Below are 57,671 nucleotides of genomic sequence, written 5' to 3'. Positions count from 1 at the left end.
GAAAACTGGATCGTCGAAACCGATTCCATAGTTACCGCCGCGCCTCGCAGGATCAAAGTTGGATGATCAATCCAAAACTAGATCATTCCCAGAATAATAACGGCAAAACCAATAGCTTTTTCTCGTATCCTTCGGTAGATCGCAGCCTTCGAGCGCCGGATATTCGGGTCAGTCGGAACAGTCCAAAGACGCCGCCTACGCTAAATTTCAGCAAAATCGGACCGTTGACGGCCCGGAAAGAGGGGAGCCGCCGTTGACCCTCCCCCACAGGGCGCCTATCGTATCGTGCTGAACCACAGTTTGCCGGCAAGCTGTGACCTGCCCGCATAGAATCGCGGATTTCTGAGGGGGAATGAATCCCTTGCCCATGAATATCGTCCTGTTCGAAGACGCCGCCGTCGCCAAGCTCTATCCGATCACGGTCGGTCGGCCGGCGTATGCAATCAGCTGCGCTAGCTACACGCTGGTTGATCTGCTGACCCCCTGCAGCGACGCCATCCGTGGAGTGGTTCGTCCTCATCTGATCGAACTGCAAAAATGCGATCGCCCGGCGTTGCATCAAACCGCGCTCGACAACGCCCAGCCGACGCTGCTGCTCAATGCGGTCGTTGCGCCGACGGCCGCCAATCGACTGGCGCTGATCGAGTGGGCCGCCGCCAACAAGCCGGGAGCCATCTACAGCGGCGATCGTTTGCTCGCCGCTCTATTGCCGGCCCATACATCCCTTCCAGGCCGCGAGGCCAACGCCTACGAGCTGCGTGACTATCTCAGCAGCACGGCAATCACCAAACTGCCGGCCGCGGGCCACAAGCTCACCTGGTTCGCTTATCCGCACGACGTCGTCCAGGCGAATCTGGATACGTTCACCGACAATCTCGAACTTCGTCTACGCGAAGGCGCCTATCAAGAAAAGCAGGACGGCCTGTTTTTAGCCGGTTCGGCCCAAATCGGCGATCATGTCGTCTGGGATTCGTCGACCGGACCGATCATCGTCGAGCCGGATGCGACCATCGGCCCCTACTGTTATGTCCGGGGGCCCGTTTATATTGGACGTGGCGCTCGTATCCTGGAACATTCGGCGATCAAAGATTCCGTTTCCCTCGCCCACACGACCAAAATCGGCGGCGAGGTCGAAGGGACCGTGATCGAACCTTACTCCAACAAACAGCATCATGGTTTCCTAGGGCATAGCTACTTGGGGAGCTGGGTCAACTTGGGCGCCGGCACCTCGAACAGCGACCTGAAGAACACCTACGGTACGGTGAAAATGGAGTACCGCGGTGAGAAGGTCGCCACCGGGATGCAGTTCCTGGGGGCGATCGTCGGCGACTACGCCAAGACGGCGATCAACACCGGCATATTCACCGGCAAGACGGTCGGCGTCTGCAGCATGCTGTATGGCTTTGTCACGACCAACGTCGCCAGCTTTGTTAACTATGCCCGCTTGTTCGGTCAGGTGACCGAGATGACGGCGGACGTGATGATCGCGACGCAAGAGCGGATGTTCCTGCGGCGCAACGTGACGCAGCGCGCGTGCGACATCCAGCTGATTCACGATATGTATTTACTGACTCAAGACGAACGGCAACTAGCCGGCGAACCGCTGGCTCTTTAACCGAAGCCCTACCATGAATCTCGCAGACTATTACTCGCCCGGTCGACTCGGTCTCTCGTTTGAACTCTTCCCTCCCAAGACCGACAAGGGGGACGCGTCGCTGATGCTGCATGTCGAGAAGCTGGTGAAGTTCAAACCAGACTACATTACATGCACCTACGGCGCCGGCGGTTCGACGCGCGGCAAGACGCTCGACATCGTCGAGAAGGTGAAGCAAGTCTTCGGCGTACCGGTCGCATCGCACCTGACGCTCGTCGACTCGACCGTCGGTGATCTGCGGCTTTACCTGGCCGAAGCGGAACGCCGCGGAGTCGACTACATCGTCGCGCTGCGTGGAGATCCCCCGCAAGGTCAAACGAAGTTTCGCCCTACCGCCAAAGGGCTCAGCTACGCCAGCGAACTGGTCGAACTAATCAAGGACGAGTTCCAAGAGTTTGGCGTCGCCGTCGCCGGCTATCCCGAGAAACACCAAGAAGCCGAATCGCTCGACGTCGACATCGATCGCTTGAAGCACAAGGTCGATTGCGGCGCCGACATCATCATCACGCAGCTCTTCTACCGCAATCAAGACTTCTACGCGTTCCGCGAAAAGTGCGCCGCCGCCGGCATCACCGTGCCGATCATTCCCGGCATCTTCCCGATCGTCAACGGCGCCCAGATTCAGCGGATCGCGACGATGTGCGGAGCCAAGTTCCCCCGCGCACTGGTCGAAGCGCTGCAGAAGAAACCGGAAGACACCGACTACCACATGCAAGTCGGCGTCGAATACGCGTCGAAACAGATCGAAGAACTCACCGAAGCCGGCATCCCCGGACTCCACTTCTATGTGCTGAATCGCTCGGAAGCGACCGCCGCGATCCTGGCGAACGTTCGCTACGCGAAGAGCCGGTCTTAGTTCCGTCTGCCACGGCTCGGTGAGCCGTGCGCCCAGCTACGAACGCCCCCCATGAAAAAGAGCCCTGCATTAAACGATGCAGGGCTCTTTTTTCGTGAGAGCTTGCCGACACAGCGCAAGAAATCTCATCCCCTGAGATCTGCCGTATAAGCTCGTGCGAGCCATTCGGACTTTTCGTGATATTGTACGAAAAATAGTGGCGCCGCCTCCACAAGTAGGTAGAATGCGATCCGTTCTAGAAAATTAGTCTTTACTTTGATAATTTTTCCTAGAGGGCGGCAATGACACGGCCTATCAAATCTGGATTTACGCTTGTTGAACTTCTCGTCGTCATCGCAATTATTGGGGTCTTAATCGCCTTGTTATTGCCTGCCGTGCAACAGGCGAGAGAAGCGGCTAGACGAATGAGTTGCACCAACAACATGAAGCAGATCGGGATCGGCCTACACAATCACCACGATACCTATGGCAAGTTTCCGCCCGGCATGCTGACGCAAGATCCTTATCTACCGGGCGCAGCAACGCCGACGCGCACCTGGAACAATCACGGCGTCTTTTGGTCCACGTTCTTACTTCCCTATGTTGAACAAAACACGCTCTTCGATCTTCTCTCAGAACATCTCAACAATTTCGATCGCCAAACTCCGTTCCAGTGGTGGTCGCATCCCAGCGGCAATCTGGCCTCGAATCTCGTGCCGGGCTATATGTGCCCCAGCGATACTTCCGGCGATTACTTTCCCGGCTTCCCCGAATGGAAACATGGAAAGTCCAACTATGTCGCCGTCGCCGCATCAGGCTACTCGGGACAAGATCTTGGAGACGCGGATCGGGACACGCCTACCCGCGCCGTTCCGATCCCCGGCTACACGCTATCGGGCTACAACGCGAAGTATAACGGTTGTTTCTGGCACAACAGCAAGACAAATTTCGCCAGCATTACCGACGGCTCCAGCAATACGTTTTTGATCGCCGAGCGAGATGGATTGGCCATCCCCAACGGGCGCAATGCGTCGCACTGGATGGGTCCGGACAACGCGACTTTTCTCAACCAAGGGATGACCGGCATCGATGCCGATCCCACCTATCGCTTAAATGTGACGCCAACCGGGATTGATCTCAACCAATGGGACACGCCTGGCAGTCTGCACACCGGCGGCGCCAATTTCTTGCTGGGAGACGGCTCCGTTCACTTTATTTCCGACACGATCGACGGACTTACCTATGAAGCCTTGGGTTCACGCAACGGAGGCGAGGTCGCAAATCTGCCTTAGTCGCAGTGGTATGGCATGATGTCGATTCGATCTTCCTGAATAAGCAGTAAGGAGATTCCATGTTCTCTTTTTGTCACAGCAGCGGCGCAACCTTCGCCGCGCTGCTGGCCCTCGCTTCGCTGGGCCTGACTGGTTGCCAAGACTCGATCGGCGCTCACGTGACCGGCGTCGTCACCTATCAAGGCGAGCCGCTGCCGTTCGCAGATATCCGTTTCCTACCGGATCCCATGGGGCCGCGCGGCGCGATTGCCAAGACCGACGATGCCGGGCGCTACGAATTGATGTTTGACGTCGATACCGTCGGCATCCATCCTGGCGAATACAAAGTGGTGATCTCGACTCGCGGAAGCGCGGCGCAAGCGAAGCGACAGCAAGCTCCTGCCCCCTCGGCGGATACGGCAGACGCGGCGAATCCGTATGCGAATAACCGATCCTCCGATGTGATCGTTGGCGGAAGAGAAATGCTGCCGATGAAATATTGCTCCTCGAAACAAACCGTGCTCACCGCGAACGTTCAAGAAGGATCGAATACGATCGACTTTCATTTGGATTAGCAAATTTGCAGGGATGTGCGGGAGGCAACCTCCCGTGCGCTACACGGCGCGTACCCGTTTCAGCGCCGCTCACAGAGCCGTGGCACACTCCAAACTCCACGGCGGTCACTCTCTCCCCTACCCCAAGTTCGACCACAGATCCTCAATATCCTTCTTCATCCGCCCCATCTCCCCTTTGAGATCCTCAATCTCTTTCCGCAGCTCGCGCACCAGCGGGCTCTCACTGGGTCCATCCGTCGCTTCGATCGGCGGCTTGGCGGACGGTACGGTAGTTGCGCCGCTCTGGCCGACCGGATGCGCCTGAACTACCGGGCGCTGCGACAAGGGGGTCGTGATTTCGCTTCCGCCGCCAAACTGTCGGCGTTGATCCGCCATCTCGCGTTCTGGAAAAAGTCCATGCGTGACGATCTGACCGCGGCCTTCCGGCGTCAGCGCGACGACCAGGCCTTTCTCTCGCAAGCCGAGTAAGATCGGCTGCAGCGTCGTCATGTCAGGGATCTTCCCCATCCGGGCCGCACGTCCGCGAAGCTCGCCGATCGTTTGCGAACCGCGGAGCAGCAGCTCGGCCATGATGGCCAGCTCGTTTCCTTCGCATTGGAGCCAGTCCTTCATGTAATGACGAAACTTGACCACACGGCCGTCGCCGTGCACTTCGGCCACGGCGCCCATCTCGCGGAGCTGCTCGAGCGCTTCCTCGATATCGTCGGTATCCAGACTCATCTGCGGATCGCGATTGCTCTTTTGATTGCAACCGGTCGTCAACGCATTCAGCGTCATCGGATAGGCGTCGGGAGTCGTCTTCGCTTTTTCGATCAACACGCCCAAAACGCGGCGTTGAATTGCGGTCACGGGGCGCCATTGCTTTTCGCCGCCGGAGTTTTCCTGGTCCATCGGGCCCTAGCTCCTTCTTATCGGGGTGCAAAATCTCGTCACGCCGCAGAATAGTGCGCCGCGAAAGCTGGTGCAAGTCGACGCATGGCCAGACGATTGGTCGCGCGGTACAAAGGTTCTTTTCCCGCGATAAAACAGACCGAGGATGCGATGAACGCAAGCAAACCGCTGACCGGCAAACGAATCGTCATTTTCGTTGGCGATATTTATGAAGATCTGGAATTGTGGTATCCCCACCTGCGGCTGATCGAAGCTGGCGCACAGTCGGTTCTCGCCGGTCCCGAAGCCGGCGTCACCTACGCCGGCAAACATGGCTATCCGGCGAAAAGCGACATTTCGATCGCCGACGTTGATCCCAGCCAGTTTGACGGGGTGATCTGTCCCGGCGGATTCATGCCCGACAAGCTGCGCCGCGACGACAAGGTAAAAGAAATCATTCGCCATTTCGATCAACAACAACAGCTGATCGCGGCCGTCTGTCACGGCGGCTGGATGCCGATCTCGGCCGGCGTTTACCAAGGCGTGCGCACCACCGGTTCGCCGGGAATCAAAGATGACCTGATCAACGCCGGTGCGATCTGGGAAGATGCGTCGGTCGTGATCGACCGGCATCATGTCACCAGCCGCAAGCCGGACGACTTGCCCGACTTTTGCGTCGGGATCTTGCAGGTTCTGACAGGCGCCGCGCAATGAGCCTGGCCCACTTTACGCTGGCGACACGCGACGCCGAAACAACCGCGTCGTTCTTTACGCAGGTCTTCGGCTGGCGGCGACTCAACGTTCCCGGCAACACGGACGTCTTGGCGATCTGGCTTGACATCGGCCAGGATCAGCAGATGCATGTGCTGCAGATCGAAGGGTTTGAGGTATCGCCGTTTGAGCGAGAATTTGGGCGTCATTTCGCCTTTTTCTTTCCCGCCGCCGAGCTGCCGGAGATTCGCGATCGTCTGGCCGCGGCCGGCGTCGCCGTGATCCCGCCGATTCGCGAAACGCCGTTCGAGCGATTCTTTTTCCAAGATCCGACTGGCTATATGTGGGAAGTGATCGACCGCGATCATTTTGTGCGCGAATAACGCTTGCACCGATTGTAAGGAAAAGCGGAGGGAGCTTCGGCAAGAATTTGACCTACTCTTTACGAAGTTCGCGCTAGAGCGGCGAACACTACAGAGTGCTTCAAAATCTCCCCTCCTTCTTTCTTTCGATTGATCAGGCTTTACCCCATGGATCGCCAACAAGCCGTCATTATTGGCGCCGGACCTGCCGGCTTGACCGCCGCTTACGAACTGCTGACGCGGACCAAGATCAAACCGATCGTGCTGGAAATGTCGGACATGGTCGGCGGAATCTCGCGCACGATCAACTACAAGGGGAACCGCATCGACATCGGCGGCCACCGCTTCTTCTCGAAGTCGGACCGCGTGATGGACTGGTGGGTCAATATGCTGCCGATCGAAGAAGGCGCCGAGGCGAGCTTCACGATCAAGTATCAAAATCAAACGCGCGACATCTCGCACAACGGCAACGGCAAAGGCGCCGACCCCGACAAAGTGGACGATGTGATGCTGGTCCGCCCCCGCAAGAGCCGCATCTATTTCCTGCGAAAGTTTTTCGACTATCCGATCTCGCTGAGCGCCGAAACGATCACCAACCTCGGCCCCGTCCGCATGGCGAAGATCGGTACGAGCTACCTGCAAGCGCGACTCTTCCCGATCAAAAACGAGCAAAACCTTGAGCAGTTCTTTATCAATCGCTTCGGCAAAGAGCTCTATTTGACCTTCTTTAAGTCCTATACCGAAAAGGTCTGGGGCGTGCCGTGCGACGAAATCAGCGCCGCTTGGGGAGCCCAACGCATCAAGGGTCTGTCGATCACCAAAGCGATCATGCATGCGGTGAAAAAACCGTTCAAGAAGAAGGACGTCAGTCAAAAAGGGGTCGAGACCTCGCTGATTGAGCAGTTCCTCTATCCCAAACATGGCCCGGGCCAAATGTGGGAAACCTGCGCCAAGAAAATCGTCGAACTCGGCGGCGAAATCCATCACGGCGCCAAGGTCGATCAGCTGCACGTCGAAGGGGACAAGATCGTCGGCGTGACGGTGGTGAACCAGCAAGGCGAAAAACGCCGCATCGATGGAGACTACGTCTTCTCGACGATGCCGGTCAACGAACTGATGCGTTCGATGGACAGCGAAGTTCCGGCGAACGTCAAAGAAGTGAGCGAAGGGCTGCAATTTCGCGACTTTATCACCGTCGGCATGCTGGTCAACAAGCTGAAGATCAAAGAAGACACGCCGCAGGGGGAGCAACTGGTTCGCGACAATTGGATCTACATCCAAGAACGCGACGTGCTGATCGGCCGCCTGCAGATCTTCAACAACTGGAGCAAATACCTGGTCGCCGACCAAAACACGGTCTGGATGGGCCTCGAGTACTTCTGCTACGAGAATGACGATCTCTGGAACAAGTCAGACGAAGAGATGGCGGAACTCGGCAAGATGGAACTGGCCAAAATCGACATCATCGACGAGAACGAAGTGCTCGACGCGACCGTGATTCGCGTCCCCAAAACCTATCCCGCCTACTTCGGCACTTACGATCGGTTTAGCGAGATTCGCGAGTATGTCGACAAGTTCGAAAATTTGTATCTGATCGGCCGTAACGGGATGCACCGCTACAACAACCAAGACCATTCGATGCTCGCGGCGATGACGGCCGTCGACAACATCTGTGCCGGCTCGACCGAAAAGAACAATGTCTGGGACGTCAACACCGAGCAAGAGTATCACGAAGAAGCGAAGAAGTGATCTTCGCTGAACGCGAACGCGACTAGGCCTCGCGAATTACTTCGCGCACGATCCGCCGCAGCTTCGGCTCGGCGCCTTTGGCCGCGTTGACCACGTCATACTTGCCGACGCGTCCGAGATCGTCCGGCAGACAAACGTTGGTCACGGTCGACAGCGCCAGCACCTGCAAGCCGCATTGCCGCGCAACGATCACCTCGGGCACGGTCGACATGCCGACGACATCACCGCCGATGTTGCGCAGAAAACGGTACTCGGCGCGGGTCTCGTAGTTTGGTCCGCTCATCGCGACGTACACCCCTTGATGAACGCGGATCTCTTCGCGGCGGGCGATTTCGGCGGCGCGCTGCAGCAAGCGCCGATCGTACGGAGAGGACATGTCGGGAAAGCGTTCGGCTTGCTTCGCTTCGTCGGCGTGCCCTTGCAGCGGACTGCGCCACATCAGATTGATGTGATCTTCGATCAGCATGATGTCGCCTGACTCATAGTAAGGATTCATCCCGCCGGAGGCGTTGCTGACGACCAGCAGTTCGGCGCCTAGCGCCTTCATCACGCGAACCGGCAGCGTGATCTGATCGAGCGAGTAACCCTCGTAGAGATGAAAGCGACCTTCCATCACCAAGACGTCGACGCCGGCCAACTTGCCGCCGATCAAGCGTCCGGCATGGCTGAGCGCGGTCGTCTGGGGAAAGTACGGCAGGTCGTCGTAGTCGATCGACGCTTCGACGTCGATTCCTTCGGTGAGACTCCCCAATCCGGTCCCGAGAATCACGCCGGCTTTGGGACGGCGATTCCAACGGCGACGGACCGCGGCGGCGATTTCCTCCACTTCAGCAGACAGTCGAAACAAATCCCGGCCTCTCCCTCAGCCTAAGTTATTGACGCGCGAGTTTTAAAATTGCCCGCGCCGCACTGGAACGCTTCGGACACTAGCCCGTTGCGCCAGCGAGGGAATGCGGCTCGCCACTTCCATCCGAGTTAGGATCGCCAACCGCATTCCCTCGCTGGCGCAGCGGGCTAGTGTGACAACGATCGGCGACGTTAGCCGCCGGCTTGCACGCGGGCCAATACCCCTTTGACCAACGTGCACAGACGCGGCTGGGCTTCGTTGGCGGTTGCGATAATATCGGCGACATTCGCCGGTTTCAGCGCGTCCGGCAAGCAGAGATCGGTGATGATCGACATCGCGATCACCTTCATGCCGCAGTGGACTGCGACAATCACTTCCGGCACGGTCGACATGCCGACCGCATCGGCGCCGATCTGACGCAGGAACCGATACTCGGCACGCGTTTCCAAATTCGGACCGGCCACCGCGACAAAGACTCCCTTGTGCGCCACGATGTTCTCTTGCCGTGCGATTTCCAGCGCCATATCGACCAGCGATAGATCATACGGCTCGCACATGTCCGGAAAGCGGGGGCCCAAGCGATCGTCGTTGATCCCAATCAGCGGGTTATCGCCCAGCAGATTGATTTGATCTTCGATCACCATGATGTCGCCGCAGCGAAAATAGGGATTCATCCCGCCCGACGCGTTGGAGCAAACCAGCAGATCGGCGCCGAGCGCTTTCATCACGCGGACCGGCAGCGTGATCTGTTTCAGCGAGTACCCTTCGTACATATGGAAGCGGCCTTCCATCGCTACCACCGGCAGTCCATTCAGCGTGCCGCAAACCAGGCGTCCACGATGGCTGACGGCCGTCGACGAAGGAAAGTGCGGAATCTCTTCGTATTCGAGCGACGCTTCGACTTCGATTTCCTCGACCAATCCGCCCAACCCGGTTCCCAAAATGATGCCGGCGGTCGGGACTTTGTCCCATTTCTTGCGGATCGCGGCGACCGCTTCTTCGATTTTGTCGAACAGGTCGAGCATGGACGATACCTCGGAAGACGTGCAAAAATTCATGTAGGTGTCAGCCACCGATTATGCGGATTGACGACCGCGCCACAAGTAGCGGCCAGAAGTCCGCCGGCGCCCAGAGAGGGACGCAGAAAATCTGAGGGGGAGCCGCAAATCGGTATAAGGGCAGCAACACCGACATGCACTGCTCCCCCTCAGCAGCAGGCCAGGAGCAACGTTCCGCAACGGAACGTGCATTGAGACGCTGCGCGATCCACTTTCGTTTCCGATCTTTGGAAATTATTCGCAATAACTTTTCACGATTACTCTTGATCGCCTCCTCCGATTTTCCTTTCCTCCCGGCCGGCCATAAACTTAATTCCAAAAGGGAGGTGCAAAATGTCGCAGACGTCGTCGCCGCAACAAGAAGCGAGCTTCGCCAAACTGCGGGCCGACATGGTCGAGCAGCAGCTTTGCCCGCGGGAGATCCACGATCCGGCCGTCTTGGCCGCGATGCGTCGCGTCCCGCGTCATCGGTTTGTCCCTGGCATCTCGCAGCATTTGGCGTACGAGGACAATGCGATCCCTCTCTCCGCAGGCCAGACGATCTCGCAGCCCTATATCGTTGCGCTGATGACGCAGTTGGCGAAGGTCGACAAAAAGTCGCGCGTATTGGACGTTGGCGCCGGCTCTGGCTATCAATCGGCGGTGCTCGCCGAGATCGGCGCCGATGTCTACGCGATCGAGATCTTGCGCGAACTCGCCGACACCGCGGCCGAGCGACTGCGCACCCTTGGCTACCGCAACGTTCATCTGAAACAAGGAGACGGCTACGCCGGTTGGCCGAGCGCCGCTCCTTTTGACGCGATTCTCATCGCGGCCGCTTCTCCCCAGGTTCCTCCGCCGCTGCTGGATCAGTTGACCGTCGGGGGAAGACTCGTCCTGCCGCTGGGCGATGCGCCTCAGATCTTGCAATGCATTCGCAAAGTCGGAAGCGGAGAGTTCGAACAACAAAAGGTGGCCCCCGTCCAGTTTGTGCCGATGACCGGCCGCGTTCGCGAGTAACCGCAAATGGGAAACAACGGTCGGACGGAGAAACAGGGAAAAATGCACAATAGTTGATATGAAAAGTTTTTCTCCGCGGTGCGAAACCATCCCCATTGGTCGGCATCGGAGAAGAGAGACAAGCCGGCAAATCCACAGAATACAACCGACGCCCTACGCGTCTCCCTTTAAGTTCAAGGAACAGACCCATGAGTTTCGACGTAAACGGCAAAGTCGCCTTAGTGACCGGCGCCAACCGTGGAATTGGCAAAACGATTGTGGAGTCGCTCCTCTCGCACGGCGCCAAAAAGGTTTACGCCGCCGTTCGCGATCTGAAGTCGGCCGATCCGCTGGTCGCTGAGTACGGTGATCGCGTTGTCCCGGTCGAAGTCGATCTGCAGAAGCCGGCGACCATTACCGCGGCGGCGCAAACTGCTAGCGATGTGGAACTGGTGATCAACAACGCCGGCGTCTATAAAGGACAGACTCCCCTTTCTCCCGAGGCCGCGGACTCCCTGAAATTTGAGTTCGACGTCAACGTCTATGGACTACTGCGAGTCGCTCAAGCCTTCGCCCCGGTGCTGAAGCAAAACGGAGGCGGCGCCTTCGTCCAACTCAACTCGATCGCGTCGCTCAAGAACTTCCTTAGCGCGGCGACCTACTCCGCATCGAAGGCCGCTTCCTACTCGATCACCCAGGCCCTGCGCGAAGAACTGGGCGCTCAAGGAACCGCCGTCGTCAGCGTCCATCCTGGCCCCATCGCAACCGACATGGCAGATCACGCCGGAATGAGCGAAGGCGCCGAACCGCCGACGGTGGTCAGCGAAGCGATCATCCACGCGCTCAAGAACGGCGAGTTCCACGTCTTCCCCGACTCGATGGCCAAGCAATTTGGCGAAGGGTACGAGAGTTTCGCCAAGAACTTTATCGAAGCCAACCTGGCCGAAGCGTAAGCCGAGGCCCCCAAGTCAATCCTCCGCGAAAGGACGCCTATTCCCTCGGGCGTCCTTTTTCTATGCGCGTCTCCCATTTCTGTTCTTCGGACGACAATCGATTCACGCAACATTTTGAGGCAAATGCGTGCGTAAACAGATAGAATGACGCTCTACTCGTCTCTTGTCTTTTTCTTGTGCGGCAATCCATGACACGGATCGCTCAAACTCTCTGGATCGGCGGACTCTGCCTGGCGGCGGTGCTGGCGATTCTTCTGGCCTGGACAGCCAGCCAAACTCCTCATGCGGCTCATTATCTTTGGATGCAATGGCGACCGGCGACGCTCGATTGGTTTGTCCAGCGTGAGATTCCGATCGCCGCGCGGATGCCGGTCGATCAAGCTGACTATTGGTTAATCGAAATCGATCGAATCGTGGGCAAGAATCCAACGGACGCCCAACTTGCGATCGGCGCCGCAATGATTGTCGAAGAGCCGGAAACCGATTTCTGGCAGCCTTACAGCGCGCAATTCTATGCACCGGTGCGCGACGCCAACCAGCCGTTCGAGTCAGCCTGCGCCGACCGGGATTGGCGACTCATCGAACAGGCGATCGCCCTGGAGCCTGGCAATCCCCAGTGGCGACGCGTCCAGGCCCTGATGCTGATTCGCCATGGATCGTATTGGTTTGCGGACTCTCCGCCGCTGGCTCGGATCGACGATTGGCGCCCAATCCTCGCGGAATGCGCTCAACACGATCCCGGCAACGCCCTCTATCACTACATCGCCGCGATGCTTTATTGGGATCAAAGTTTTGAAAACTGGGCGATTAGCGGCGATCGAAAAATTATCGATCCAAAGTCGTACGACCTGGGAATGGAATCGCTGGAGAAAGCCCTGACCTTGCCGCTACAGACCGGCGAATCGGCCTCCGGCGAAGCGAAACTCGCTTTCTTAGAGCAAACGACGCTCTCTCCGTCGGACCGATGGCGCATGCTGGCCAGCGACCGAATGCGTCACCGACTTCGCTTCGTCTTCCGCAGCCTCTTCGACCGACATGATTTGCCCAAGTATCCGCTATTAGGTCTGGTCGCTCCGCCGGGCGCTTCGCTGACGCCGGCTGAGCAGCAAATGCAATTGCGGATGAACGCCCAAACTTCGCTGGAGAATCTGCGGCGCGATATGCAATTACGCGCGCAATGGGAGGGGACCTCCGCAGAACTCGACATTATGCTAGCGCCCACTTCAGAAGTGGAAACTTCGATCTTTCGCATGCTGTACATGTCGACCTCAAACCCGAATCTCTTCACGCCTGACGAACAGGCGGAATTGCTAACTCTCTACGAAGCGGAAGTCCGCAGAACTGCGATCCAACGCCAACTGCAAGCGAATCCTCTGTCGGCGGCGCCAGGCTATCAAATCCCGAACATGTATCATCGGTTGACTGGCGACGCGCTGGCGATGTTGATTCCGCCGCTACTGCTGATCGCACTAGGGGGATTCGTCGCGAGTCGCTTTCGTCCCAAGACGCCGCCCAGCGTCGGCCCCATCGCTGCGACGCTATGTTTGATTTTGGCCGCCGCTGTAATCTTTACTATCTTCGGCCTGGGAACGGCCCATGTGATCGACCGGGTAATCCTTTCCCGCACGTTAACCGCGTTGCTCTTCGTCTTGCCGATGCTGGCGATCGTCGCCGCAGCAGTGCAGTACGTGCGGAAGTATGGAGCGCCCCTCACACGAGTTCAGTTTTTGCTCGTGCTGTTCGGGGGCGGACTCGCACTCCGATTTATCGTGCCGGCGACGATCGACTTTGACGAGTGGGTCAACTGGGCCTCCTATTGGGGATCTCCCTCCCGGCATGCCATCTTCGACGATTGGCTGCGACGGCTTGATGGATACCATCACGAGCACGAAGCGTGCGCCCAATGGCTGAGCTACGGAGGACCGGCGCTTACCATCTTCCTCTGGGCGATATTGCTGGGGATTGTTGCCTGGGGCAAGACCTGGTTCCAACCTCCACGCGACTTACCAGAGACGCTGGGCGCCCTCTGCCAAAGCTGGCTGCGACGCGGGCTGGAACTGGCGCTGGTCGCCGCAATCTGCTATTTGCTGGCGGCGCGATGGACGCTCGACATCGCTCACGCTGACGAGCAGTATCGGCGAAATGCTGCGGTCCAGCCCGCCGCTCCGTTGCAAGAACGCATGGAAACGATGCTCGGCGATGCGATGTACAAACGCGCAATCGAACAAGACATGACGGCGAAGCTTGAATTGCTGAAATGGCGAATGCAAATGAGCTCTCCACAATCGCCCTAGCCCGGTTCCCCTACCGCGCAGCAAAAAGGGAAGCCCTTTATCAGAGCTTCCCTTTTTCATTGCCAATCATGGCAAGCGTAGCGCACCGTAGCCGTTTGGCTATTGCCGGCTTCCGACCCGTGCGCGAGCCGGTCGCCATGCTTTGTTACGGAAGTTCCGTCTTCCCCATCAGATAGCGATCACATTCGCGGGCGGCGCCGCGACCTTCGTTGATCGCCCAGACGATCAGGCTTTGTCCGCGGCGACAGTCGCCGGCGGCGAAGACGCCGTCAATGTTGGTGGCGAAACGGCCGTATTCGGCTTTGAAATTCGACCGTTGGTCGGTTTCCATGCCTAGCTTTTCGACCAACGTTTCTTCGGGGCCCAGGAAGCCCATCGCCAGCAAAATCAGGTCGGCCTTCCATTCCTTTTCGCTGCCGGGAACTTCCTGCATGTTCCAACGGCCGTTCTCGTTTTTCCACTCGACGTTCACCGTGCGGATGCCGGTCAGGTTTCCCTTGCCGTCCCCCAGGAACTCTTTGCTGAGCACGCAGTACGTGCGTGGGTCTTGGCCGAACTTGGCCTCCGCTTCTTGGTGACCGTAGTCAACGCGGAAAATCCGCGCCCATTGCGGCCAAGGATTGTCAGGCGCGCGTTCGGCCGGCGGTTGCGGTAACAGCTCGAAGTTGACGACGCTCTTGCAACCATGACGAATCGACGTTCCCAGACAGTCGGTGCCGGTGTCGCCGCCGCCGATGACGATCACATCTTTGCCCTCGGCCGAGATGTAATTGCCGTCTTTCAACTCTGAGTCGAGCAGACTCTTCGTGTTCGCCTTCAAAAACTGCATCGCGAAGTAAGCGCCGTTCAATTCGCGCCCCGGGATCGGCAGATCACGCGGCTTGGTCGCGCCAACGGCCAACACGACCGCATCGTTGTCTTTGCGGAGATCGGCCAATTCGACGTTCACGCCGATATGAGCGTTGGTGACGAACTCGATCCCCTCGGCCTTCATCAAGTTGACGCGGCGCTCGACGACTCTTTCTTTCTCGAGCTTCATGTTCGGAATTCCGTACATGAGCAAGCCGCCGATACGATCGTCACGCTCGTAAACAGTGACCTGATGGCCCGCCTTGTTCAACTGATCGGCGGCGGCCATGCCGGCCGGACCAGATCCGATGACGGCGACTTTCTTGCCGGTTCGCTGGGTCGGCGGGTTCGGGGTGATCCACCCTTCTTCCCAACCGCGATCGACAATCGCCGCTTCAATGTTTTTGATCGCGACCGGCGGATTGGTGATGCCAAGCACGCAAGCGTTTTCGCAAGGCGCCGGGCAAACGCGACCGGTGAACTCCGGGAAGTTGTTGGTCTTGTGGAGACGATCAAGCGCTTCGCGCCAACGTCCCTTGTAGACCAGGTCGTTCCACTCGGGGATCAAGTTATCAACAGGGCAACCGGTTGCGCTTTGGCAAAACGGCACTCCGCAGTCCATGCAACGAGCGCCCTGCGTTTTCAGGAATTGCTCGTCGACATGAACTTGAAATTCATCGTAATCGTGGACGCGAAGCAGCGGATCCCGATAAGGGACCACTTCGCGTTTGTATTCCATAAATCCGGTGGGCTTACCCATGGCTTTCCGCTCCGCTCAGTTGGACGTCTTCTTCTTCTTCATGCTGCATGCGTTCCATGAGCACCCGTTTGTAGTCAATCGGCATCACTTTCACGAAGCGATCGATCATGTTGTCCCAGTCGCTTAGGATCTGCTCGGCGACGAGCGAACCTGTGTAACGCTGGTGCAACTGAATGAGCGTACGCACTTCGGTCATGTCCTGTTGGTTTTCGAGCCGTTCGAGCTCCACCATGCCGAGGTTGCAATTCTTCAGCAGCTTTTCTTCGACATCCCAGATGTAGGCGATGCCGCCCGACATGCCTGCCGCAAAGTTGCGACCGGTGTTACCCAAGCAGACCAATCGTCCGCCGGTCATGTATTCGCAACCATGATCGCCGACCCCTTCGACCACGGCTTGGGCGCCGCTATTGCGAACGCAAAACCGCTCGGCGGCGCGTCCCCGGAAGAAGGCCTGACCCGCGGTGGCGCCGTACAAGCAGACATTGCCAACGATCATATTCTCTTCCGCTGGGAAGGAGCTGACCTTCGGCGGATAGATCATGATGCGACCGCCGGAAAGACCCTTACCGACATAGTCGTTCGCGTCCCCTTCCAGCTCAAGCGTGACGCCGCGAGACAAAAACGCGCCGAAGCTTTGCCCGGCCGAACCGGTGAAGTCGATATGAATCGAATCGTCAGGCAAGCCGTTTTCGCCGTAACGCTTAGCGATTTCATGGCTCAGCGTGGCGCCAACCGTACGATTGATGTTGATGATCTTCGACGCAAAGCGGATCGGCTTTCGCGACTCGATCGACGGCATCGCCTTGGCGATCAGCTCGTTATCGAGAGCGAACTGCAGCCCGTGATCCTGCTTCATCGTATTGAAGATCTCCACTTTGTCATGCGGCTTGGGCGGCGGCGAAAGCAGCGGCGTCAAATCGATGCCGTCGCTCTTCCAGTGCTGAATCGCGGCGTCGGTTTCTAACAGATCGACGCGGCCGATCAGTTCGTTCAACGTTCGCACGCCCAGGCTGGCCATCACTTCGCGTGCATCTTCGGCGACCATGAACAGGTAGTTGACCACATGTTCCGGCTTACCGCTGAACTTCTTGCGCAGCTCCGGATCTTGCGTTGCGATCCCGACCGGGCAAGTGTTGAGGTGACACTTCCGCATCATGATGCAGCCGAGCGTGATCAGCGGCGCCGTGGCGAAACCGAACTCTTCGGCGCCCAGGATCGCGGCGATCACCACGTCGCGGCCGGTCTTCAAACCGCCGTCGGTTTGCAGGATGACGCGGCTCCGCAGGTCGTTCATCACCAACGTCTGGTGCGCTTCGGCGATGCCCAGCTCCCACGGCAGACCGGCATGCTTGATGCTGGTCAGCGGCGAGGCGCCGGTTCCGCCGGTGTCGCCCGAGATCAAGATGTGGTCGGCTTTCGCTTTCGCAACGCCGGCGGCGACCGTCCCTACGCCGACTTCGGAGACCAGCTTGACGCTGATGCGAGCCGATGGATTGGCGTTCTTCAGGTCGTGAATCAATTGCGACAAGTCTTCAATCGAATAAATGTCGTGATGCGGCGGAGGACTGATCAGACCGACGCCCGGCGTCGAGTGCCGGATGCGAGCGATGTTTTCGTCGACCTTCTTGCCCGGCAATTCGCCACCCTCGCCTGGCTTGGCGCCTTGCGAGATCTTGATTTGCAGCTCATCGGCATTGGTCAGGTAGTTGATGGTGACGCCAAAACGTCCCGACGCGATCTGCTTGATCGCCGAGCGCTTCGAGTCGCCGTTGGCCATCGGCGTGAAGCGAGCGATATCTTCGCCCCCTTCACCCGTGTTGCTTTTGCCGCCCAAGCGATTCATCGCGATCGCCAACGACTCATGCGATTCGGCCGAGATCGAGCCAAAGCTCATCGCGCCGGTGCAGAACCGTTTGACAATTTCAGCCGCCGATTCGACCTCGTCCAGCGGAACGGGAGTCGAATTGTCCATGAACTTCAGCAGGCCACGGAAGGCGCAACGATTGCGCGAATCTTCGTTGATCGTGTGGGCAAATTCTTTATAGGCGTCGACGCTATTGTTGCGAGCGGCGACTTGAATGCTGGCGATCGCCTGAGGGCTCCACGCATGGCGCTCTCCTTCGGCTCGCCAATGGTATTCGCCCTGATTCGGCAGGACCGGCAATCTCCCATCGCTTCGTTCGGGATAGCCCAAACGATGACGGCGGATATGCTCTTCGGCCAATACGCCGAAGTCGACTCCTTGCACGCGACTGGCCGTGCCGGCGAAGCAACGATCAATCACTTCGGTTTGCAGGCCGAGCGCTTCAAAGATCTGGGCGCCCTTGTAGGACTGGAGCGTCGAGATCCCCATCTTGCCCATGACTTTGAGAATGCCTTTGGCGACCGCTTTGCGATAGGCGGAGACAATCTGATCGTCATCGGCGAATTCTTCGTCGCACAGTCCGTCTTCGCGAGCTTGCCACAGCGCCTCAAATCCCAGGTAGGGATTAATCGCGTCGGCGCCGTATCCGACCAGCAAGCAGAAGTGATGCACTTCGCGGGCTTCGCCGGTTTCCAGCACAATGCCGATTCGCGTTCGCTTGGCCGTATTCACCAGGCGATGGTGCACGGCGCCGGTCGCCAACAGCGTACTGACCGGCACGCGCTCGGCCGACAGGCCGCGGTCCGACAAGACGATCAGCGAAAAGCCGTCGTCAATCGCTTGCTCGGCTTCATCGCAAATGCGATCAAGGGCCGAAGTCAGACCCGCTTTCCCTTCGGCCAGCGGGAAGGTGATGTCGATCGTCTTCGACTTCCAACCACGCGTATCAATATGCTTGAGCGCCGCGAGTTCTTCGTTGGTCAAAATCGGGTGCGGCACGAGCAGCCGATGCGCGTGTTCCGGCGTCGTTTCGAGCAGGTTCGCTTCGGGGCCGATGTAGCACTCAAGCGACATCACGACTTCTTCGCGAATCGAGTCGACCGCCGGATTGGTGACCTGGGCGAACAGTTGCTTAAAGTAGTCGTACAGCATCCGCGGCTTGTCGCTGAGACAAGCGAGCGCCGAGTCATTGCCCATCGAGCCGACCGGGTCGCGCTTTTGATGGATCATCGGCAGCAGCATGAACTGCAACGTTTCGGTGGTGTAGCCGAAGGCCTGCATCCGCTCAAGCAGCGTCGCGGGATTAAATCCGTGCGGCTCGTCTTTGGGGCTTAGTTCGGCTAGTTCGATTCGCTGTTCGCGCAACCACTTCGCGTAGGGACGTTGTTTGGCGAAGGAGTCTTTCAACTCTTTATCAGGAATCAGGCGACCTTCTTCAAAGTCGATCAGGAACATGCGTCCCGGTTGGAGACGTCCCTTCTCTTTGACGATCGCCGGATCGACCGGCAATACGCCGACTTCGCTGGCCATGATGACGCGGTCATCGTGAGTCAGGTAATAGCGGCTGGGACGCAGACCGTTGCGATCCAACACGGCGCCGATGTAGTGACCATCGGTAAAGACGATCGACGCCGGTCCATCCCACGGCTCCATCAAGCAGCTATGGTACTCGTAGAAGGCGCGCTTCTCTTCCGACATCGTCTCATGCTTTTGCCAAGCTTCGGGCACCATCATCATGACCGACTCTTGCAGCGAGCGCCCTGACATCTGCAGGAACTCGAGCACGTTGTCAAACGACCCCGAGTCCGAGCAGTCCGGCTCCACCACTGGGAACAGCTTGTCGACGTCGGCGCCAAAAATATCGCTCGCGACAACGCCCTGACGAGCGGCCATCCAGTTTTTGTTGCCGCGGAGCGTGTTGATTTCGCCGTTGTGCGACATGAAGCGGCAAGGCTGAGCACGATCCCATGAGGGGAACGTGTTGGTGCTGAACCGCGAGTGAACCATCGCCAGGTGCGTGGTGAAATCTTCGTCCGACAGGTCGGGATAGTACGGCACCAACTGCGCCGGGGTGAGCATCCCTTTGTAGATGATCACTTTGGTCGACAAGCTGCAGATGTAGAACATCTTCGATTGCGGCAGGTTATCGTTGGCGCGCAGCTGACTGGCCCGCTTACGAATCGTGTAAACGCGACGCTCGAAGTCTTCCTGATCCGCGACATCGTCGCCGGCGGCGATGATCAGCATTTCCATCGCCGGTTCGCAGGCGAGCGCGGTCGGACCGATATCGGCCTTCTTCGAATCGGTCGGCACCGGGCGCCAGCCGACCAGCTTTTGGCCACCTTCGGCGATGAACTTCTCGACGGCCGATTTGCAGAACGTGCGCGAAGCTTCATCCTGCGGTAAGAAGACGACGCCAGCCGCGTACTGACCAGCCGCCGGCAATTCGGCGCCGAGATCGCTTTTGGCGACCTTGGTCAGAAACTCATGCGGTAACGCAGTCATCATACCGGCGCCGTCGCCGGTGTTCGGCTCGCAGCCGCACGCACCGCGATGGTCCATGTTGATGAGAATCGTTTCGGCGTCGAGAACCATCTGATGCGAGCGTTGGCCCTTGACGTGGGCGACAAACCCAACGCCGCAGTTCTCGTGCTCGAAAGCGGGGTCATACAAGCCTTGTTTGCCTGGACGCTCAGTGCGACCTTGCTGACGCGGCGAATCACTCGCAGAAGCCATGCCTACAACCTTCGTTTGAAAACTCAATCTACTTCGTGTTCGTTTAAACGCCATCCTTGGCCCTGGGCGCCATGTCGGTAGAGACCCCGACCGCGAAAGATTCGCAGACCGAGTCCATCCCGCTCGGCAACCTACGCGCGACTCGAAACTCCGTGTTCGACATCGCTTTCCACCGCGGAATCTTCCGCAGCGGAATAGTCTTCCGATTCGGCGAAGAGGGGAGCCGATTCGGAAGCGATTTGAGCCGCTTTCGCCGCTTCGCTTAACTCCGCTTTATCATGCAGCAGTTGGATAAAGCGTCGGGCCGTTTTGCCCAACTCTTTTCCCTGCCGTGTGATAATGCCAAGCGGACGCACCAGCGGACGACCTTCTAGTTCGACGCAGACAAGCGTGCCGGATTGAACTTCGCGGACGACCGTCGACGTCGGCAGCAAGCTGATGCCTGCGTTAATTTCAATGGCCCGTTTGATCGTTTCGATATTATCGAACTCCATCACAACATGCGCTTCTGCGCCGTGTGATGACAAGGCGCGGTCCATTTCGCGACGGATCTGCAATTCAGAATCGAAACCGACAAAATCGCGTCCGTCCAACTCATCGAGCCAAACCGACGCACGACCCGCCAGTTCGTGCTGCGGAGAGCAAACCAGCGCCATCGGTTCTTCGCGCCAAGCGACCGCTTTGATCGCTTTCGTGTTTCGGGGGTAACTGACCAGGCCGAAGTCGACCTGATCCGAAGCGACCATCCGGACAACCGTCTGCGGATGCTGATATTGCAACCGCACGTTCGCTTTCGGGTGCTTCGAAAGAAACTCTTGCACGCAGTCGTTCATGTGACTCAGCCCGACCGAATAGATCGAAGCCACCGCGACGCGTCCTCCCACTTCCTCATGGAAAGTGCGAATGTCTTCTTCTAACGCATAGTACCGCCGCACAATTTGTCGGCAGCCGTGATAGTACATCTCGCCTTCTGGAGTCGGCACCAACGGGCGTTTCGAGCGGTCGATCAGTTTCACGCCGAGACGCTCTTCCAGCTGATGTACGACCTGACTTGCGCCCGACTGCGAGATGCCGTTTTCGTCCGCTGCCCTAGAAAAACTACGCTGCCCAACAACATCGCAAAACACTTTGAGCGATTTGACGTGCATGGCAAAAGTTCGACCGGGACAAATATGGCAATCAGTATTTTTAAAATGAATACTGTGGCAGATGCAGAATTAAAAACAGACATACGAACCTATTCGTCGCGCGAAGTAGCGTCAAGCGTGCTGATTGACAATTTCGGCAACAATATGACCACTATGCGCACGGATCGATCGCAACCTCTGACATGACAACGGGTTAGCCCTTGTTAAAAAATGCTCTATTTCAGCTCAATGCACGCTGAAAAGATACAAACCCAGCCCTCATGAGAGCGACTTTGGGCAAGGGGAACCGCTCAAGAAGTGGAAAAGATGCCCGAAATTTGCAAAAAAAGGCCGCAACAGGGTGCTGTCACGGCCACTTTTCGTCATGCTAGCAAATTTTACGGGAATTTACTGCACCATTGTTGGCTTATAGTCGTGCCCTCGATCGCGTATGACTTCGGCCTTGATGATCTTGTCTGGAGTCGCCGCGTCGAGCGCTTCGGGATCGCGCCGCTGAATGTCCGTCAAAACGTCCATTCCTTCGATCACGCGTCCAAACGCCGTATGCTTGCCATCCAGCCCCGGAGTCGGCCGAAACGTGAGAAAGAATTGCGATCCTCCGGTATCCCGGCCGGCGTGCGCCATGCTCAGCGTCCCGCTAAAGTGACGGCGAAAATTTGGCTTGTAGCATTCACAGAAAATGTTGTAGCCGGGGCCGCCGGTGCCATCTCCCTTGGGATCGCCCCCTTGGGCCATGAAGTTCTCCAACACGCGATGGAATGACAAACCATCGTAAAATCCCTTCTTCACCAGCGAGATAAAGTTGGCGACTGTTTGCGGCGCTTCGTTCTCGAAAAGCTCAATCACGATCTCGCCTTTGTCGGTCGTCAGACGAACCCGCGGCAGGTCATCCGCTTCCGCTTCCAGGGCGCGAATCTCTTGCTCTTTCTTCCAGTAGTCGCGATAGACCGTCGCGGCCTGCGCTTCGCCGAGCGCTTCTTCGCTGGGAGCAAACTTTTCGTCGCCGCTCGTTTTCTTGTATTCCACCGCCTTTTCCAGCACTTCGACCGCTTCGTCAAACCGATCCGCCCCAAAAGCCGAGCGAATCGTCATCGAATAAATCGGACCATTCTCGATCCCATGATCGATCAACGTGCGACCAATCTTATAGGCTTCGTTGTTCTTATCTTTCTTTTGGGCGTCATGACCACTCAAAATCATGAAGTTGACCGCATCGTTATTCACGCCGGGCGCTTCTTCAAACGCGGCGACCGCAGACTTCTTGATCTCGACCATCATCTTTTCGCCTTGATCGAGGGTCTCGTCATATTCTTTATGAATCGCGACCAGTTCGTCTTCGTCGGCCAGACGATATTCTTCCTGCAGGCCGCGGAGCTTGGCCAACAATGTCTTCCACTCGCTAAACTTTTTGACAAACGCGGCCGACTTTTCGCCTGGCTTCGGCGCTGGCTTCGCTTCTTGGGCCTCTTCTTCCTGGGCCGGCATCTCAGCGGCAGGCTTGGTTTCGACGGCGGGGGTCACCTTATCTTCCGCCGCTTTTTCGGCGGCCGTGGGGGGGGCGATCGGCGCTTCCGCTTCGTCCGCATGTGCGGACGGCAGCCAACGGAGCGCGGTCAGCGCCAGGATCATGCTCCCTAACCACATGCTCTGCTTCAATTTCCGCAACATCGGATATCCTCTCGTTTCTTCGTGAACGCTTCGAATGCAAGCAAACCCACAGCTTATCAAAACGTAGCGAACGTGCGAATCGTTCGCTGCTGGGGTTTGACCTGGGCCGTTTTCGTTCCATAATTCATTTAAACAGTTCATGAATTGTTGAATTATGGCGTCGCATGGCAACCCTCCCCCACGAAAAACCGGCTGAACATACCGAGGATTTGGCCCACGATGAGCGGGCGCGAATCAGCGCCGCCGCCCTCTTTCATGCGTTGGGAGATCCGGCTCGGTTACATCTGGCCGCATTATTAATTCATCGTGAATTGTGCGTTTCGCAATTGGCCGAGCTGGTCAACGACAGTTTGCCAGCCGTTTCGCAGCGTCTCAAGCTACTGAAACAAGAGCGGATCGTACGCGCTCGCCGCGAAGGGAAGCATGTCTACTATCAACTGGATGACGACCATATCGCCGCGCTGGTGATCAACGCGCTGGCGCATGCCGAGGAATCCTCATGAGCACGCAGCAAGTTTCTGATGTCGCGCTCAAGCGAGTCAGTCTGCACGTCCCCGAGCTCGATTGCGCCGAAGAAGTGCGTCAATTGCGCGTCGGCCTCGAACCGGTCACCGGGATCGAGCAACTCGACTTTGACGTCCTCAGCGGACGAATGGACGTCGCCTACGACGATCGCCAGTTAACCTACGAGCAGTTGGTCGACGCCGTCGTCAACTTGGGGATGACCGCCAAGCCGTTTCGCAAAGGGGGCCAAAGCGACGTTCAACAAGCGAGCCTGACGCGCGGCAAAGAGATCGCCACGGCGGTGGCTGCCCTGTTCATCGCCGCCGGCTTTGTGATGCATGCGATCATCGAAGGCAGTCTTGTCGAGGCGCTGTCCGGCGAACTATTTCCGGCCGAGACTTCGCCTCCCTTCACCTCCCTGGTTGTCGCCGGCTTGTATTTGCTCGGTACGATCAGCGGCGCTTGGTATGTCGCTCCTAAGGCGCTGATGTCGGCGCGCCACTTTCGCGCCGACATGAACGTCTTGATGTGCGTCGCCATTTTGGGCGCCTGTTTGTTGGGCGACTTTTTTGAAGCGGCGATGGTCGCGTTCCTCTTCTCGACATCGCTGCTACTGGAACAATGGAGCGTCGCCCGAGCGCGGCGTTCGATTTCGGACCTGATGACGCAAACGCCGCCGACGGCGCATGTCCGCTGTTGCAGCGACGACTGGAAAGAGAAACCGCTCGCCGAAATCAACGTCGGACAAATCTGCTTGGTAAAGCCGGGCGAACGAGCGCCGCTCGACGGCGTAATCACCACCGGATCGCCGGCCATCAATCAAGCGCCGGTTACCGGCGAATCCATCCCGGTCGAAAAGAACGTCGGCGACGAAATCTACGCCGGCACGATCAACGGCGGCTCGTCTTTTCAGTTTGAAGTAACGCACGCCGCCGGCGACACGATGCTCGATCGCATCGCCAAGATGATCGACGACGCCCACAAGCAGCGGGCTCCCAGCCAACAATGGGTCGAAAAGTTCTCGGCCTACTACACGCCGGCGATGATGATCCTGGCCGCGGCGGTGATGATCTTGCCGACGCTCATACTGATCGTGACCGGCGCCGTCCAAGGGGAGGCGATTCTCCCTGTCGCGACCGAGTGGTTCTATAACGGCTTGATCTTGCTGGTGATCGCGTGCCCTTGTGCGTTGGTGATCGCCACGCCGGTCAGCATCGTCTGCGGTTTGACCGCCGCGGCTCGTAACGGCGTCCTGATCAAAGGGGGACTGGCGCTGGAAACCTTCGGCCGTGTTGACGTGTTAGCGATGGACAAGACCGGCACCATCACCACCGGCGTCCCCGCCGTCACCCAAGTCGCCGCACACAACGGCTACGACGAGAACGAAGTGCTGCGAATCGCCGCTTCGCTCGAGCAACACAGCAATCACCCGCTCGCCACCGCAATCCTGCAGGCCGCCCAAGAGCGCGGGCTGACGCTGGTCGAACCGACCGACTTTGCCGAGATCGCAGGCCGCGGCGCCAGCGGCGGCGTCGACGGCGCGCCGGCCTGGGTCGGCAGTTTGGCGATGGCGCGTGAGCGTCTGAAAGATCAAGCGCAACTGCAAACTGCCGCCGGCTCCGTCAAAATCGGCTCGCTGGTCGTGGTCGGTAAAGAACAAGAGCTGCTAGGGCTGATCGTGCTCGGCGATCAAATTCGGGCCGGCGCCGCCGATGTGATCGCCCAACTGCACAAGCTGGGCGTCAAAGACGTCGCCGTGATCTCCGGCGACAACAACGCGGCGGTCGAGCAAGTCGCCGCCGAAGTCGGCGTCGACAGTTGGCGCGGCGAGCAACTGCCGCAAGACAAGATCGAAGCCGTTCGTCAACTGCGCGGCGAAGGCGTAATCGCGATGATCGGCGACGGCGTCAACGACGGACCAGCGCTCGCAGCCGCCGATGTCGGCATCGCGATGGGCGCAATCGGCGCCGACGCCGCGATCGAAACGGCCGACGTCGCACTGATGTCGGACGAGATCAACAAGCTTCCCTGGCTGGTCGGTTTGGCGCGACGGACCTTGCGGATGATTCAATTCAACATCGCGTTTGCGCTCTGCGTGAAGGTAATTTTTGTGCTGCTGGCGATCTTCGGCATGACGAACTTGTGGCTGGCGATCATCGCCGACACCGGCGTCTCGCTGTTGGTGATCGCCAACAGTCTGCGACTATTAAGATCCCACCAAAAATAAGCATTCCACGACAAATCACTGAGACGAATGAAAAGGACGGCAACCGTGGCGAAGATCACCGAAATCACCATGAGCGAAGCTCGCGAGATGGTCCGCGGCGCAGGCCTGCGCGGAACATCCTGTCGCTTGAGCGTGCTGCAATATCTTTCGGCCGCAACCACGCCGCTGTCGCATGCCGAAGTCGCGGATGAATTAGACGCACACGGCTACGACAAGTCGACCATCTATCGCAGCCTGGTCGAACTGGCCGAAGCGGGTCTCCTCTCCCGCTTCGACGTCGGCGACCATACCTGGCGCTTCGAGTTCCGTCGCGGCGAATCGCAGGACGAAGGAACCGAGCACCCGCACTTCATGTGCGTCACCTGCGGCAAAGTAACTTGCCTAGACGATGTCGACATCAAGCTGAAAGCGACCAACAAGAAGACCTATACCGACATTACGGAAGTGCTGCTCAAAGGACATTGCCGCGAGTGCGGATAAGGGAAGAAAAGCGGAATCGGGAAAGCGGAAAGCGGAGAAGAGTTGGCAAGGTGCGTCTAGACGCACCTTTTTTGTTTTCGAAGCCGCCAACCGAGCGTCTGGCCTCTTCGCTCGTTATGCAAGTTTTGAGGTTGCGATTTTTCCAGCCAAGCGAACACTCGCCAGAGGCGCGAGCCGATGGAATGTGGTCGACGAACCTATCCCGAATGGAAGTGGCCAGCTGCATTTCTCTCGCTTGCGCAGCAGGCTACGAAGAGAATCACCACTGACTGCGCAACACCACCACAAACGCAATCAGCGTCGCGTACGGCAGTACGAGCATCGTCGCTTCGTAGCAAACGCCCCGTCCTGACCGCTGGTCCAATGCTTCCCGCCGATCGGTCGCGGCCCAATAGAGATTGGCTACCAGAAACAAACCCACGAAGACTCGCATTAGCGAACAAGCGAGCAATTCGGTCGGGCTGGGAATCGGCGCTAGCCCTGCTTCGTAAAGCAGTTCAAGCGTCGCCACATTGAAATAGGCGTACGGAAAGACCGCGGAGTACAACACCCAAACGCACTGGGTAGCACCGGCAGCGCTGCGGAAGCCCCTTGAACCGATCCAACGCAAGAGCCCAACCACGGGTATTACGAGCAGCGCCAAAAACGCGAGGCCGGGACTCCTATCGCCCGGCGTATGGAGAAACAGAAAAGTGGCGGTGCAGGAACTGAGCGTTAGATTCAAAAACGGAATGTCTCTCGCGCGGAACCACAGGATCGCGCCAAACAACGTGACGCTGCTGATAACATAGCAAACGCCAAACAATCCTTGATTCGGATCAATCAACCACAGCGGCAGCGGCGCCAGCGCGACGGCAAGGATCAACCGCGTCCGGGAAACGCGAAATCGGGCCGAAGCAGTTTCCCGGGACAAGTGGGGCTGCGATTGAATTTCTTCGCCGGACGATTCAGAGAGATCATTCAAAAATTATCTCCCCGTAGCATTCTCGAGACGAAGACCATGATCGCAAACGGTATCAAAACCATCGTCGCTTCGTACTTATAGCCAAGGTCAGGCCGCTGCGCAAGATTTTCACCGCGATCAGTGACGGCCCAATAGATGTTGATCCCCAGCAACACGGCAAAGACTAACAGTATGGGCCAACCAATATACCAATCCTCAGGCGCCCTCCGGCGTGACGCCAAGTTCGCGATACCTCCGCCTCCTACGCAGAAAACGCAGAAAGGCAAACTCGCCGTCAGCAGCACTTGAATGCATTTCGCTGGGCGGTAACTTGCCATCCCTTGCGATGGGAAAAAAAATTGCGAGATCAGCAGCGACGGTACCGCGAACATGACCAATACGGGAAACGCTGGCCAACCAATGGGCCCGAAGATCGCGGCAGCAGTGAGCATAAAAGCAGCGAACATATTGATTCGCGGCAATGTTTCGGCGCGTGCCCAAAGAATCGTCAAGAAAAGCGTGCAACAACTAAGGATGAAGCACCACGCGTACTTCACGTTCCACCGATGAATCAACAACAGCGGCAACGGCGACATCGCAGTCGCAATGATCAACCGCGTCAGCGAGAAGCGAAATGGAGAGCCCAACGACTCTGCCGCCACAGGCCGTTCAGCCGGTGCTGGACCCCAGTCCTCCTGCTCTTCTCCCGGCGGTTGCTGCAAGAGTGACATCAGCGCTCTGGGGTTCAACAACGAACGGAAATTCTTGGCGCCCCCTTACTATATCGCCGGGTCGAATGTTTATCCCGAATTGGGTCAGATTTTTTGAGATTCGAATTACTCCAACGCTAGGCGAACGAAGTAGCGCGCTGGCGCCGTGTTACCAGAATTCACCATTCCAGAAACAAGACACTGGCTCAGGGGGCGGCGCCAATTTTTGCGCGGGCGATCACAACGAGCTCGGTAAACTCCATTTCAGTTTGGCCGCGCCCCGCATGGGCTTCCGCAGCCTTGCCGGGGACGAGTCCCGGTTGTTCGTCTGGGCCTGTCTCGCCAGACTCCGGTTGTGGCTTAGTAACCACGCGTTGTTGCACGAGCCCTGCTAATACAAACGCGTCGCCAACATGCATTTCCACGCTTGTGTCGACACCGCGAACGCGCAGCGCCGGCACGGTTAAATCACCCAACTTGATGCCGTGGTCGGGATCAAGTTCGCTAATCCGTGGCCGCAATCCCAGCCGAATTCTTCCCTGGCCCAGCACGACCGGAACGACATGCATCTCGGCGCCGTAGGCTTTGAACTCAATCGCCGGACTACCATCGGCTGATGGAACTTGAATCGGAAACTCTCCGCCGACATGAAACGAAGCAGGCTGACCGCTGACCGTCATCAACGTCGGTTCCGCGAGAACTTTTAACGCACCTGATTTTTCCAACTTGGCGACGACCTGCTTGAGGGCTTCGTCGTCGGCAATCACTCGGTAAACGGTCGCACTACCAGTCTCCACCGGTCCCGGCTCCGCTAATCCGCCGGCCGCCAGCGCTGCTGCAAATCCGTTGGCTTGCGGCGTTTTACGGTGCGTGAGTTCGAAAACTTGGACAGAGACAAAAACTTGCGAATGCTGCCCGGTCCGCTTTCGCAGGCGATCAATCTCCTGCGTCAGCGCGTCTCGCGAGGCGATCAGTCGCTGCAGCTGCTTCTCGGCTTGAAGCGTTTCTTCTTCAGCTGCAGCAGGGACGGGGGCGACTTGTTTCGCAGGCGCCGTACCCTGGGGAGTGAACGCTGGATCCTGACTCATCACCACCGCAGGCAAACCCAAGAGTAGTAGCCATGGAAGCGTTCGTACCCACATGGAAAATCTCCGCTTGTGCTTGAGTCAAACTGCAATGTCGCGAAGCGAATGTAGCTTCAAAGAAGCAACTGGTGAATGTCAGTAAGGTGATGCGTTTTGCTAGCGGCCGCCGAAAGTCGCTTTTCGCTCCTGCGAAAGTAGCGTCGACGGATGACCATGCCGAATCAATTTCTCTCGCGCCGAAGTCTTGTTTACGCAAAACAAAGTGAAACAGGGGATCCGTAGAGTTCGAAGATAGGCTGTTGGACTGTATCACCCAGCCTAGAGATCAAACGCCAGCGATTCTCTCACGTCATCGCCCCTTCCGTCTTCGAGCAATCTATTTTGTCCCGAACTTACGATTGTCCAAATTTCCTTGTCATTTTCGTGTCGAATCTCAAGGTAATATTCGGATCCCCATGCATCGAACTCATCGGTATTCAATCTGAGTTGCAGTTTCATCAACGCCTGAAACTGCGTGAGGCGCCCATTAAACGCTGGAACGCGTAAGCCGATACTGTCTGCATGTAACAGGCAGAGTATTGGAAACATTTCCAACCGAGTCGCGATTGCCAAGTTCCGCTGAATGCGAGCGTCTCTCTCCTCGTATGCTCGCCAAGCGATGCACGTCAAAACGCATAGCCATCCAGTGAATAGGAAGAATTGTTTGATTGACATCGCGCTATACAACGCAAAAGAGATTCCAGGAAAATCACAGGGGGACGGGGGCAATACTGTTCGGCAATAGAGTTGCTCGGCGCCATGGCCACGGCCTTACTCTTCGGTCTTTACTTTCTACCATTGCGAGACTCGGAAGCAATCAGAAGCCTCCGAATCCTATGTTTGATTCTATCCCGTTGTTGATTTATCTTCCCGTGGATGGACGACCGACGATCGCAGCGTGGTTCACCACAGCGATGTTGGAACAGGTCGCGGGTAGTCACAATATCCAATCCAACGTCCACATCACGTTTGTTGACGTTTACCTAGGGCTGCGTCGCTTCGCGGCTTCGCCCTCGGCTAGTTTGGGACGGCCAGCAGGGCCTTAGAAATTTGCTCGCCTGGCATCTTCGGCCGCCGCAGTCGCGTAAAGATCGCCGCTTGACATAGCGCACGAATCCGGGGTCCATTACCCAGGAAATCCCGAACCAACCATGATCAATCGCCGGCCGCGAAGGTCGGTTCGAGGCTGCTGTGCTGCGCGCCGCCAATTTCTGCCGCCGATCGATCACTCGAGCCGCGGGACGGCCCGTACGCAGATGTCTTCGGTCCGGTCCAAGGAGAGGGTGAATGACTAATTTCTAAGGACGAATGTCTAATCAAGAATGACGAGCGATGTTGTTAGTCCTATCTTGATTCGACATTCCCAAAGTGCAGTCCAGTCCCAGGTTTCAGTCCATAAAACCAGCAGTCCGGTCCGGTCCAACCTTTCAAACGAAAAAACGCAGCGGTCCGGTCCAGTCCCAGGTTTCGACTCGAAAAAATGCGATGCGGTCCGGTCCTATCCGAAATGTCCTGCCGCATTCCATCGGCTTGCACTTTTCGAGGTTGGGCGATTTGCCATTCACAAACGATCAAACATGAGAAATGAACCGTCAAACATGACCAAAACCAGCCGGAAATCGTCACACTAGCCAGAGGCGCAAGCCGATGGAATGCCGTCGGCGATCCTAACTCGGATTGAAGTGGCCAGCCGCATTCCGTCGACAAGACGGATTCCGCAATCTCGACAGGCGGGAAGTTTTTCCCGCATTAGGCGAGCTTTTTGCGACCACAATTGCGCGCAAACCGCGGCCGCTTTCCTCGCTTGGCAAGCTTGGGTAAAGTGGCGGTTTCACGAGTGATAAAACCCGCACCCAGGGCGCTGATTCGCCCGACAAGATTCCACCCCCGTTACCAAGAGAAGCTCTATGGCCAAAAAATCAATCGCCGACGTCGACGTCGCTGGCAAAACCGTTCTGATGCGTGTCGACTTCAACGTTCCGCTGGATGACGCCGGCAAAGTGACCGACGCACGCCGCGTCGAGATGGCGCTGCCGTCGATCAAATCGGTCATCGACCGCGGCGGACGCGTGATCTTGATGAGCCATTTGGGACGCCCAGAGCCGGGCGCCGATAACTCGAAGTACAGCCTGAAACCGGCGGCCGAAGCGTTGGCCGGACTGCTGAGCAAGCCGGTTGCGTTTGCGACCGATACGGTCGGTTCCGACGCCGTCGCCAAAGCGGGCGCACTGACCGATGGCGACGTGCTGGTGCTAGAAAACCTGCGCTTCGAAAAGGGCGAGAAAAAGGGGGACGCCGAGTTCGCCGGCAAGCTCGCCGCGCTGGCCGATATCTACTGCAACGACGCGTTTGGAACTTGCCACCGCACCGACGCTTCGATGGTCGCCGTGCCGGAAGCGATGGGCGACAAACCGAAAGTGGTTGGTTACCTGGTCGACAAAGAGATCAAGTATCTGACCGACGCGATCAAGAGCCCGCAGCGCCCGTTTGTGGCGATCCTGGGAGGCGCCAAGGTTTCGGACAAAATCATGGTGATCAAAAACTTGCTGGGCATCTGTGACAAAGTGCTGATCGGCGGTGCGATGGCCTACACCTTCTCGCTGGCCGAAGGGGGCAAAGTGGGGGGCAGCTTGGTCGAAAAAGACAAAGTCGATCTGGCCAAAGAGCTGATCGCCGCCGGAGGCGACAAGCTGGTGCTGCCGGTCGACACCCACTGCGGCGACGACTTTAAGAGCAGCTGCAACAAAGTGGTGGTCAAAGCAGGCGAGATCCCGGATGGCTTTGAAGGCTTGGACATCGGACCGGAGACGGCCAAGATGTACGCCGAGCTGGTGAAGAACGCGAAGACCGTCGTCTGGAACGGCCCGATGGGCGTGTTCGAGATGCCGCCGTTTGACGAAGGAACCAAAGCGGTCGCTCAAGCGATCGCCGACAGCGATTCGATCAGCATCATCGGCGGCGGCGACAGCGCCGCGGCGGTGGCCCAACTCGGCTTCGCCGATCAGGTTTCGCACGTCTCGACCGGCGGCGGCGCCAGCTTGGCGATGCTAGAAGGTCAAAAGTTTGCGGCGGTGGAATTGCTGGACGAAAAGTAAAGCAGCTCACACAAGTCGAAAAAACAGGGGGGACGCCTCGGCATGGGGCGTCCTTTCTTGGTTGCTGACAAGATGGTTTGCGCATAAACTAATTGGGAGCCCCACCTTTTTCTCCCTCCCGATGACAACGCCATGCCCGATCACCACCCGGTCTGTATTGACCGCCGCGCGTTCTTACAAGGCTCTACCCTGCTGCTGACTGCGGCCGGCAGTTCGCTGGCGTTTGCTGACGACAGTTCGTTTGCGTTTGCAGACGATAGTTCGGTCGATTTTCGCATCGGCATGATCACCGACCTCCATTATGCCGACAAACCGCTGGCGGGCAGTCGTTCTTATCGCGAGACGCTTGGCAAGCTGATGAAAGCGAGCGATACGTTTATCGGGGCGAAGACCGACATGATCATAGAACTGGGCGACCTGATCGACGCGACCGGAGATGCCGAGATTTCGTGGAGTTACTTGAAAACGGTCAATGACGAATTCCAGAAGATCTGCGGCGATCGTCACTATGTGCTAGGCAACCATTGCGTCGACACGCTGACCAAGGGCCAGTTTTTGGGGGCCGTCAGCCAAGAGGAGTCGTACTATTCGTTCGATCGTGGCGATTGGCACTTTGTGGTGCTGGACGCTTGCTTCACGCGAGATCAGAAGCCGTATCATCGGAAGAACTTCGTCTGGAGCGACGCCAACGTCCCTGCGAAGGAGCTCAAATGGCTCGCCGACGACCTGGCGGCGAACGACAAACCGACGATCGTCTTTGTCCATCAGCGGCTGGATAACGCCGGCAGCCATATGGTCCGTAACGCCGCCAACGTTCGGACGATTCTGGAACTGTCGCGAAATGTTCACGCCGTTTTTCAGGGGCATCACCACGCCAACAGCTACCAACAAATCGGCGGTATCCACTACTGCACGCTGGCCGCGATGGTGGAAGGAAGCGGCGCCGAGAATAACGCCTACGCGCTGTTGGACTTGCTGCAAGACGGATCGCTGCGTTTGAGCGGCTTCCAACAACAGGCCAACTACAAATGGCGGACGAAAGCCTGATCGCGCGCTAAATTCGCTACAACCGGAACCGCTGTGGGCGGCCATGCGGAAGCTGTAGCGGCTGGAGAATGGTCGCCGCCTGGTCTTTGCACGCATGCTATCACGGCTGTAACGTCGCGCGATCTTTTTCGCGAATCGCCGGGGCCTCTGCGTCGATACTTAATTCTGCCACGGACGGGTGAAGTTCGGACACGGATGGGCTAACGCTGACCACTACGGTTGGAGACGCAATGCCTATCGATATTCTCCATGCATGGCTCGGAATTGCGTTCGTCGCGATCTGGGCGATCATTGGACAAGTGACGCTAGAACGGAGCTGAGTTGCTGCTAGAGACCAATCAGGAAAGGACGCTCATCAAACACTTTCCCTTGATACTTTCTCGCAGCAACACTTCACCCCTTTTCGCCTGAAAACGGCCCCGCTACTTGACACAGGGCGGCTCTTCGATTCCCCTAGACGGCGCAAATTCAAAAACTCTCTGAATTTCTTGTCGTTTAGGATTACGCATGTCAGCCCCCTCTGATGAACAACCTCCGGCCGCGCCTGCGCGCCCCAATCTCGCTTACTGGCGCGCCAATCTGGTCGTCATTGTGATCATGATGATCATCTGGGCAGTCGTCTCGTTCGGCTGTTCGGTCTTCTTTGTCGAGCAGCTCAACGCCTGGCATATCGGCAGTCTGCCGGTGGGCTTTTGGTTTGGCCACCAAGGCGCGATGTACGTCTTTGTCGTGCTGGTCTTCGCCTACGCGTTGATCATGGACCAACTCGATAAGAAGTACGGGGTAAAGGAATAAGCCGCATCATGATTGACTTCCCCCCCCTGCTTGGCTTTGTCGAGTTGTCTAGCGCCGTCTGGACCTACATCTTTGTCACGATCACCTTTTTCATCTATCTCTACATCGGCTGGAAAAGCCGTGTGAAAGAGACGAGCGAGTTTTATGTCGCCGGCGGCGGAGTGCCGGCGATCGCCAACGGCGCCGCAACGGCCGCCGACTGGATGAGTGCGGCGTCGTTCCTCTCGATGACCGGCCTGATCGCCGCCAGCGGCTATGACGGCACGGTCTACCTGTTGGGCTGGACCGGCGGTTACGTGCTGTTGGCGCTGCTGCTGGCCCCCTACTTGCGCAAGTTTGGCCAATACACGGTCCCCGACTTTGTGGGCAAACGTTATTACAGCGAGACTGCTCGCGTTGTTGCGGCGCTATGTGCGGTCTTTGTTTCGATCACCTACGTCGCCGGTCAGATGCGCGGCGTCGGACTGGTCTTCTCGCACTTCCTGGCGGTGCAGGTCGAAGTGGGAGTTGTGATCGGCATGGTGATCGTCGCCTTCTTCGCCGTATTGGGCGGCATGAAGGGCATTACCTGGACGCAGGTCGCCCAATTTTTCATCCTGATCGCGGCGTTTTTGATTCCGTCGATCGCGCTCTCGAAGATGCTGACCGGACATTACGTTCCGCAGATCGGCTTTATGACCGGCGATATTCACGAGCGGGTCGATGCACTGCATGCCGAACTTGGGTTTGAGGCCTATACGAAGCCGTTTACCAATCGCTCGCAGTTAAACGTCTTTCTCACGATGTTCGCGCTGATGACCGGCACCGCGGGCTTACCGCACGTGATCGTCCGCTTTTATACGGTCGCCAACGTCCGGGCAGCCCGGTTTAGCGCCGGTTGGGCGCTGCTGTTTATCGCGTTGCTTTACACGGCGGCGCCGACGATGGCCCTGTTCGCTCGTTACAACCTGCTCAGCACGCTGAACGGCGCCAAGATCGTCAGCATTGACGAAGGAGAAAACGAAGACGGGGAAAAGACCGGCACGCCGATCTACCATCTAGCGGCGGTCGGCGAAGATGGAACCGAGACGCCGATCCATTGGATCAACTCTTGGCAAGTCACCGACCTGATCGTGTTTAACGACAAAGACGGTGACGGCGTGATCTCGCTCCAGAAAGATGGCGACACCTTCGCCGAGGCGACCATCGACAAAGACATCCTCGTGCTGGCCACTCCTGAAGTCGCCGGCCTACCGGGCTGGATCGTCGCGATTGTCGCGACCGGCGGTTTGGCGGCGGCGCTGAGCACGGCCGCCGGCTTGCTGCTGGTGATCTCCAGTTCGATGGCTCACGACTTGTACATTCACTTTGTCGACCCCAAAGCGTCGGAAGCGAAGCGGTTGCTCGTTGGTCGCATCATGATTTTGGGGGCCATCGTCGTCGCCGGGTACTTTGGGATCATCAAGCCTGGGTTTATCGGCGAAGTCGTCGCATTCGCGTTCGGACTTGCGGCGGCCAGCTTCTTTCCGATTATCTTCCTGGGGATCTTTGATCGCCGGACCAATCGCGAAGGCGCGATCAGCGGCATGATCACCGGGATCGTCTTCACCGGCGGCTATATCCTGGCCTGTAAGGCGAACGTGATCCTGCCGTTCCTGTTCAGCGAGCCGCTAATCACGCCGATGTTCGCCAATTGGACCGAAGGCGGAATCTTGCCAGAGTCGATCGGCGCCGTGGGCTGCATGCTGAACTTTGTGGTCACGCTGGTCGTCAGCCGGCTGACTCCGGCGCCGCCGGAAGAGATTCAGCAACTGGTCGACAACGTGCGGATCCCACGCGGCTCGCACGCTCCAGAGGCTCACTTCGACGAAACCGACGCCGAAGCCGACAACCCCTAAGCGAGTCGGCAAATCGATCGCTAGAAGCGCAAAATGAAAGCCGCCTCGGGCAATGTCCCGTGCGGCTTTTATCTTTTGCAATGAGAACGTATCGAAATTTGTTCCAGCGAAAAAATGGCTGCGACACGGTCTTTCAGAGACGGCGTCGGCGTCAGGCGACAAGCAGCAAGTCCAGTTGCAGAATGCCGTTAGGCGATCTGCAACGGCTGGCTATCAAGGACCCGTGCAGTACGGAAGTTGTCAAGGCGTTCTTCCTCAACAAAGTAATACAGATTGTCATCGGGGCTATAGAGCCCTTTGACCGACGCGGCGCTGACATCGCTGCGTACTAGTTTGCGGCTTGAAACAGCCAGCTCGCAGAATTCTTCCGGCTCGATAAAGCGAGTCCGTAGTTCCTGGCGTAGCTCATCACGTTTTTGGGCTAAGGTCATTCCTGCCAATTTCCAAACTACCATGTCGAACTTCGTCCCTCCTGAAACCGTCGTGGCGAAGCGTAAAATCCGCGGCAGTGGAAATCCGTTTCACACACGCTGGCATCTTCGTTGACGCCAGAATCCCCGCTGGCCGCTATCGGTATGATAGCAAAGCTAGCGGTGTCGTCCCTTCTCAGACTCGGGATCCATAGAACCCTCGTCCGCGAAGCTGGGAAAGATCGCAGGAACTTATTGTCGCTAAGTTAAGACCCGACGCAACCTACCCATTTGGAGAATGGCTATTCCACCCGGTTCAAGGAGGCTCTTACAAAACCTTAATATCTAGCAACTAACTTCTCATTAAGTCGAAACAACGCCAAACCTCTTTCTATATCGGTACTTACGGCGTCGAACTTTCTACTCAAATGGGGCGACGCCCCAAACCGGCTCTCGAAACCGGTAGCCTACCCCCCGAATTGTCTCTATAAGATTTGCTTGTTCGGCCAGCTTTCGACGGATCGTTTTGATGTGCACGTCGATCGCTCGCGACTGCGACGAAGGCTCGCCTTCTTGTTCCGTTCGACAAGCGTCGAAGAGATCATGACGCGAAAAGACATGTCCCGGCTTGGCCATCAACCTCCAAAGCAAACGAAACTCTGTCGGCGTCGCGCCGATCGAGACTCCTTTGAGTTCGGCCGTGTAGCGGGTTCGATCGAGTCGCAGCCCGTGATGCTCGAGGATGACGTCATCTTGCCCCGCTTGGCGTGCCCGACTGAGGAGCGTCTTTAGTCCTTGTGCCAACAGATCGAGCGCCAGCGTCTCCGCTAGTAGAGAATCGATCGACTGCGGTTCTTCGTCGACGCCATCGGTCTGGCCAACGCCCGGCGTCACCAGAAATGCCGGCAATTGCTCCGGCCGCATTCGACTGCTGATGCGGCGGCACATGTCAAATGACTCAGGCGAATGATGGCCGACCAACACGATGTCGGGCGAATGCGTGATCGCCTGCTCCAGCCCGTCTTCCGAATCGACGGCTGTTCGCACTTCGCAGCCCGATTGCCGCAAATTATCAGCCAAGGCGGCGCTGAGCCTGCCTGGACGACCGATAATAAGCACAAGCCGATTGTTCATCGTGAAGGCGTTGCGAGGGGAGGACCAGAGGGAACGAAACGTACAATCTGCCGCCAGCAGCGCGACTAAGGGGCTCGGTCGCCGCCGCGCCGCACCATTTCGCCCTCGACCAGATAGACGACCGTTTCGGCGATGTTCGTCGCGTGATCGGCGATTCGTTCGACGTGCCGCGAAATCGTCAACATCTCCATCATCCAATCCAGATCGTCAGGCCGCTGGCGAGCGCCGTTCTTAAACCAGTCGTACATGCTGCGATGCAGCTCATCGACCTTATCGTCGGCGGCGATGATCGCGCGAGCTTTACTAGCGTCTCGATCCAGCAGCGCATCCAGACTTTGCCGCAGCATTTCGACCGAAGCTTCTTTGGATCGTTGCAACAGCGGCGGCAAATCAAAATGGGCGCCCGAATCGAGCAAACGCAGCACCCCTTGGCCGATGTCGTGCGCCTGATCGCCGATTCGCTCTAGTTCGTTGATGACGGTTTGCACCGTGATCACAAATCGCAGATCCGAGGCGACCGGTTGAAACAGCGCCACCAGGTGCAGCGACTCTTCGGCGATCTCCATTTGCATCGCGTCGACATCGTCGTCGCGATCGACCGCTTCCTGGGCAAGGTCACGATTTTGCTCTTCGGCGGCGCGAATCGCCAACATGACGTGATCTTCGACCATCGAGCCGAGCGTCAATAATTGGCGGCGGAGCTGGTCAATCTGCTTTTCAAAATGAACCGACATTGAATTTCAATCCTTGTTTGCGTTGCGAACGCAGGGAGCGTCAAGCTGGCCGTTAGCGAAAGTTCCGCATGTACGAATCAATCGTTTCGGCGTCAGGGCTTTTGACGGTCATCCCCAACGGTCCCGCTCCGATCTTCGTGACATGCTTCGCGAGATCCGAGTTGCCGGCGAATTCCTTCAGCTCGGCGCAATCGGCGCGCAACACCCACAAGCGACCATCGACAATCTTCGTCACGTAACCCGGCTGAGCGACCAGATAGGCTTCGATCACGCCGGCGTCGCGCGTTTTGAGCGTCTCGCGCTGCGGTCCGACCCCAATCTTCGTGACGTGGGCGGCCGGTTCTCCTTGTTCGCTGAACTCCTTCCAAGCGTCTCCGTCGGCCGGAAAGACCCACACGCGGCCATCGGCGTCGACCGCGGTATGGAAGCCCGGCTTGCCGTATCGATACGCGGCGATCGTCGCCGCGTCGTCTGACTTCAAAGTCACACCCAGCGGACCGACGCCGGGCCGAATCACCTGCTTGGCCGGCTCGCCTGCGGTGAGAAACTCTTCGGCGGCTTCGCTTCCCTCACGCAACACCCAGACGCGGCCGTCTTCGATCGCCGTGACAAAGCCCGGCTTGGCGGCGAGATAGCCGAGAATCGTTTCCATTTCATCCGACTTCACCGTCATGCCAGAGGGGCCGACGCCGGGTCGAATCACTTGCTTCGCCAGTTCGCCAGCATTTAGAAAGTCGGCCAGATTGGGGTTCGCCAGGCCAAACGCCCACAAGCGGCCATCTTCTTCAAAGGTGACGTAACCCGGCTTATCGAACGCGGCTTTATCCGCCGAGGTTTTCACCACTTCGCCCGAGGGAAGATAGTAGAGCCAATACCAATCGTTTTGCTTGGAATCGATTCCTGACTTCGCTCGATAGCACGCGGTCACGCCGATCGTCTTTCCTGCTTGCAGATGTTCGACCACGATGATCGATCCATAGCCGGGCTCGTTGATGTTTTGCAACGCGACAGGATTGGCGTAGGTCTTGGACTCGCCAGCTACTTGCGGAGCCGGCACTGAAGCAGGCGCCTGCGGTACGACATCCCATTTCTCGTACTTACCGCTCAGGTAGTTCCAGAAATCTTTGGCAAACTGCTGATGCTCTTCTGAGCGACGCTCGGCGGCGGCCGCCGGAACGATCGATCCGAAAATCACAGCGAGACAAACGAAGGCGCCAATGAATCGAGACATCATGTTCCCCTGAAATCGGTGGCTACGTAAATGGCGGTGATGGGAAATTGGATACGTTCCGTTAGCCGAAGCGGCCGGTGACGTAGGCGTTGGTTTCGGTCAGTTTTGGATTGGTGAAGATGTCGACGGTCGGACCGAACTCGACCAGACGTCCCAGGTACATGAACGCGGTGTAGTCGCTGATCCGCGACGCTTGTTGCATGTTGTGCGTCACGATCAAGATCGAGTACTCGCCACGCAGTTCGCGAATCAGGTCTTCAATCTTGCTGGTCGCAATCGGATCGAGCGCCGAGCAAGGTTCGTCCAGCAGCAGCACTTCCGGTTCGCTGGCGATCGCCCGCGCGATGCACAACCGCTGCTGCTGTCCGCCTGACAGGCTTAGCCCGCTCTCGTGCAGTCGATCTTTGACCTCGTCCCAGATTGCGGCGCCTTTGAGGCTATGCTCGCAAACCCCCTCCAGGACGCCGCGATTTCGCTCGCCGTCGATTCGCAGCGGGTAGACGACGTTCTCAAAGATGCTCATCGGAAAGGGATTCGGCTTTTGAAAAACCATGCCCATTCGCTTCCGCAGTTCGATGACATCGACGCCGGCGTCACAGATCGAATCGCCGTTCAGGACGATGTCTCCCTGAATGCGGACAGTGTCGATCAAGTCGTTCATGCGATTCACGCAACGCAGCAGGGTCGACTTGCCGCAACCAGAGGGTCCGACTAGCGCCGTCACTTGCCCCTTGGGAACCGGCATGTTGACGTTGAACAACGCTTGCTTTTCGCCGTACCACAGGTTGAAGTTTTTGATCTCAAGCACGCACTCTTCGCGTTTCACCGAATCGTGAATGACCGAGTCGAACTCATGCCCTTGGGCGATCATTTCCAAGCGGTTCTGACGCTCTTCGGCGGGCTGCTGTGCAGGGGAAGTCTCGTTCACGCTGTTTCTCGTCTGAGGAATATTCTCAATTTCGCGTTGCATCGTCATCGTGCCGCCTGATCTCTGCTGGATTGGTTAGAACTGCCCCGGCTGGAATCTTCGTCGCAAGCGAGCGCGAAGCCAAATCGCCGACAAGTTCAATAAGGCGATCACGCCGATCAACAACAACGTCGTGGTGTAAACCATCGGCTTGGCGGCTTCACTATTTTGGCTCTGAAAACCAAGATCGTAGATGTGAAAACCAAGGTGCATAAAGCTGCGATCGAAATGCAAAAACGGCGGCGAAAAGTCGACCGGCAATTCCGGCGCGAGCTTGAGCACGCCGACCAACATTAACGGCGCGACTTCGCCGGCGCCGCGCGCCATGGCCAAGATCATGCCGGTCATGATGCCTGGCAACGCGTGCGGCAGCACGATTCTCCAAATCGTTTGCCATTTGCTGGCGCCGCATCCATACGAGCCTTCCCGCAGCGAATTGGGGACCGCGGCCAACGACTCTTCGGTCGCGACGATCACCACCGGCAACGTCAACAACGCGAGCGTAATGCTGGCCCACGCCAAACAACCTTTACCAAACACGGGGTTGGGCAAATGCGACGTAAAGAAGCCGTTAAATTCAGGCGTGGTCGCCAAAGCGACTAAAAACGCAACGGTCGCGGCGACCCACAGCAGCAGCGCAAATTTGCCGAGCCATTGATTGCGACGCCCGGTCAATTGGCGACGATTTCCGACCGCGTACATCGACATCATGAAAGCGCCGCACGCGGTCGCCGCCAACACGCCCAGCAGCAGATACCAACTTCCCGACGACATCACCGGCAGGTCGGCGTTTTTCGGACCACCGTCAATGTAGCGGCCGACGTTGCCGATCAAAAAGGCGAAACCGAACACGCCGAAAACGATGCTCGGCACGCCGGCCAGATTGTTGATGCTAATGCGAATGGCGCTGACAATCGGCCCCGGCTTGGCGAACTCGCGTAGATAAAGCGCGGCCAGCACGCCAAACGGCACGACCAGGATCGACATGATCATCGTCATCGCGACGGTGCCCCAGATCGCCGGAAAAACGCCCCCTTCCGAGTTCGCTTCGCGTGGGTCATCCATCAGGAACTCGCCCCAACGCGACATGTAAACGCCCAGCTTTCCGGCGATACCGAGTCGGTTGGCGGGAAAGGCCCGCACGATCTCCGACAGCGGAATATCCTTGTCGATCTCCTGCGCGGTCTGCATGTGCAGAACGTAGCGCGCGTTCTCATCGTTCAGTTGGCGAATGCGATCCTGCAGCTTCACGGTGCGTTCGGTCGACTCCTGCCGAATTCGGAGGAAACTCTCGACCGCCGTTTGCGTTGACTTCGGCATGGCGGCGACCAATTGCTTGATCTCCGCGATTCGCTTTTTCGGTTGGGTCTGCTGCTCAGCCAGATCGCTCGCCAAACCTTGCGTGACTTCCTGGGTGAACTTCGTTAGCGGCGAATCAGCGCCATATCGCTTTTCGACCTGTCGCGAAATCGCCTGGTTCTTTTCGCCGACTGCGTCGAGCACCGCGACTTGCCCTTGGAGGCGGGCCAACTCATTCGCCAACTCCACAATAAAAACGCCGGGGTGGGCGATCTCTTGATCACGCAACTCCAATCGCGCGGTTTCTTCTTGGCTATTGACCTCGCCAACTTCAAACTCTTCGATCTCTTTGCGACGCGCAGAACGGTCAATCACTTCGTCATGAAACTCGTTGAACTTGTCCCAGGCTTCTTCTGGTCCGACGGAAGCCTGAACGACGCTGACGACGTTCTGCTGGTCCGACTTCACATCGGCTAGCGGTTCTTCTTCGCCCGACTTCAATTTGGCCCGCAGCTCACCGGTGAGCGATTTGTTTTCGGCGATGAACGCGTCAATATTAGCGGCGCGCACTTTGACCAGTTCCGCTTCGACCGGCGCCAGCGCCTCTTTAAGCTCCGCCGCTTGATCGGCGTCGGTGATGCGATACGAGTTACTTTGCAGCAACTGGACGATATCGCTGAGCTGTTCTTCTTCGGCCGAGATCGGTCGCCGATGCGACATCTTGAACTCGACCGGCATGCCGTAGAAACGTCCCCACGAGAGCCGCTCGATCACCATCGCCCACTCGGGCAATGTCGCTTCGGGCGCGACCATCTCAAATTCGGTGACGGTATGGTAGTGCGTTCCTTCGCGATCGAAGTTCGAGATAATGTCGAAGTTGCCGGTCCGATATTGGCGCCGCTCGACTTCAAACGGAACGCTTCCCGCCGCTTCAAATTTCTGCTGCGAAATCTCGCGAGCCTTCGCAAGTTCCGGTGGAAATGAGTTGATCAATTGCTCGGTTAGATCAAACTTTTCGACGCCGGCCGCTTCTCCCAAGTAGACCGCACCATCGACGGTTTCGACCTGATAGAGCCGTCCCGGCCAGAAGGTGCGCATGCCGTTGTAAATGACCAGCGACAGCAGGCCGAATATCATCAGCAAGCAGAGGGCCAACGAACCGCCGGTCAGCCAGACCATGGGCTCGCCCTGCGCGAGGAGCGAAAGTCCCGGCTTGGAAACGTGCCCTCGTTTCTCCCGCGGCGCGGCGGCAGCGTCGTTGTCAGCAGGCGAGGTCATAGTTGATAAGCTCGTTTACGGAAACGCAGCCGGACGATTTCGGCCGCGGTGTTGATCAAAAAAGTGATGACGAACAGCACCAAGGCCGCCGCGAACAACATGCGAAAGTGGGTGCTATTCTCAACCGCTTCCGGCAGTTCGATTGCAATCGTGGCGCTCAGCGTTCGGAAGCCGCTAAAGATGTTCCAGTCGGTCACCGGCGTATTGCCGCCGGCCATCAGCACGATCATCGTCTCACCGACGACTCGTCCCAGGCCGATCATCAATGCCGAGAAGAGCCCGCTCATCGCGGTCGGGATCACCACGCGGACAGTCGTTTGCCAGGGAGTCGCTCCGCAGCCCAGCGACGCCGAGCGAAGATGTTTTGGCACGGTCGCCAGCGCGTCATCCGCGATGGTGTAAATGATCGGAATCACCGCAAAACCCATCACAAAACCGACGACAAACGAGTTGCGTTGGGCGTAACTATCAATGAACGTGCCGCGCGGATCCCATACTTCAGCGCCAAAGAGCGTCGGCAACCAATAGAGCGCCGACGACAACAACCAGGCGACGCCAAACGTCAGCAGCACCAAGGCCGCAAATTTGGCCAAGCTCAAGAAAGCGAACTGCGATCGATTCCATTGCAGCGCTCGAGCTCGCAAATAAGGGTTGATGAAGGCGCCGTTCAGAAAGAACGCGAACATCCCTCCCAGCGGCAACAGCATCATCAACCAGCCGACGACGCCCGATCCCCGACCGTCAAGCCACAACTTCACGTTGCCGTCGAAGGCGATCTGCTCGACCAGCGGTCCCAGCAAATACGAAACGGCAAGCCCCAGCAGCAGCGCCGGAACCATAAACCAGAGCCGCCAAGATTCGAGGATCAAGCCGATCCGCCGCGGCAATAATTGCCACATCATCGCCGCCAAAATAAAGGTGAGCGGCACAACGACAATCGTCGTTAAAAAGAAGGCCAAAAACGACTCTACGATCGGAGCGAACACGATCGCCGCCAAAAACCCGAGCACGACGCTCGGCAGGCTCGCCATCATCTCGACCGTCGGTTTGACGACGGCGCGAACTTTGTGCGTGGTGAACTCGCTAGTGTAAATCGCCGCCAACAGCGCGATCGGAGCGCCGAACAACATCGAGTAGAACGTCGCCTTCAGCGTGCCGGAGATTAGCGGGTAGAGCCCCAGCTTCATCTCTGGTTCGACGCCGGCCGACGAGCTTTGCCAAATCTGACGCGGCTTCGGATAACCTTCGTACCAGACCGGCATGATCGCCGCCGCGACGGTAATTTCAGGATGTCGCGGGTCAAAGTCCCAGAAATAAATCCCTTCGCCCGATTCGACTAACAAGCCGTTATCTTTCGGCATGATCATCGCGCCGATCACCGGAGCGTCCTTCGGCAGATGACGATCAAGCACGAGTCGTTCGGTCGTCATTTGGTAGACGCGAAAACGCCCCGACTCGTAACCGACGACCAACATGCGGCTACGTTCCGACGCACGCATCGAATTGATCTTTTCGCCGGGCGCCGGCTGCAGCACATGCACGCGAGCCAGGGTGAAACCGTCGCTGGTTTTGCGAGCTTGCAACTCCGGCTCTTCCGTCTCGGCGCCGCGAACCAAAAACCAGCCGCTTGCTCCGCCTTGGCTATCGCCGACAAACACGGTTTCGCGTCCCAAGATAAAATCGCAGACGGTTAACTGTGCGTCGGTATCGGGCAACAGGTCGACCTTCTCGGCCGGATTCAAATGATAGCCCGAACCATCCTCGGCGTTCTCACGGACAAACCGGACCATCTGGCCCGACTTCCAAGCTAACAAGATGTCGTTGCCGCGAGCGGTTTGCAGCAGGAACTGCGGCCGCTCTCCTTGAATGTCGGCGATCTCCAGTGCGATCGTCTCGTTCTTCAGCGTCACGTCGCCGGTCAGAAAGTCTTCTTCTTCCTTCAGCGTGCCGTAGCGCAATTTGCCGTCGGCCGCAAAGCAAACGTACTTGCGATCGTCTTTCGAGATACTGACCTGATTGCCGCCGCTGGCCGCTTCGGGCACATGGTCCAACATCAGGATCGCTTTGTCGGTCACTTGAACCGGATCGAGCACGCTCGATTCGAGCAACTGCACTCGATACTGTCCCTGCGACGTAAGCTCTAAGACGCCGGTCTCGTTGTCGTTCGGCTGATAAGTCGCTCGCTCCCCAGGCTTCATCCCATGGAATTGTTCAGGAGCGTCGACGACATCGATAAAGGTCGTCGCAAAATGGATGTCGGCAAACTGAATCGAACCATCCAGAAAACCGAGCAGCAGACCGCCGCGTCCAACCGACGTCGAAACGGCCGAGAGTTGTTTGTCTTTGAACAGCTGTCGCTCGCCAAGCTTCTCACCGTTATCCACGCGAAACGTTTCGAGTCGCCCGTCGTCGAACAACACCCAACCGATCGTTTGATACTCATCGATCGCCAGGTGAACCGGCTCGGTGGCTCCCCAATGCGTTTCACGCGCCACTTCGCCTGAAAGGGAAGCGGGCAACCCTAATGGAGCGACGCGCGCGACCAGGACGACGAACACCGCCAAGACGGCGACGATCGTACCAATTCCGCCAACGGTAATCACGAACTCCGACAGCACGTCGGCGGCGGCGACCGTCCAACGCGTCTTCATACGACGTCGGCGACCAGAGAAACTCTTATCGTCTTGCGACATGGGGTGGGCTAATCCGGCGAGAGTCTCGTTGTTTCTACCGAGACGCGGGAAAAGAAAAAACGCGTCGCCCCTGCATGGCGCAAGGGCGACGCGGTAAACATTCGCAAGCGGTGCGACTACTTCTTGAGGATCATCTCAAGCTGACGCGCCGCGACTTTGGCGCTAAGCGGCAAGTAGCCATCTTTCACAACCGCTTCCTGACCGTCTTTGCTGAAGATGTACTTGATGAACTCCAGACGAAGCGGATCAAGCTGGCTGCCCGGCTTGTGGTTGACGCTCAAATACAGGAAACGCGACAGCGGGTAGCTGCTGACCGTTTCAATCGACGGTTCGACGTAATCGGCGCCTGACTTCGAGAGCGGCACGACGCGGACAGCGGCGGTTTTGTAGCCGATGCCGCTATAGCCGATACCGGCCTGATCGTTGGCGACCCCTTGGATCACCGCCGAACTGCCTGGCTGTTCTTTCACCGAGGTCTTGTAGTCCCCTTTGAACAGCGCGTTTTCTTTGAAATAGCCATAGGTGCCGGAGGCCGAGTTACGACCATACAGGCTGATCGCACGATTGGCCCAAGCCCCTTCCAAACCAAGCTGACCCCAAGTGGTGATATTGGCTTTACCGCCACCCTTGCGAGTGCTGGAGAAGATGGCGTCGAGTTGTTCCAGCGACAACCCTTTGACCGGGTTATCCTTGTGAACGAAGACGGCCAGCATGTCGATCGAAGTGCCCAGTTGGGTCGGCTTGTAACCGTAGGCCTTCTCGAAGGCGTCGATTTCATCTTCCTTCATCGGGCGGCTCATCGGGCCAAACGTCGCGGTCCCTTTGGTCAAAGCGGCCGGAGCGGTCGAAGAACCCTTGCCTTCGATTTCGATCGTGACGCCGGGGTAGAACTTCTGGAAGCCTTCCGCCCACAAGGTCATCAGGTTGTTCATGGTGTCAGAACCCATGCTGCTGATGTTTCCGTTGACTCCCTGAACCGGCTTGTAAGACGGCAGGTTTTCGTCGACTTGAACTTGCGCCGAAGCGGCAAGCGGTGCGGTCAGCGCCAAAGCGGCGACCAAAAAGAAGTTCCGGCGGCAGATCATTATGGGTGCTTCCCTCTGAAAAATGTCACAGATATTTCGAAATCCCCGACCACACTACGAATCGCCGCAGCGGCCGAGCACTGCCAGACTATGATGACCAACGACTGTTAAGATTCGATGAATAAACTGTGAACAAGCGTTAAATACGTTTTGCGGCAAATTCGGCCAAAATCGAGAGAAGCCAGTCACTAATGCATGGAGAATACGACAAGAACTCGTAAATCCTCGGCAAATATTTGATGAAGAACGCGTGTGCGCCTCCGCCGCAGGCTGCCCCAGAAGCAAGGAAAGTTTAGATCGACTTGCTCCCCACTTCAACCACCGACAGCAGCCCGTCCCCGTCGCGATCGAGCTCCTCAAATTGCGTCCGGTTCCCAAGAAACTCGGCCCAACTGACATCACCATCGCCGTTAAAATCCATCCCGGCATGCCAGTCAGGACGTCCCTCGAGAGGCGATTGAGCTTCTCGAGCCGGCAGCGTCATTCCATCCCGATCTCCCCCCCGATAGATTACTAGCCCGCCAAAGGCCGGGAATTCGTCGAGCGTCACCACTTGATCCCCATCAGCGTCCAGTTCCTGCAATTTTTTTTCAGCCGCCCGTAGTTCCCGTGTCGCCAGGCGGCCGTCGCCGTTTTCGTCTAGCAAGGCGAACAGCGGGTCGATCTCGCCGATGCGCTGCACCCGAATCTGGCAGGCCTTCACCAGATCGACATTCGCCAGCGCCGTCGACAATTCCTTCAGCGTCACTTGGCCATCTTCGTCGGCGTCAATCGCGGCGAAGGGGAGTTGGCCCACCAGGTTTTCGGGAAATTCCTCCTTTTCGAGATACTCGTTCTTATCGCGATCATAGACCTGCAAGAGATTTTGGGCCCGACTGTTCGACAGCCGAGAATTGATATCGTCGGCGGCATGAATCAATAGCCGACCATTTCCATCGGCCAAAGCTTTGCTCGCCGCAAACGCCGTCTCCTGCAACCGGCAAGCGGCGTCGGGAGAAATCGTCAGCGTCAGAAACTCGGCTCCTGCGACTCGCTCGCCAAAGCGGATTTCGAGCGTGGCGCTCGGCGGCAACTGCGCGATGCGAGCCACTTCCCGAAATTCAAGATAACCATCCGTATCTTCGTCGATCATCGTCAGCGGCGAGTCTGGTCCAAAAACGGCCGCAATTTCGATCGCCGAGCCAAAGTTGTAGATCGTCTCCAAAGAATGAAAAACCTGCGGCCAGGAAGTATTTTCATCCAGCACGAACGCACCTAATTCGCCGCGCCAGTCGGTATTGGCCGACATCCCCATCGTCGGGCTGCGTGGGGGAGCCAACTCGGCGACGGAAACAATCCCATCCGCATCGGCGTCACGTGCACGCAGTAAAACATCCGCGGTTTCCATTTCGTCTGCGGATAGCCACTGGTCTCCATCTTGATCCAGGATCCGCAACACGTCCGACTGCTCGCGACTGCGACGGAACATGGAATAGGCGCGAGGATCGACCGAGAACTCGCGGGCTTTGCCGCGATTGCGCGTCAGCAATCGCGGGGTCTCGTCGGCGTCGACGCGACCATTGCGATTGACGTCGTACAGATTGATCAGCCGTACACGTTCCTGCGGCTTCGTAAACGAAAGATTGCCGAGCTGCCCTCGATTAAACTGCGGATTGTCGGCCAGTTCGTCCCAAGTCGAGATTCCATCCCCGTCAGTATCGGCCATGCCGATCACCTTTTCGGAGAGCGCCGTCAGCGCGTCGTCAAACGGGCGACCATCGATCCAAAGCAAGACCTCCAGCAACAGCGGCCGGCGATCGGCAAGCACCAACAACTTCTGCGGCGTCGGTCGCTTGACTTCAGACGCTTCAACTACCGGCTCGCTTGCGGTCTCGACGACGACCGCTTCCTCTGGCGGCGCTTCGGCCTGGTCCGGCGCGACTTGCTCGGTCGTCGTATTGGAGGGCGCGGGCAGCGTCGCCTGCTGCTCGGCAGGACGACAAGCGTTCAAACCAAGCAGCAGCAAACTGACCAACAGCGATGGCTTACGACAACAACGCACGAATCGGCGCCCCCTCGCTGATTTTGATGGGTCGCGACAGAGGAGAAATGTTCTCGGTCGCCGGGTCTACGCCCACCGCCGCACACAGCGTCGCGATCAGATCGGGCACTTCGGTCTTTCCATCGACCACCTCCTGCCCCCCTTCGCTGGTCGAGCCATACGCTTGCCCACCGGCAATGCCGCCGCCGGCCAAGACGCAGCTCCAAGCGTCCGGAAAATGATCGCGTCCCGCATTGGCGTTGATCTGCGGAGTTCGCCCAAACTCTCCCATCCAAAGGATCGTCGTCGAATCGAGCAAGCCGCGTTCGTCCAACTCGCGCATCAAAGTGGACCAACCCTGGTCGAGCTCTGCCGACAACGCTTTAACACCGGCAAAGTTGGCCTGGTGCGTATCCCAGCCGAGTCCGTCGGCGCCGTGCGTCACTTCGACAAACGGCACGCCGCGTTCGATCAAGCGGCGTGCAATCAAGCAACCCTGGCCGAACCGGCCGGCGCCATACGACTCACGCACGGCGTCTTCTTCCTGCTGCAGGTCGAACGCCGCCGCGGCAGCGGGATTCATCATGCGCACGGCGCGGCGAAAAATCGTATCGTGCGACTTGGGCGCCGCCGCATCGCGCAGCGCCAAAAATGACTCTTGCTGGCCGCGCCAAAGCTTCATCCGCGCTTCGGCTCGTTCCGGCGAAACCTCCCCCGGCAATTGCAAATAGTCGACTCCCAGATCCACAAGCCCTGTTGCGCCTGCAGCTGGGCTTGCCGGTCCAGCCATCGCACGCTGGCCCACCGTCGTCGCGGCGTATTTGGGCCCCAGGAAACCGCCGCTGATCGACGCTTGACTAAACGCCGCGTTGGGATTGACGGCGACAAAGTTCGGCAGATCGGCCTGCGGATCGCCCAACGCCTTTGACAGCGACGCGCCAATCGCCGGATAGCGGAGCGGTCCGCCGGGACGCTCTCCGGTATGCATTAGATAGGAGCCCCGAATGTGATCTCCTTCTTTGGTGCTCATGCCGCGCAAGATCGCCAGGCGATCGGCCTGCTTGGCCAGATGCGGCAGATGCTCGCTGAACTTGAGGCCGGGGACGCTGGTCTCAATCTCTTTGTACTCGCCGCCGTTGGCATGCCCCGGCTTCAGATCAAACGTGTCCATCTGGCTCGGTCCGCCAGACATCCAAAGCACGATGCAGCGGCGTTTGACAGGTTGCTCGGCAGCGGCTTGCACCAACGCAGGCAACCACGAACAACTCGCGGCGCCCAGCAGCGCTTGCTGCAAAAATCGTCGTCGATCGGTCGCGGCCATCTCCCGTCCTCTCGTTAATGATTGAGCATAAACTCAGCGCTGGCGGCGACCGCCCACAACAGATCGCCCAGCGCTTGTTTCTTTTCGTTGGGAGAAGCGGTCGCTAGGTACTCGCTAAATCGTTGTCGCTCTTCCGCGGTCGGCTGTCGCGAGTAGGCGGCCAGCGCGATCAATTCCACACGCTGCTCATCGCTAAAAAAGGGAGCTTCCAACGACTTTAAAAACCCGCTCGTTTCTGGCGCCGTCGCCAACGAGACCGGCGGGCCATTCATCAGCGCGAGCGCTTGCGGCGCCCCGGTTTCAAAGTCGGTGCGATCCAGAGAAACGGTGCGCATTCGAGCGACAAATTGAAGTCGTTGCTGCGATCGATCGAAGGGCTGAGGAGCCTGGCTGCTCAGGTCGCCGACCGTCTCGCGAATCAGTCCTAGTCTTAAAATGGCGTCGTACAGTTGCTCGGGCGAGAGTGATTTGATCGCCATGTTGGCGAATAGTTCCGGGCGCTGACCATCCACGTTTTGACTGCTGCGTGCGTAGGCGTCGGTCATCGCCAGCGTCCGCAACAATTGTCGCAGGTCGTAGCCGGAGTCGATAAAATATTGCGTCAACTCCTCCATTAGCGCGGGATGGCTGGGCGCATTGAGCGGCGAAAGATCATCCACCGGCTCCACCAATCCACGACCAAACAAATGCGCCCATGCCCAGTTAACCGCGCGGCGGGCCGTGTAAGGATTGTCGCGTGCAACCATCCAGACCGCCAATTTTTGTCGACGGGTGCCGCCAAAGCGATCACTGGGCGCGCTGCCGCCGGGATAAAGCGGCGCGACGGTTTCTTCCGATTCGGGAATCTTCACTTCCCCCATTTCTTGATCGACCAACGAGATTCGCCCCATGGCGCTATCCCGCTTGGCGACACGCGCAAAGAAGGCGGCGTAGCCCCAAAAGTCACGCTGCTTCCAATCGTCGAACGGGTGATCGTGACATTCGGCGCACTGAATGTGCAGCCCCAGAAAAATCCGCGACGTCTCGGCCGCCAATTGTTCCGGCTTCAAATCGAGTGCGTCGTAAAAATAAACCGGACCATCCTGCTCGCTGCTGGCCGTAATGAATTGCTCGACGATGCGATCGTACCGAGCATTTTCCGAGAACTGCTCACGCAGCCAGGCTTGCAGCGCAAACTGATTTTGCAATTGCTGAAAGTCATCGGTCGGTTTCAAGATGATCTCGCGCCAAGTGCTGGCCAGATGCGACGCGAACGCCGGCGACGCCAGCAAACGCTCAATCAATTGGCGACGCTTCGCAGGCGAGCTGTCGGCCAGATAGTCTCGCGTGATCGCCACCGGAGGGATCGTGCCGCTTAGATCCAGATAGGCGCGGCGCAAAAACTCGCCGTCGTCGGCTGCCGGAGCCGGCTCCACCCCGGCTGATTTCAGACGTTCCAGCAGCAGCTGATCGATGCGAGCTGTCATTGGAGCCGAACGATCGGCCCCTTCTTCGGCAACCGCGATGGCAGTCGGAAAGAGGAACAGAGCGATCGCCAAGCGAACCATCGAAAAACGAGACATAGCGTATCGAGTTGAAAGAGGAGAAAGGTTCGACACTCCCGCATTCTAGCGAATCTTGCTATGCATGCGAACGAAATGGAGGGGATTTTCTCCTCGCAACGGGAAGATCCAATTCGCCTGGGTCGCTAGTGATTCGCTAGACTGACGCATCCATTGCCGATATTCCTTCGATTTGACGCTCGTTCATGAATTCGCCAGCAAATTCGTCGCTATCGCAAGTCTCGCTCTGGCGCCAGCTTTGGCGTCACCGGCAATTAGCAATCGCTTTACTCGCAATTGTCGGTATCGCCGCGCACCTCCTCCTACGTTTCGGTTGCGATGTCCCTCCCACAATGTTCAATCTCCCGCTGTGGATCACGCTGGCGATCGGGGGCGTACCGCTGATTTTGGAACTGCTCAACAAAGTCGTTCACCTCGATTTTGGCGCCGATTTGCTCGCGGGTATTTCGATCGTCGCATCGGCGCTGCTGGGTGAGTATCTGGCCGGCTCGATCGTCGTGCTGATGCTCTCCGGCGGCGAAGCGCTGGAGTCGTTCGCCGTCGGCCGCGCTTCCGCCGTTCTGCAAGCGCTGGCCAAACGACTACCGTCGATCGCGCATCGTCGCAACGGCGCCGCTTTGGAAGATGTCGCCGTGGATGCGATTGACGTGGGAGACGTCGTCGTCATCTTGCCGCACGAAGTCTCCCCAGTCGATGGAGTCGTGATCGAGGGGCACAGCGTCATGGACGAATCGTACCTGACCGGCGAACCCTACATGATGTCGAAAACGCCAGGAGTCAGCGTCTTATCGGGCGCGGTCAACGGCGATGGAGCGTTGACCATTCAGGCCGAACGACAAGCGGTCGACTCGCGCTATGCGAAAATCATGGAAGTGATGCGGAAGTCAGAGCAGCAACGCCCCCACATGCGGCGTTTGGCGGACCAGTTGGGCGCGTACTACACGCCGCTCGCCCTGGCGATCGCCGGAGTGGCCTGGTACTTCAGCGGCGATGCGACCCGCTTTTTGGCGGTCATCGTCGTTGCGACCCCCTGCCCTTTGTTGATCGCAATTCCGGTGGCGATCATCGGCTCGATTTCGCTCGCCGCACAAATGGGGATCATCATTCGACTTCCGGCGGTGCTTGAACAGGTCGATCGTTGCCGCACGGTGATCTTCGACAAGACGGGAACGCTGACCTATGGCGAGCCCCGCATCTATGACCAATGGAATTCGGCCGAGTGCGATCCGCTGGAAACGCTCGCGCTGATCGCCAGCTTAGAACGCTACTCGAAGCACCCGCTTGCGGCGGCGATCCAGAAAGCGGCGGAAGCAGCGTCTGCGGCGTCCTATGACGTCACCCAGGTCAGCGAACGCCCTGGCCAAGGAATGCGGGGTCTTGTTCACGGCCACGAGGTGCGGATCACCAGCCGCAAGCAACTCTTGAAAGAACAACCGGAAGCGATATTGCCGGAGCAGCAAGGAGGGTTGGAGTGCGTCGTGCTGGTCGATGAAAAACTAGCGTCCGTCTACTTCTTTCGCGATGCGCCGCGACGCGAGGGGAAACGATTTATCGATCACCTGGGACCGCAACATCAGATCAGCAAGCTGATGCTGGTCACCGGCGACCGAGAATCGGAGGCGCGATTCTTGGCCGATCAAGTCGGCATCCACGAGGTCTTTTTTAATCAAACGCCGGAAGAAAAGCTGGAGCTTGTCCAGCGCGAAACGGCCAGCGCCGCAACCTTGTTTGTGGGAGACGGCATCAACGACGCTCCGGCTCTCGCGGCGGCGACCGTCGGCGTCGCGTTTGGCCAAAACAGTGACGTCACCACCGAAGCGGCCGGGGTCGTCGTGCTCGACAGCTCGCTGGAAACCGTCGACAAGCTGCTCCATATCGGTCGTCGCATGCGCACGATCGCGTTGCAAAGCGCCGTGGGAGGAATCGCCCTCAGCATGATCGGGATGCTGATTGCATCCGCTGGTTGGCTGCCGCCGGTAGCGGGAGCGATATCGCAAGAGATTATCGATGTGATCGTGGTTTTGAACGCGTTGCGAGCCGCGTTTCCTCCTCGCGAATTGACGGATTACGATAAATAGCACGTCCGTCCGCTCCCCAAATTGCCCGCACCTTGAAGGAACACGCTCATGTTTCGCTATTTGATCGCACTTTTCTGCGTGGCGACGCTTTCCTTGGCGACCACGGTCGCGGCCGCAGAGCCTGGCGAAGGCTTGATTGACGGACTGATCGCCCAGATTCGTCAGCTAGAGCAACGCTTGGAACGGATTGAGTCCCAAGTCGATAAAAACAGCGCCGCGATCGATCGCAACACTGCGCCGGCCCCCCAACCGAAAGTTGTCGCTCAACCGCAGAAGCAGCCGAAACAAGCCCAGCCTGCTCAGAAAGAGAAGTCGATGGCGCTGGACTGGACGCCCCAAGAACCGGTGGACTATTCAGGGCGATGGCTGATGACGTTGCCGCTGGGCGCCGAGCATCATGTCGCTATCAAGAAAGCGAAAGACAACCAGCTCAAGCTTGTCCGCCCCCGCTTAAATCTGGCAGGGGTCTACCAAGTGGATGGCGCAACGCTGACGATCGTACGGCCCGCCGATAAGCGGTTGACGGGGTTTGTCTGGACCGCGATCAATCGCAATACGCTGATCTTGACCGGCGAGCCCCCGCAGGGGCGAACCGGATCAAGCTATGTCGGCGCGACGCTTACGCGCCTGGTTGAATCGCCGGAATCGCGGTAATCGCATCGCTGGGCGAGCGAACCTCGGGGAAGATCTGCTTCACCCCTTGGCGACCCAGCAGAAATCGTTGACAGACCAGACCGACTCCCCCTTCGCCGTGGCAAACGACCTCGAAGATCGGCTCACGATGCGGCAGGACGGTCGCACGAAAAATTGGCCCGCTGAACTCCACTTTGAAGCTGGCCGAATCGTGATAGGCCGAGTCGGTCAAAACCACAACGTGCCGCTTCGAGACTTCGACCGGTTTGGCCTGGTCTTCTTCGGAAGCGAACAGCAACATCTTGCGTTCTCCGCCACCTTTCAAGATCACATCGCGCTCGGCGACCAACGCATAATCTTGACGCCATAAGTCGTCGGGGCGTTGAAACCCTTCAACCAAGCAAGTGCGGCGAACCAGCCAAAGAGCGTTATCGCCATAAAGCGGGTAGGCCAGGACGGTCAGGATCACGGCAGCCAACAGTGTTGCGATCCAGCTAGGCGTCGTTTTCGATTCGTTCATTTTGATTGCCATCTTCTTGGAACTCTGTTCGGGAGGTCTACATTTAGGCGGGAGTCTTACGACGAAAAATCGAGAGGGGACGACGCTGTGACGACGTCGACGACATAGGCGGGGTCAAATTCGGCAGGAGCGGGGGACTCATCGCGGTAGGCGTGTTCGACTCCATTGGGAGTCAGACGAAAATGGACCGAATGAATATGATCCGGGCCATCTTCCAGCACGAACTCCACGACCGGGTGGATGCGTGGAATCAACGAAACGCCGGCAAGCTTGCCAACGACATCCAGGTGGTAGGCGCCCTGCGAAACGTAGTCCAAGTCGGTCAATACGACCTGGCGATGCTGATTGCCGCTTCCGACTTGGCTAAAAACCAGCACGCGCCCCTGGCTGCCGTCGCACCAGTGATAGGCTTCGTCCGCATCCAGCTGGTATTGGCCCGCAATTCCCGGCAACAGAGATTGCTGATAACCGTGAATCAGGGAGATGCGCCGCGCCGTTCGCAGCACATGGTCTCCGTACATCGGTGCTGCGAGAAGCAGCAAACAGGTCGCCGCAATCCAAGTCTGCGGCGTAACTTGCTTCAGTCTGTTCCACATCGTTCCAGCCCCTTGGTGCTGTAGGTCGCGTTTGGGTTTCGCGTGGTCTCCGACGACGATGGGGAATCGTGTGGGAAACCGAATGTAGGTTTGGCAGGCATTCGCTGATTTGTGGGGCGCCCAGCGAACGAGCGTCATCATGACAAAACAGGCAGAAGCATGATTGGCGTTTGTTTGCCTGCTAGCTACGGCAAGAATGCGGCCAGCGCGGGACAAATCGCATGTAGAGCGCGAAATGCTGCCCAAAAAAAGTGCTGTGGAAAATGGCAGGCCGCTGCTGGGACTTAAGAAGGAATCTACCGCCTTAGAAACTGGGCGTTTATTGACATGCGGATGCCCGGTATTTTCCCACAAAACCGAAAATTAACCATGCGAAGGGCATTTTAATCCACAAAAGCCCTTCAGGAAGATTTTATATTGAAAACTTTGGGATTTCACTTGGCCGCCAAATGCGTGCACAAGACATTAGCACGCCCGAAATCAGGCTCGAATCAGATACTTGTTCAGTAGCGTTTCGAGACCGATGCAATGACTCGCCACGCGTTCGGAATCTCGCACCTCCGGATCGACTGCGACGGCCGCGATTTCCGCTTCCAGCGACTCCATCAATTCGCGCGCGGACGCCATGTCGTCGATCGATTCGACGGTCCCTGAATCACCCGACGCGGCCAGATACTCTTCGGCCAGCTGGCTGTTTGAAAACAGGCACAGGACGACGACCTCCGCTCCTTCGGCATCAGCGCCGACGATCGAACTGAAACCAGACTCAAGTCGCAGCAAATAGACAGGATAGCTCCAAGGCGAATAGTCGACTTCCAGCCGGTCGCTCAGCAGCGACTGGACCGTCGTCGACCAGGCGGCGTTCACCGCTGCTTCACGCGGATCAGGATCAAAGCAGACCAACGTGACGGGCGCCTGTAAGCTTTCCAGCAGCCAAGCGAATTCGCGGTCGTTGTTTAGCTGCCGGGGAGCGCCCAGGATGGCGAAATCCTGCATGAACTCTAACGCCTTTTCTTCGGTCGTCACTGCGACCAGCAACTGCTGCGAGTCATCTTGGGGATCTACGATCGAAGCATATCCGCCGTTGTGAGCAATCAAATAAATCGGATAAGTCCACGAATACTGCATCGGTCGGTTTCCTTCACTAACGTCGCAAATCGATTATTGGGCAGCGGCGGCGGCCGCAATTCGCCGATTCTCGCGGCGCACGAGTTGTCCACACGCGGCGTCGACATCGGCGCCAAGGGAATAGCGAATCGTCACGGTATAGCCTTCGCCGCGCAGCGCGGCGCCAAACGCTTCGCGGTCTTCTTTCGACGTTCCCTCGAGATGAGGCGCCGCATCGACGCGATTGTAGGGAATCAGATTGATGTGCACCGGCAAGCCGCGAAGATAGTCGGCCAGCGCCGCGCGATCTTCCGGGCCATCATTGATCCCCCGCAACATGAGATACTCGATCATGATCGACTGCTGCTGGACGGCCGCGACCTGATCAAGGGCGGCGCGCAATTCTTTCAGATCAAACTTGGCCGCCAACGGAATGATCTCGGTGCGGCGCGATTGGATCGCACTATGTAAACTGAGCGCGAGATTCACCTTCGGAAACTTGCGGGCGAACGCAATCATTGCGCTAGGCAAGCCCACCGTCGAAACCAACGTCCGCCGCGGCGATTGATCAAACCCATGGGGAGAGACCAGCTTTTCTAGCGTCTCATGCACGGCCGCCGTATTGTGGAACGGCTCTCCCATCCCCATGAAGACGATATTACGGACCTTACGGCCTTCCGGCTTGAGCAACTGATTGGCCTGCACGACCTGGTCCAAAATCTGGGGCGCCGAAAGACTGCGAGCGATCCCCATTTTGCCGGTCGCACAAAAATCGCAATTCGCCGCGCAGCCGACCTGTGACGACACGCAGAGCGCCGTGCGTCCGGTGGCGACCCGCAAGATGACCGACTCCAACAGCAGCCCATCGTCCGTGCGGAACAGCAACTTCGAAGCGCCGTCCAGCTGCGAATCGAAACGCTGATCGAGCGTCAGCTCATGAAAACGGATCTCGGCCGCAAACGCGTCCCGAGCCGCTGCCGGCAATTCCTGCAGCGCCTCTTCGTCCGAACCCTGCAGTT

Annotated in this window: 46 protein-coding genes (2 of these 46 only partly in view); 20 read left to right on the top strand and 26 right to left on the bottom strand. The window is 57.9% G+C overall.

All coding sequences use genetic code 11. The features are described from left to right. Nucleotides 1-29: part of a hypothetical protein coding region (locus DSM3645_RS30620; RefSeq protein WP_002651052.1), annotated on the bottom strand (this coding region is incomplete at its 3' end). Its footprint begins 401 nt before the window's first position; the window shows 29 of its 430 annotated nt. 338 nt (nt 30-367) lie between these two features. Between DSM3645_RS30620 and DSM3645_RS05415 the strand changes: the two genes are divergently transcribed. The 4 genes from DSM3645_RS05415 to DSM3645_RS27750 all read left to right on the top strand — a co-directional run bounded on the left by DSM3645_RS05415 (nt 368) and on the right by DSM3645_RS27750 (nt 4,335). After that, on the top strand, nt 368-1,615 hold the full coding sequence (locus tag DSM3645_RS05415) for a putative sugar nucleotidyl transferase (protein WP_002651051.1): 1,248 nt from the start codon (nt 368-370) through the stop codon (nt 1,613-1,615). Nucleotides 1,616-1,628: 13 nt separating this feature from the next. After that, entirely contained in the window at nt 1,629-2,510 is an 882-nt protein-coding gene (gene metF, locus DSM3645_RS05410; RefSeq protein WP_002651050.1) for a methylenetetrahydrofolate reductase [NAD(P)H], read from the top strand. 281 nt (nt 2,511-2,791) lie between these two features. After that, entirely contained in the window at nt 2,792-3,781 is a 990-nt protein-coding gene (locus tag DSM3645_RS05405) for a DUF1559 domain-containing protein (RefSeq protein ID WP_040351636.1), read from the top strand. A 59-nt stretch (nt 3,782-3,840) separates the two neighbouring features. Next, entirely contained in the window at nt 3,841-4,335 is a 495-nt protein-coding gene (locus tag DSM3645_RS27750) for a carboxypeptidase-like regulatory domain-containing protein (protein ID WP_002651048.1), read from the top strand. A gap of 117 nt (nt 4,336-4,452) precedes the next feature. Here DSM3645_RS27750 and DSM3645_RS05395 read toward each other — a convergent pair whose 3' ends face one another. Further along, a complete protein-coding gene (locus tag DSM3645_RS05395; protein ID WP_002651047.1) occupies nt 4,453-5,226 on the bottom strand; it encodes a YceH family protein in 774 nt (257 codons plus the stop codon). 150 nt (nt 5,227-5,376) lie between these two features. On the opposite strand from DSM3645_RS05395, the gene DSM3645_RS05390 reads away from it, so the two are divergent. The 3 genes from DSM3645_RS05390 (at nt 5,377) to DSM3645_RS05380 (ending at nt 8,027) form a co-directional block, all read left to right on the top strand. Beyond that, nucleotides 5,377-5,919 carry a type 1 glutamine amidotransferase domain-containing protein gene (locus DSM3645_RS05390; RefSeq protein WP_116344455.1) on the top strand — a complete coding sequence of 181 codons (543 nt, stop codon included), beginning with the start codon at nt 5,377-5,379 and terminating at the stop codon, nt 5,917-5,919. Next, a complete protein-coding gene (locus tag DSM3645_RS05385; RefSeq protein ID WP_002651045.1) occupies nt 5,916-6,299 on the top strand; it encodes a VOC family protein in 384 nt (127 codons plus the stop codon). Before DSM3645_RS05390 ends, DSM3645_RS05385 begins: the two co-directional genes overlap by 4 nt. A 147-nt stretch (nt 6,300-6,446) precedes the next feature. After that, the gene (locus tag DSM3645_RS05380) at nt 6,447-8,027 is read left to right on the top strand and encodes an NAD(P)/FAD-dependent oxidoreductase (protein WP_002651044.1); all 1,581 of its coding nucleotides are present in this window, start codon (nt 6,447-6,449) and stop codon (nt 8,025-8,027) included. A 22-nt stretch (nt 8,028-8,049) separates the two neighbouring features. Here DSM3645_RS05380 and DSM3645_RS05375 read toward each other — a convergent pair whose 3' ends face one another. Together DSM3645_RS05375 and DSM3645_RS05370 are read right to left on the bottom strand one after the other, a co-directional pair. After that, complete coding sequence (locus tag DSM3645_RS05375) at nt 8,050-8,874, bottom strand: purine-nucleoside phosphorylase (protein WP_040351635.1); 825 nt, start codon at nt 8,872-8,874, stop codon at nt 8,050-8,052. A 191-nt stretch (nt 8,875-9,065) separates the two neighbouring features. Next, nucleotides 9,066-9,899 carry a purine-nucleoside phosphorylase gene (locus DSM3645_RS05370; RefSeq protein ID WP_002651042.1) on the bottom strand — a complete coding sequence of 278 codons (834 nt, stop codon included), beginning with the start codon at nt 9,897-9,899 and terminating at the stop codon, nt 9,066-9,068. A 366-nt stretch (nt 9,900-10,265) separates the two neighbouring features. On the opposite strand from DSM3645_RS05370, the gene DSM3645_RS05365 reads away from it, so the two are divergent. From DSM3645_RS05365 to DSM3645_RS05355, 3 genes are all read left to right on the top strand, one after another. Further along, the gene (locus tag DSM3645_RS05365) at nt 10,266-10,931 is read left to right on the top strand and encodes a protein-L-isoaspartate(D-aspartate) O-methyltransferase (RefSeq protein ID WP_002651041.1); all 666 of its coding nucleotides are present in this window, start codon (nt 10,266-10,268) and stop codon (nt 10,929-10,931) included. Nucleotides 10,932-11,119: 188 nt separating this feature from the next. Next, entirely contained in the window at nt 11,120-11,863 is a 744-nt protein-coding gene (locus DSM3645_RS05360; protein WP_002651040.1) for an SDR family oxidoreductase, read from the top strand. A gap of 188 nt (nt 11,864-12,051) precedes the next feature. After that, nucleotides 12,052-14,157 (top strand): hypothetical protein, encoded by a 2,106-nt coding sequence (locus tag DSM3645_RS05355; RefSeq protein WP_002651039.1) that lies wholly within the window; start codon nt 12,052-12,054, stop codon nt 14,155-14,157. Nucleotides 14,158-14,302: 145 nt separating this feature from the next. Here the strand turns inward: DSM3645_RS05355 and DSM3645_RS05350 are convergent, their stop codons facing one another. From DSM3645_RS05350 to DSM3645_RS31190, 4 genes are all read right to left on the bottom strand, one after another. Beyond that, the gene (locus tag DSM3645_RS05350; protein ID WP_040351634.1) at nt 14,303-15,766 is read right to left on the bottom strand and encodes a glutamate synthase subunit beta; all 1,464 of its coding nucleotides are present in this window, start codon (nt 15,764-15,766) and stop codon (nt 14,303-14,305) included. Further along, nucleotides 15,759-20,366 (bottom strand): glutamate synthase large subunit, encoded by a 4,608-nt coding sequence (gltB, locus tag DSM3645_RS05345; protein WP_002651037.1) that lies wholly within the window; start codon nt 20,364-20,366, stop codon nt 15,759-15,761. Before gltB ends, DSM3645_RS05350 begins: the two co-directional genes overlap by 8 nt. A gap of 131 nt (nt 20,367-20,497) precedes the next feature. Next, a complete protein-coding gene (locus tag DSM3645_RS05340; RefSeq protein WP_002651036.1) occupies nt 20,498-21,514 on the bottom strand; it encodes a LysR family transcriptional regulator in 1,017 nt (338 codons plus the stop codon). A gap of 387 nt (nt 21,515-21,901) precedes the next feature. Further along, entirely contained in the window at nt 21,902-23,182 is a 1,281-nt protein-coding gene (locus tag DSM3645_RS31190) for a peptidylprolyl isomerase (protein ID WP_237564759.1), read from the bottom strand. Nucleotides 23,183-23,346: 164 nt separating this feature from the next. Here DSM3645_RS31190 and DSM3645_RS05330 point away from each other — a divergent pair, with 164 nt between their 5' ends. Genes DSM3645_RS05330 through DSM3645_RS05320 form a run of 3 tightly spaced genes read left to right on the top strand, consistent with a single transcriptional unit; the run spans nt 23,347 to nt 26,393 of the window. Beyond that, entirely contained in the window at nt 23,347-23,685 is a 339-nt protein-coding gene (locus DSM3645_RS05330; RefSeq protein ID WP_002651034.1) for an ArsR/SmtB family transcription factor, read from the top strand. After that, nucleotides 23,682-25,913 carry a heavy metal translocating P-type ATPase gene (locus DSM3645_RS05325; protein WP_002651033.1) on the top strand — a complete coding sequence of 744 codons (2,232 nt, stop codon included), beginning with the start codon at nt 23,682-23,684 and terminating at the stop codon, nt 25,911-25,913. The genes DSM3645_RS05330 and DSM3645_RS05325 overlap by 4 nt, the downstream gene beginning before the upstream one ends. Before the next feature lie 45 nt (nt 25,914-25,958). Continuing rightward, nucleotides 25,959-26,393, top strand: coding sequence for a Fur family transcriptional regulator (locus DSM3645_RS05320; RefSeq protein WP_040351633.1), 435 nt, complete (start codon nt 25,959-25,961; stop codon nt 26,391-26,393). A 259-nt stretch (nt 26,394-26,652) separates the two neighbouring features. Here the strand turns inward: DSM3645_RS05320 and DSM3645_RS05315 are convergent, their stop codons facing one another. From DSM3645_RS05315 to DSM3645_RS27745, 3 genes are all read right to left on the bottom strand, one after another. Further along, the gene (locus DSM3645_RS05315; RefSeq protein ID WP_002651031.1) at nt 26,653-27,357 is read right to left on the bottom strand and encodes a hypothetical protein; all 705 of its coding nucleotides are present in this window, start codon (nt 27,355-27,357) and stop codon (nt 26,653-26,655) included. Next, nucleotides 27,354-27,932 carry a hypothetical protein gene (locus DSM3645_RS05310; protein ID WP_131282262.1) on the bottom strand — a complete coding sequence of 193 codons (579 nt, stop codon included), beginning with the start codon at nt 27,930-27,932 and terminating at the stop codon, nt 27,354-27,356. The genes DSM3645_RS05315 and DSM3645_RS05310 overlap by 4 nt, the downstream gene beginning before the upstream one ends. A 320-nt stretch (nt 27,933-28,252) precedes the next feature. After that, complete coding sequence (locus DSM3645_RS27745; protein WP_050769308.1) at nt 28,253-29,188, bottom strand: hypothetical protein; 936 nt, start codon at nt 29,186-29,188, stop codon at nt 28,253-28,255. Nucleotides 29,189-30,006: 818 nt separating this feature from the next. On the opposite strand from DSM3645_RS27745, the gene DSM3645_RS30180 reads away from it, so the two are divergent. The 5 genes from DSM3645_RS30180 (at nt 30,007) to DSM3645_RS05275 (ending at nt 35,984) form a co-directional block, all read left to right on the top strand. After that, nucleotides 30,007-30,216, top strand: coding sequence for a hypothetical protein (locus tag DSM3645_RS30180; protein WP_131282259.1), 210 nt, complete (start codon nt 30,007-30,009; stop codon nt 30,214-30,216). An 861-nt stretch (nt 30,217-31,077) separates the two neighbouring features. Next, complete coding sequence (locus DSM3645_RS05290; protein ID WP_002651026.1) at nt 31,078-32,265, top strand: phosphoglycerate kinase; 1,188 nt, start codon at nt 31,078-31,080, stop codon at nt 32,263-32,265. A 132-nt stretch (nt 32,266-32,397) separates the two neighbouring features. Continuing rightward, nucleotides 32,398-33,312: a metallophosphoesterase family protein gene (locus DSM3645_RS05285; protein ID WP_002651025.1), complete on the top strand. Its 915-nt coding sequence runs from the start codon at nt 32,398-32,400 to the stop codon at nt 33,310-33,312. A gap of 507 nt (nt 33,313-33,819) precedes the next feature. After that, entirely contained in the window at nt 33,820-34,107 is a 288-nt protein-coding gene (locus DSM3645_RS05280) for a DUF4212 domain-containing protein (RefSeq protein WP_002651024.1), read from the top strand. A gap of 8 nt (nt 34,108-34,115) precedes the next feature. Beyond that, complete coding sequence (locus DSM3645_RS05275) at nt 34,116-35,984, top strand: sodium:solute symporter family protein (RefSeq protein ID WP_002651023.1); 1,869 nt, start codon at nt 34,116-34,118, stop codon at nt 35,982-35,984. 188 nt (nt 35,985-36,172) lie between these two features. Here the strand turns inward: DSM3645_RS05275 and DSM3645_RS05270 are convergent, their stop codons facing one another. The 11 genes from DSM3645_RS05270 to DSM3645_RS05215 form a co-directional block, all read right to left on the bottom strand. After that, entirely contained in the window at nt 36,173-36,439 is a 267-nt protein-coding gene (locus DSM3645_RS05270; RefSeq protein ID WP_002651022.1) for a hypothetical protein, read from the bottom strand. Nucleotides 36,440-36,814: 375 nt separating this feature from the next. Further along, on the bottom strand, nt 36,815-37,528 hold the full coding sequence (locus tag DSM3645_RS27740) for a response regulator transcription factor (protein ID WP_002651021.1): 714 nt from the start codon (nt 37,526-37,528) through the stop codon (nt 36,815-36,817). A 65-nt stretch (nt 37,529-37,593) separates the two neighbouring features. Then, nucleotides 37,594-38,262 (bottom strand): phosphate signaling complex protein PhoU, encoded by a 669-nt coding sequence (gene phoU / locus DSM3645_RS05260; protein WP_002651020.1) that lies wholly within the window; start codon nt 38,260-38,262, stop codon nt 37,594-37,596. Nucleotides 38,263-38,314: 52 nt separating this feature from the next. Further along, entirely contained in the window at nt 38,315-39,493 is a 1,179-nt protein-coding gene (locus DSM3645_RS30835) for a hypothetical protein (protein ID WP_002651019.1), read from the bottom strand. A gap of 61 nt (nt 39,494-39,554) precedes the next feature. Continuing rightward, nucleotides 39,555-40,421, bottom strand: coding sequence for a phosphate ABC transporter ATP-binding protein PstB (gene pstB, locus DSM3645_RS05245; RefSeq protein WP_040352142.1), 867 nt, complete (start codon nt 40,419-40,421; stop codon nt 39,555-39,557). A 75-nt stretch (nt 40,422-40,496) separates the two neighbouring features. Next, a complete protein-coding gene (locus DSM3645_RS30830; RefSeq protein ID WP_002651017.1) occupies nt 40,497-43,037 on the bottom strand; it encodes a phosphate ABC transporter permease PstA in 2,541 nt (846 codons plus the stop codon). Continuing rightward, nucleotides 43,034-45,730 carry an ABC transporter permease subunit gene (locus DSM3645_RS27725; RefSeq protein ID WP_050769307.1) on the bottom strand — a complete coding sequence of 899 codons (2,697 nt, stop codon included), beginning with the start codon at nt 45,728-45,730 and terminating at the stop codon, nt 43,034-43,036. Before DSM3645_RS27725 ends, DSM3645_RS30830 begins: the two co-directional genes overlap by 4 nt. Before the next feature lie 116 nt (nt 45,731-45,846). Continuing rightward, nucleotides 45,847-46,815, bottom strand: coding sequence for a PstS family phosphate ABC transporter substrate-binding protein (locus tag DSM3645_RS05230; protein ID WP_002651015.1), 969 nt, complete (start codon nt 46,813-46,815; stop codon nt 45,847-45,849). A 292-nt stretch (nt 46,816-47,107) separates the two neighbouring features. Beyond that, the gene (locus DSM3645_RS05225; protein ID WP_002651014.1) at nt 47,108-48,856 is read right to left on the bottom strand and encodes a calmodulin; all 1,749 of its coding nucleotides are present in this window, start codon (nt 48,854-48,856) and stop codon (nt 47,108-47,110) included. Further along, complete coding sequence (locus DSM3645_RS05220; protein ID WP_002651013.1) at nt 48,840-50,156, bottom strand: DUF1501 domain-containing protein; 1,317 nt, start codon at nt 50,154-50,156, stop codon at nt 48,840-48,842. Before DSM3645_RS05220 ends, DSM3645_RS05225 begins: the two co-directional genes overlap by 17 nt. Nucleotides 50,157-50,170: 14 nt before the next feature. Beyond that, nucleotides 50,171-51,718: a DUF1549 and DUF1553 domain-containing protein gene (locus DSM3645_RS05215; RefSeq protein ID WP_002651012.1), complete on the bottom strand. Its 1,548-nt coding sequence runs from the start codon at nt 51,716-51,718 to the stop codon at nt 50,171-50,173. 332 nt (nt 51,719-52,050) lie between these two features. On the opposite strand from DSM3645_RS05215, the gene DSM3645_RS05210 reads away from it, so the two are divergent. After that, nucleotides 52,051-53,796, top strand: a complete 1,746-nt coding sequence (locus DSM3645_RS05210) for a heavy metal translocating P-type ATPase (protein WP_002651011.1) — start codon at nt 52,051-52,053, stop codon at nt 53,794-53,796. 48 nt (nt 53,797-53,844) lie between these two features. Next, the gene (locus DSM3645_RS05205; RefSeq protein WP_002651010.1) at nt 53,845-54,450 is read left to right on the top strand and encodes a hypothetical protein; all 606 of its coding nucleotides are present in this window, start codon (nt 53,845-53,847) and stop codon (nt 54,448-54,450) included. Here the strand turns inward: DSM3645_RS05205 and DSM3645_RS05200 are convergent. The 4 genes from DSM3645_RS05200 to rlmN form a co-directional block, all read right to left on the bottom strand. After that, complete coding sequence (locus tag DSM3645_RS05200; RefSeq protein ID WP_040351630.1) at nt 54,416-54,949, bottom strand: hypothetical protein; 534 nt, start codon at nt 54,947-54,949, stop codon at nt 54,416-54,418. The two genes, DSM3645_RS05205 and DSM3645_RS05200, sit on opposite strands and share 35 nt — an antisense overlap. 56 nt (nt 54,950-55,005) lie before the next feature. After that, nucleotides 55,006-55,545: a hypothetical protein gene (locus DSM3645_RS05195; RefSeq protein ID WP_131282256.1), complete on the bottom strand. Its 540-nt coding sequence runs from the start codon at nt 55,543-55,545 to the stop codon at nt 55,006-55,008. Between the two features lie 480 nt (nt 55,546-56,025). Beyond that, complete coding sequence (locus tag DSM3645_RS05190; RefSeq protein ID WP_002651007.1) at nt 56,026-56,673, bottom strand: hypothetical protein; 648 nt, start codon at nt 56,671-56,673, stop codon at nt 56,026-56,028. A 33-nt stretch (nt 56,674-56,706) separates the two neighbouring features. Next, nucleotides 56,707-57,671: the 3' portion of a 23S rRNA (adenine(2503)-C(2))-methyltransferase RlmN gene (gene rlmN, locus DSM3645_RS05185; RefSeq protein WP_040352137.1), read on the bottom strand. The gene runs 100 nt beyond the window's last position; 965 of the gene's 1,065 nt are visible here — the last part of the coding sequence; its start codon lies beyond the right edge, outside the window; its stop codon occupies nt 56,707-56,709.

Source organism: Blastopirellula marina DSM 3645, assembly GCF_000153105.1.
GTDB classification, from domain to species: domain Bacteria; phylum Planctomycetota; class Planctomycetia; order Pirellulales; family Pirellulaceae; genus Blastopirellula; species Blastopirellula marina.
Note: the sequence above shows the minus strand (reverse complement) of the source record. Positions and strands in the feature narration are given on the sequence as shown.

Excerpts from the sequence above, each read along its gene's own strand:
- DSM3645_RS05415 (WP_002651051.1), top strand. The coding sequence starts at position 368 with ATGAATATCGTCCTGTTCGAAGACGCCGCCGTCGCCAAGCTCTATCCG.
- metF (WP_002651050.1), top strand. The coding sequence starts at position 1,629 with ATGAATCTCGCAGACTATTACTCGCCCGGTCGACTCGGTCTCTCGTTT.
- DSM3645_RS05405 (WP_040351636.1), top strand. The coding sequence starts at position 2,792 with ATGACACGGCCTATCAAATCTGGATTTACGCTTGTTGAACTTCTCGTC.
- DSM3645_RS27750 (WP_002651048.1), top strand. The coding sequence starts at position 3,841 with ATGTTCTCTTTTTGTCACAGCAGCGGCGCAACCTTCGCCGCGCTGCTG.
- DSM3645_RS05395 (WP_002651047.1), bottom strand. The coding sequence starts at position 5,226 with ATGGACCAGGAAAACTCCGGCGGCGAAAAGCAATGGCGCCCCGTGACC.
- DSM3645_RS05390 (WP_116344455.1), top strand. The coding sequence starts at position 5,377 with ATGAACGCAAGCAAACCGCTGACCGGCAAACGAATCGTCATTTTCGTT.
- DSM3645_RS05385 (WP_002651045.1), top strand. The coding sequence starts at position 5,916 with ATGAGCCTGGCCCACTTTACGCTGGCGACACGCGACGCCGAAACAACC.
- DSM3645_RS05380 (WP_002651044.1), top strand. The coding sequence starts at position 6,447 with ATGGATCGCCAACAAGCCGTCATTATTGGCGCCGGACCTGCCGGCTTG.
- DSM3645_RS05370 (WP_002651042.1), bottom strand. The coding sequence starts at position 9,899 with ATGCTCGACCTGTTCGACAAAATCGAAGAAGCGGTCGCCGCGATCCGC.
- DSM3645_RS05365 (WP_002651041.1), top strand. The coding sequence starts at position 10,266 with ATGTCGCAGACGTCGTCGCCGCAACAAGAAGCGAGCTTCGCCAAACTG.
- DSM3645_RS05360 (WP_002651040.1), top strand. The coding sequence starts at position 11,120 with ATGAGTTTCGACGTAAACGGCAAAGTCGCCTTAGTGACCGGCGCCAAC.
- DSM3645_RS05355 (WP_002651039.1), top strand. The coding sequence starts at position 12,052 with ATGACACGGATCGCTCAAACTCTCTGGATCGGCGGACTCTGCCTGGCG.
- DSM3645_RS05350 (WP_040351634.1), bottom strand. The coding sequence starts at position 15,766 with ATGGGTAAGCCCACCGGATTTATGGAATACAAACGCGAAGTGGTCCCT.
- gltB (WP_002651037.1), bottom strand. The coding sequence starts at position 20,366 with ATGGCTTCTGCGAGTGATTCGCCGCGTCAGCAAGGTCGCACTGAGCGT.
- DSM3645_RS05340 (WP_002651036.1), bottom strand. The coding sequence starts at position 21,514 with ATGCACGTCAAATCGCTCAAAGTGTTTTGCGATGTTGTTGGGCAGCGT.
- DSM3645_RS31190 (WP_237564759.1), bottom strand. The coding sequence starts at position 23,182 with ATGTTGCGGAAATTGAAGCAGAGCATGTGGTTAGGGAGCATGATCCTG.
- DSM3645_RS05330 (WP_002651034.1), top strand. The coding sequence starts at position 23,347 with ATGGCAACCCTCCCCCACGAAAAACCGGCTGAACATACCGAGGATTTG.
- DSM3645_RS05325 (WP_002651033.1), top strand. The coding sequence starts at position 23,682 with ATGAGCACGCAGCAAGTTTCTGATGTCGCGCTCAAGCGAGTCAGTCTG.
- DSM3645_RS05310 (WP_131282262.1), bottom strand. The coding sequence starts at position 27,932 with ATGTCGCCGTTGCCGCTGTTGTTGATTCATCGGTGGAACGTGAAGTAC.
- DSM3645_RS27745 (WP_050769308.1), bottom strand. The coding sequence starts at position 29,188 with ATGTGGGTACGAACGCTTCCATGGCTACTACTCTTGGGTTTGCCTGCG.
- DSM3645_RS30180 (WP_131282259.1), top strand. The coding sequence starts at position 30,007 with ATGTTTGATTCTATCCCGTTGTTGATTTATCTTCCCGTGGATGGACGA.
- DSM3645_RS05290 (WP_002651026.1), top strand. The coding sequence starts at position 31,078 with ATGGCCAAAAAATCAATCGCCGACGTCGACGTCGCTGGCAAAACCGTT.
- DSM3645_RS05285 (WP_002651025.1), top strand. The coding sequence starts at position 32,398 with ATGCCCGATCACCACCCGGTCTGTATTGACCGCCGCGCGTTCTTACAA.
- DSM3645_RS05280 (WP_002651024.1), top strand. The coding sequence starts at position 33,820 with ATGTCAGCCCCCTCTGATGAACAACCTCCGGCCGCGCCTGCGCGCCCC.
- DSM3645_RS05275 (WP_002651023.1), top strand. The coding sequence starts at position 34,116 with ATGATTGACTTCCCCCCCCTGCTTGGCTTTGTCGAGTTGTCTAGCGCC.
- DSM3645_RS05270 (WP_002651022.1), bottom strand. The coding sequence starts at position 36,439 with ATGGTAGTTTGGAAATTGGCAGGAATGACCTTAGCCCAAAAACGTGAT.
- DSM3645_RS27740 (WP_002651021.1), bottom strand. The coding sequence starts at position 37,528 with ATGAACAATCGGCTTGTGCTTATTATCGGTCGTCCAGGCAGGCTCAGC.
- phoU (WP_002651020.1), bottom strand. The coding sequence starts at position 38,262 with ATGTCGGTTCATTTTGAAAAGCAGATTGACCAGCTCCGCCGCCAATTA.
- DSM3645_RS30835 (WP_002651019.1), bottom strand. The coding sequence starts at position 39,493 with ATGTCTCGATTCATTGGCGCCTTCGTTTGTCTCGCTGTGATTTTCGGA.
- DSM3645_RS30830 (WP_002651017.1), bottom strand. The coding sequence starts at position 43,037 with ATGACCTCGCCTGCTGACAACGACGCTGCCGCCGCGCCGCGGGAGAAA.
- DSM3645_RS27725 (WP_050769307.1), bottom strand. The coding sequence starts at position 45,730 with ATGTCGCAAGACGATAAGAGTTTCTCTGGTCGCCGACGTCGTATGAAG.
- DSM3645_RS05230 (WP_002651015.1), bottom strand. The coding sequence starts at position 46,815 with ATGATCTGCCGCCGGAACTTCTTTTTGGTCGCCGCTTTGGCGCTGACC.
- DSM3645_RS05220 (WP_002651013.1), bottom strand. The coding sequence starts at position 50,156 with ATGGCCGCGACCGATCGACGACGATTTTTGCAGCAAGCGCTGCTGGGC.
- DSM3645_RS05215 (WP_002651012.1), bottom strand. The coding sequence starts at position 51,718 with ATGTCTCGTTTTTCGATGGTTCGCTTGGCGATCGCTCTGTTCCTCTTT.
- DSM3645_RS05210 (WP_002651011.1), top strand. The coding sequence starts at position 52,051 with ATGTTCAATCTCCCGCTGTGGATCACGCTGGCGATCGGGGGCGTACCG.
- DSM3645_RS05205 (WP_002651010.1), top strand. The coding sequence starts at position 53,845 with ATGTTTCGCTATTTGATCGCACTTTTCTGCGTGGCGACGCTTTCCTTG.
- DSM3645_RS05200 (WP_040351630.1), bottom strand. The coding sequence starts at position 54,949 with ATGAACGAATCGAAAACGACGCCTAGCTGGATCGCAACACTGTTGGCT.
- DSM3645_RS05195 (WP_131282256.1), bottom strand. The coding sequence starts at position 55,545 with ATGTGGAACAGACTGAAGCAAGTTACGCCGCAGACTTGGATTGCGGCG.
- DSM3645_RS05190 (WP_002651007.1), bottom strand. The coding sequence starts at position 56,673 with ATGCAGTATTCGTGGACTTATCCGATTTATTTGATTGCTCACAACGGC.